The organism is Lysinibacillus sp. NPDC096418, from assembly GCF_044762775.1.
GTDB lineage: Bacteria > Bacillota > Bacilli > Bacillales_A > Planococcaceae > Lysinibacillus.
The window spans coordinates 461,373-516,300 of record NZ_JBIWEY010000001.1 but is presented as its reverse complement, the minus strand read 5'-3'; the positions used below and the strand labels follow the sequence as shown (position 1 = coordinate 516,300).

General features: G+C 37.4%; 74 protein-coding genes (2 of these 74 only partly in view). 63 read left to right on the top strand and 11 right to left on the bottom strand.

Going from position 1 to position 54,928, the window contains the following annotated elements; translation table 11 throughout:
• Positions 1-234 carry the 3' end of a CPBP family glutamic-type intramembrane protease gene (locus ACIQZG_RS02540; protein WP_402753582.1) on the top strand. It extends 630 nt beyond the left edge of the window, so only the last 234 of its 864 coding nucleotides appear in the window; its start codon lies beyond the left edge, outside the window; the stop codon is at positions 232-234.
• A 128-nt stretch (positions 235-362) separates the two neighbouring features.
• On the opposite strand, the gene ACIQZG_RS02535 is transcribed toward ACIQZG_RS02540, so the two are convergent.
• Together ACIQZG_RS02535 and ACIQZG_RS02530 are read right to left on the bottom strand one after the other, a co-directional pair.
• Positions 363-1,172, bottom strand: coding sequence for a cobalamin-binding protein (locus tag ACIQZG_RS02535; RefSeq protein ID WP_402753581.1), 810 nt, complete (start codon positions 1,170-1,172; stop codon positions 363-365).
• 110 nt (positions 1,173-1,282) lie between these two features.
• The gene (locus tag ACIQZG_RS02530) at positions 1,283-2,485 is read right to left on the bottom strand and encodes an iron-containing alcohol dehydrogenase (protein ID WP_402753580.1); all 1,203 of its coding nucleotides are present in this window, start codon (positions 2,483-2,485) and stop codon (positions 1,283-1,285) included.
• 520 nt (positions 2,486-3,005) lie between these two features.
• Between ACIQZG_RS02530 and ACIQZG_RS02525 the strand changes: the two genes are divergently transcribed.
• Positions 3,006-3,626, top strand: coding sequence for an NAD(P)-dependent oxidoreductase (locus ACIQZG_RS02525; RefSeq protein ID WP_402753598.1), 621 nt, complete (start codon positions 3,006-3,008; stop codon positions 3,624-3,626).
• 284 nt (positions 3,627-3,910) lie between these two features.
• Here ACIQZG_RS02525 and ACIQZG_RS02520 read toward each other — a convergent pair whose 3' ends face one another.
• The 3 genes from ACIQZG_RS02520 to ACIQZG_RS02510 all read right to left on the bottom strand — a co-directional run bounded on the left by ACIQZG_RS02520 (position 3,911) and on the right by ACIQZG_RS02510 (position 6,092).
• A complete protein-coding gene (locus ACIQZG_RS02520) occupies positions 3,911-5,071 on the bottom strand; it encodes a tyrosine-type recombinase/integrase (protein WP_402753579.1) in 1,161 nt (386 codons plus the stop codon).
• A 68-nt stretch (positions 5,072-5,139) separates the two neighbouring features.
• Positions 5,140-5,640 (bottom strand): ImmA/IrrE family metallo-endopeptidase, encoded by a 501-nt coding sequence (locus tag ACIQZG_RS02515; RefSeq protein WP_402753578.1) that lies wholly within the window; start codon positions 5,638-5,640, stop codon positions 5,140-5,142.
• A gap of 95 nt (positions 5,641-5,735) precedes the next feature.
• Positions 5,736-6,092, bottom strand: a complete 357-nt coding sequence (locus ACIQZG_RS02510) for a helix-turn-helix domain-containing protein (RefSeq protein WP_402753577.1) — start codon at positions 6,090-6,092, stop codon at positions 5,736-5,738.
• A gap of 156 nt (positions 6,093-6,248) precedes the next feature.
• Between ACIQZG_RS02510 and ACIQZG_RS02505 the strand changes: the two genes are divergently transcribed.
• The 56 genes from ACIQZG_RS02505 (at position 6,249) to ACIQZG_RS02230 (ending at position 43,213) form a co-directional block, all read left to right on the top strand.
• Positions 6,249-6,497, top strand: a complete 249-nt coding sequence (locus ACIQZG_RS02505; RefSeq protein ID WP_402753576.1) for a helix-turn-helix transcriptional regulator — start codon at positions 6,249-6,251, stop codon at positions 6,495-6,497.
• Positions 6,498-6,522: 25 nt separating this feature from the next.
• Positions 6,523-7,287, top strand: coding sequence for a phage antirepressor (locus ACIQZG_RS02500; RefSeq protein ID WP_402753575.1), 765 nt, complete (start codon positions 6,523-6,525; stop codon positions 7,285-7,287).
• Positions 7,284-7,565, top strand: a complete 282-nt coding sequence (locus tag ACIQZG_RS02495) for a hypothetical protein (protein WP_402753574.1) — start codon at positions 7,284-7,286, stop codon at positions 7,563-7,565. The genes ACIQZG_RS02500 and ACIQZG_RS02495 overlap by 4 nt, the downstream gene beginning before the upstream one ends.
• Positions 7,566-7,758: 193 nt before the next feature.
• On the top strand, positions 7,759-8,052 hold the full coding sequence (locus tag ACIQZG_RS02490) for a helix-turn-helix domain-containing protein (RefSeq protein WP_402753573.1): 294 nt from the start codon (positions 7,759-7,761) through the stop codon (positions 8,050-8,052).
• Entirely contained in the window at positions 8,040-8,291 is a 252-nt protein-coding gene (locus ACIQZG_RS02485; RefSeq protein WP_402753572.1) for a hypothetical protein, read from the top strand. The genes ACIQZG_RS02490 and ACIQZG_RS02485 overlap by 13 nt, the downstream gene beginning before the upstream one ends.
• Before the next feature lie 283 nt (positions 8,292-8,574).
• Positions 8,575-8,898, top strand: coding sequence for a hypothetical protein (locus ACIQZG_RS02480; RefSeq protein WP_402753571.1), 324 nt, complete (start codon positions 8,575-8,577; stop codon positions 8,896-8,898).
• Positions 8,899-8,907: 9 nt separating this feature from the next.
• Positions 8,908-9,231, top strand: coding sequence for a hypothetical protein (locus ACIQZG_RS02475; protein ID WP_402753570.1), 324 nt, complete (start codon positions 8,908-8,910; stop codon positions 9,229-9,231).
• On the top strand, positions 9,228-9,506 hold the full coding sequence (locus tag ACIQZG_RS02470) for a hypothetical protein (protein WP_402753569.1): 279 nt from the start codon (positions 9,228-9,230) through the stop codon (positions 9,504-9,506). Before ACIQZG_RS02475 ends, ACIQZG_RS02470 begins: the two co-directional genes overlap by 4 nt.
• 70 nt (positions 9,507-9,576) lie before the next feature.
• Positions 9,577-10,446, top strand: a complete 870-nt coding sequence (locus ACIQZG_RS02465; protein ID WP_402753568.1) for a hypothetical protein — start codon at positions 9,577-9,579, stop codon at positions 10,444-10,446.
• Positions 10,421-11,221, top strand: coding sequence for a PD-(D/E)XK nuclease-like domain-containing protein (locus tag ACIQZG_RS02460; protein ID WP_402753567.1), 801 nt, complete (start codon positions 10,421-10,423; stop codon positions 11,219-11,221). Before ACIQZG_RS02465 ends, ACIQZG_RS02460 begins: the two co-directional genes overlap by 26 nt.
• 185 nt (positions 11,222-11,406) lie before the next feature.
• On the top strand, positions 11,407-11,772 hold the full coding sequence (locus ACIQZG_RS02455) for a hypothetical protein (protein ID WP_402753566.1): 366 nt from the start codon (positions 11,407-11,409) through the stop codon (positions 11,770-11,772).
• Positions 11,773-11,823: 51 nt separating this feature from the next.
• Positions 11,824-12,111, top strand: coding sequence for a hypothetical protein (locus tag ACIQZG_RS02450; protein WP_402753565.1), 288 nt, complete (start codon positions 11,824-11,826; stop codon positions 12,109-12,111).
• Between the two features lie 19 nt (positions 12,112-12,130).
• Positions 12,131-13,108 carry a DnaD domain protein gene (locus ACIQZG_RS02445; RefSeq protein WP_402753564.1) on the top strand — a complete coding sequence of 326 codons (978 nt, stop codon included), beginning with the start codon at positions 12,131-12,133 and terminating at the stop codon, positions 13,106-13,108.
• Positions 13,059-13,877 carry an ATP-binding protein gene (locus tag ACIQZG_RS02440; protein ID WP_402753563.1) on the top strand — a complete coding sequence of 273 codons (819 nt, stop codon included), beginning with the start codon at positions 13,059-13,061 and terminating at the stop codon, positions 13,875-13,877. The genes ACIQZG_RS02445 and ACIQZG_RS02440 overlap by 50 nt, the downstream gene beginning before the upstream one ends.
• A 37-nt stretch (positions 13,878-13,914) precedes the next feature.
• Positions 13,915-14,478 (top strand): hypothetical protein, encoded by a 564-nt coding sequence (locus ACIQZG_RS02435; RefSeq protein WP_402753562.1) that lies wholly within the window; start codon positions 13,915-13,917, stop codon positions 14,476-14,478.
• On the top strand, positions 14,471-14,911 hold the full coding sequence (locus ACIQZG_RS02430; RefSeq protein ID WP_402753561.1) for a hypothetical protein: 441 nt from the start codon (positions 14,471-14,473) through the stop codon (positions 14,909-14,911). Before ACIQZG_RS02435 ends, ACIQZG_RS02430 begins: the two co-directional genes overlap by 8 nt.
• Before the next feature lie 3 nt (positions 14,912-14,914).
• Positions 14,915-15,130, top strand: coding sequence for a hypothetical protein (locus ACIQZG_RS02425; RefSeq protein ID WP_402753560.1), 216 nt, complete (start codon positions 14,915-14,917; stop codon positions 15,128-15,130).
• Positions 15,127-15,366, top strand: a complete 240-nt coding sequence (locus ACIQZG_RS02420) for a hypothetical protein (RefSeq protein WP_402753559.1) — start codon at positions 15,127-15,129, stop codon at positions 15,364-15,366. Before ACIQZG_RS02425 ends, ACIQZG_RS02420 begins: the two co-directional genes overlap by 4 nt.
• Complete coding sequence (locus ACIQZG_RS02415) at positions 15,363-15,785, top strand: YopX family protein (RefSeq protein WP_402753558.1); 423 nt, start codon at positions 15,363-15,365, stop codon at positions 15,783-15,785. The genes ACIQZG_RS02420 and ACIQZG_RS02415 overlap by 4 nt, the downstream gene beginning before the upstream one ends.
• Positions 15,782-16,285, top strand: coding sequence for a single-stranded DNA-binding protein (gene ssb / locus ACIQZG_RS02410; RefSeq protein ID WP_402753557.1), 504 nt, complete (start codon positions 15,782-15,784; stop codon positions 16,283-16,285). Before ACIQZG_RS02415 ends, ssb begins: the two co-directional genes overlap by 4 nt.
• A gap of 16 nt (positions 16,286-16,301) precedes the next feature.
• Positions 16,302-16,481: a hypothetical protein gene (locus tag ACIQZG_RS02405; RefSeq protein WP_402753556.1), complete on the top strand. Its 180-nt coding sequence runs from the start codon at positions 16,302-16,304 to the stop codon at positions 16,479-16,481.
• The gene (locus ACIQZG_RS02400) at positions 16,478-17,185 is read left to right on the top strand and encodes a dUTP diphosphatase (RefSeq protein ID WP_402753555.1); all 708 of its coding nucleotides are present in this window, start codon (positions 16,478-16,480) and stop codon (positions 17,183-17,185) included. The genes ACIQZG_RS02405 and ACIQZG_RS02400 overlap by 4 nt, the downstream gene beginning before the upstream one ends.
• Positions 17,185-17,472, top strand: a complete 288-nt coding sequence (locus ACIQZG_RS02395; protein ID WP_402753554.1) for a hypothetical protein — start codon at positions 17,185-17,187, stop codon at positions 17,470-17,472. Before ACIQZG_RS02400 ends, ACIQZG_RS02395 begins: the two co-directional genes overlap by 1 nt.
• A 76-nt stretch (positions 17,473-17,548) precedes the next feature.
• The gene (locus tag ACIQZG_RS02390) at positions 17,549-17,791 is read left to right on the top strand and encodes a RusA family crossover junction endodeoxyribonuclease (RefSeq protein ID WP_402753553.1); all 243 of its coding nucleotides are present in this window, start codon (positions 17,549-17,551) and stop codon (positions 17,789-17,791) included.
• Positions 17,749-18,075 carry a hypothetical protein gene (locus ACIQZG_RS02385; protein WP_402753552.1) on the top strand — a complete coding sequence of 109 codons (327 nt, stop codon included), beginning with the start codon at positions 17,749-17,751 and terminating at the stop codon, positions 18,073-18,075. Before ACIQZG_RS02390 ends, ACIQZG_RS02385 begins: the two co-directional genes overlap by 43 nt.
• Before the next feature lie 189 nt (positions 18,076-18,264).
• Positions 18,265-19,473, top strand: coding sequence for a DNA cytosine methyltransferase (locus tag ACIQZG_RS02380; RefSeq protein WP_402753551.1), 1,209 nt, complete (start codon positions 18,265-18,267; stop codon positions 19,471-19,473).
• A 65-nt stretch (positions 19,474-19,538) separates the two neighbouring features.
• Positions 19,539-19,793, top strand: a complete 255-nt coding sequence (locus ACIQZG_RS02375) for a hypothetical protein (RefSeq protein WP_402753550.1) — start codon at positions 19,539-19,541, stop codon at positions 19,791-19,793.
• 301 nt (positions 19,794-20,094) lie between these two features.
• Positions 20,095-20,583: a sigma-70 family RNA polymerase sigma factor gene (locus ACIQZG_RS02370; RefSeq protein WP_402753549.1), complete on the top strand. Its 489-nt coding sequence runs from the start codon at positions 20,095-20,097 to the stop codon at positions 20,581-20,583.
• Between the two features lie 599 nt (positions 20,584-21,182).
• A complete protein-coding gene (locus tag ACIQZG_RS02365; protein ID WP_402753548.1) occupies positions 21,183-21,626 on the top strand; it encodes a hypothetical protein in 444 nt (147 codons plus the stop codon).
• A gap of 157 nt (positions 21,627-21,783) precedes the next feature.
• Complete coding sequence (locus tag ACIQZG_RS02360) at positions 21,784-22,113, top strand: YjcQ family protein (RefSeq protein WP_402753547.1); 330 nt, start codon at positions 21,784-21,786, stop codon at positions 22,111-22,113.
• Between the two features lie 76 nt (positions 22,114-22,189).
• Positions 22,190-22,513 (top strand): hypothetical protein, encoded by a 324-nt coding sequence (locus ACIQZG_RS02355; protein WP_402753546.1) that lies wholly within the window; start codon positions 22,190-22,192, stop codon positions 22,511-22,513.
• A 9-nt stretch (positions 22,514-22,522) separates the two neighbouring features.
• On the top strand, positions 22,523-23,371 hold the full coding sequence (locus ACIQZG_RS02350) for a terminase small subunit (protein WP_402753545.1): 849 nt from the start codon (positions 22,523-22,525) through the stop codon (positions 23,369-23,371).
• Positions 23,364-24,674, top strand: coding sequence for a PBSX family phage terminase large subunit (locus tag ACIQZG_RS02345; protein WP_402753544.1), 1,311 nt, complete (start codon positions 23,364-23,366; stop codon positions 24,672-24,674). Before ACIQZG_RS02350 ends, ACIQZG_RS02345 begins: the two co-directional genes overlap by 8 nt.
• A 12-nt stretch (positions 24,675-24,686) precedes the next feature.
• On the top strand, positions 24,687-26,177 hold the full coding sequence (locus ACIQZG_RS02340) for a phage portal protein (RefSeq protein ID WP_402753543.1): 1,491 nt from the start codon (positions 24,687-24,689) through the stop codon (positions 26,175-26,177).
• Between the two features lie 4 nt (positions 26,178-26,181).
• Positions 26,182-27,306 (top strand): phage minor capsid protein, encoded by a 1,125-nt coding sequence (locus tag ACIQZG_RS02335; protein WP_402753542.1) that lies wholly within the window; start codon positions 26,182-26,184, stop codon positions 27,304-27,306.
• Between the two features lie 33 nt (positions 27,307-27,339).
• The gene (locus ACIQZG_RS02330) at positions 27,340-27,507 is read left to right on the top strand and encodes a hypothetical protein (protein ID WP_402753541.1); all 168 of its coding nucleotides are present in this window, start codon (positions 27,340-27,342) and stop codon (positions 27,505-27,507) included.
• A gap of 139 nt (positions 27,508-27,646) precedes the next feature.
• Positions 27,647-28,186, top strand: a complete 540-nt coding sequence (locus tag ACIQZG_RS02325) for a phage scaffolding protein (RefSeq protein ID WP_402753540.1) — start codon at positions 27,647-27,649, stop codon at positions 28,184-28,186.
• 20 nt (positions 28,187-28,206) lie between these two features.
• The gene (locus ACIQZG_RS02320) at positions 28,207-29,166 is read left to right on the top strand and encodes a capsid protein (RefSeq protein ID WP_402753539.1); all 960 of its coding nucleotides are present in this window, start codon (positions 28,207-28,209) and stop codon (positions 29,164-29,166) included.
• 22 nt (positions 29,167-29,188) lie between these two features.
• Positions 29,189-29,464: a hypothetical protein gene (locus ACIQZG_RS02315; protein WP_402753538.1), complete on the top strand. Its 276-nt coding sequence runs from the start codon at positions 29,189-29,191 to the stop codon at positions 29,462-29,464.
• On the top strand, positions 29,464-29,847 hold the full coding sequence (locus tag ACIQZG_RS02310) for a head-tail connector protein (RefSeq protein WP_402753537.1): 384 nt from the start codon (positions 29,464-29,466) through the stop codon (positions 29,845-29,847). The genes ACIQZG_RS02315 and ACIQZG_RS02310 overlap by 1 nt, the downstream gene beginning before the upstream one ends.
• Complete coding sequence (locus tag ACIQZG_RS02305) at positions 29,847-30,191, top strand: putative minor capsid protein (protein WP_402753536.1); 345 nt, start codon at positions 29,847-29,849, stop codon at positions 30,189-30,191. Before ACIQZG_RS02310 ends, ACIQZG_RS02305 begins: the two co-directional genes overlap by 1 nt.
• A complete protein-coding gene (locus ACIQZG_RS02300; protein WP_402753535.1) occupies positions 30,191-30,520 on the top strand; it encodes a minor capsid protein in 330 nt (109 codons plus the stop codon). Before ACIQZG_RS02305 ends, ACIQZG_RS02300 begins: the two co-directional genes overlap by 1 nt.
• Positions 30,521-30,919 (top strand): phage tail terminator protein, encoded by a 399-nt coding sequence (locus tag ACIQZG_RS02295; protein WP_402753534.1) that lies wholly within the window; start codon positions 30,521-30,523, stop codon positions 30,917-30,919.
• Positions 30,920-31,357, top strand: coding sequence for a phage tail tube protein (locus ACIQZG_RS02290; protein WP_402753533.1), 438 nt, complete (start codon positions 30,920-30,922; stop codon positions 31,355-31,357).
• 114 nt (positions 31,358-31,471) lie between these two features.
• On the top strand, positions 31,472-31,867 hold the full coding sequence (locus ACIQZG_RS02285) for a hypothetical protein (RefSeq protein WP_402753532.1): 396 nt from the start codon (positions 31,472-31,474) through the stop codon (positions 31,865-31,867).
• Positions 31,868-31,876: 9 nt separating this feature from the next.
• Positions 31,877-32,446, top strand: a complete 570-nt coding sequence (locus ACIQZG_RS02280) for a Gp15 family bacteriophage protein (RefSeq protein WP_402753531.1) — start codon at positions 31,877-31,879, stop codon at positions 32,444-32,446.
• Positions 32,447-32,465: 19 nt separating this feature from the next.
• Complete coding sequence (locus ACIQZG_RS02275; protein WP_402753530.1) at positions 32,466-32,591, top strand: zinc finger domain-containing protein; 126 nt, start codon at positions 32,466-32,468, stop codon at positions 32,589-32,591.
• A gap of 62 nt (positions 32,592-32,653) precedes the next feature.
• Positions 32,654-37,528 carry a tape measure protein gene (locus ACIQZG_RS02270; protein ID WP_402753529.1) on the top strand — a complete coding sequence of 1,625 codons (4,875 nt, stop codon included), beginning with the start codon at positions 32,654-32,656 and terminating at the stop codon, positions 37,526-37,528.
• A 9-nt stretch (positions 37,529-37,537) separates the two neighbouring features.
• Positions 37,538-38,398 (top strand): phage tail family protein, encoded by an 861-nt coding sequence (locus ACIQZG_RS02265; protein WP_402753528.1) that lies wholly within the window; start codon positions 37,538-37,540, stop codon positions 38,396-38,398.
• A gap of 14 nt (positions 38,399-38,412) precedes the next feature.
• On the top strand, positions 38,413-39,900 hold the full coding sequence (locus ACIQZG_RS02260) for a hypothetical protein (RefSeq protein WP_402753527.1): 1,488 nt from the start codon (positions 38,413-38,415) through the stop codon (positions 39,898-39,900).
• Between the two features lie 10 nt (positions 39,901-39,910).
• Positions 39,911-40,204 carry a hypothetical protein gene (locus ACIQZG_RS02255; RefSeq protein ID WP_402753526.1) on the top strand — a complete coding sequence of 98 codons (294 nt, stop codon included), beginning with the start codon at positions 39,911-39,913 and terminating at the stop codon, positions 40,202-40,204.
• Positions 40,204-40,368, top strand: coding sequence for a hypothetical protein (locus ACIQZG_RS02250; protein ID WP_402753525.1), 165 nt, complete (start codon positions 40,204-40,206; stop codon positions 40,366-40,368). Before ACIQZG_RS02255 ends, ACIQZG_RS02250 begins: the two co-directional genes overlap by 1 nt.
• Position 40,369: 1 nt before the next feature.
• Positions 40,370-41,518 (top strand): siphovirus ReqiPepy6 Gp37-like family protein, encoded by a 1,149-nt coding sequence (locus ACIQZG_RS02245; RefSeq protein WP_402753524.1) that lies wholly within the window; start codon positions 40,370-40,372, stop codon positions 41,516-41,518.
• A 145-nt stretch (positions 41,519-41,663) separates the two neighbouring features.
• Positions 41,664-42,068, top strand: a complete 405-nt coding sequence (locus ACIQZG_RS02240) for a phage holin family protein (protein ID WP_402753523.1) — start codon at positions 41,664-41,666, stop codon at positions 42,066-42,068.
• Positions 42,065-42,748: a peptidoglycan recognition protein family protein gene (locus ACIQZG_RS02235; protein ID WP_402753522.1), complete on the top strand. Its 684-nt coding sequence runs from the start codon at positions 42,065-42,067 to the stop codon at positions 42,746-42,748. The genes ACIQZG_RS02240 and ACIQZG_RS02235 overlap by 4 nt, the downstream gene beginning before the upstream one ends.
• Positions 42,749-42,871: 123 nt before the next feature.
• On the top strand, positions 42,872-43,213 hold the full coding sequence (locus tag ACIQZG_RS02230) for a DUF1827 family protein (protein WP_402753521.1): 342 nt from the start codon (positions 42,872-42,874) through the stop codon (positions 43,211-43,213).
• A 51-nt stretch (positions 43,214-43,264) separates the two neighbouring features.
• On the opposite strand, the gene ACIQZG_RS02225 is transcribed toward ACIQZG_RS02230, so the two are convergent.
• Positions 43,265-43,609: a hypothetical protein gene (locus tag ACIQZG_RS02225; protein WP_402753520.1), complete on the bottom strand. Its 345-nt coding sequence runs from the start codon at positions 43,607-43,609 to the stop codon at positions 43,265-43,267.
• 308 nt (positions 43,610-43,917) lie between these two features.
• Positions 43,918-44,520, bottom strand: coding sequence for a 30S ribosomal protein S4 (gene rpsD / locus ACIQZG_RS02220; protein ID WP_402753519.1), 603 nt, complete (start codon positions 44,518-44,520; stop codon positions 43,918-43,920).
• A 515-nt stretch (positions 44,521-45,035) separates the two neighbouring features.
• Between rpsD and ACIQZG_RS02215 the strand changes: the two genes are divergently transcribed.
• Positions 45,036-46,919 (top strand): sensor domain-containing diguanylate cyclase, encoded by a 1,884-nt coding sequence (locus ACIQZG_RS02215; protein ID WP_402753518.1) that lies wholly within the window; start codon positions 45,036-45,038, stop codon positions 46,917-46,919.
• A 369-nt stretch (positions 46,920-47,288) separates the two neighbouring features.
• On the opposite strand, the gene hisJ is transcribed toward ACIQZG_RS02215, so the two are convergent.
• Positions 47,289-48,083, bottom strand: a complete 795-nt coding sequence (gene hisJ, locus ACIQZG_RS02210) for a histidinol-phosphatase HisJ (RefSeq protein ID WP_402753517.1) — start codon at positions 48,081-48,083, stop codon at positions 47,289-47,291.
• 274 nt (positions 48,084-48,357) lie between these two features.
• Between hisJ and ezrA the strand changes: the two genes are divergently transcribed.
• The 4 genes from ezrA to ACIQZG_RS02190 all read left to right on the top strand — a co-directional run bounded on the left by ezrA (position 48,358) and on the right by ACIQZG_RS02190 (position 52,918).
• Positions 48,358-50,058, top strand: coding sequence for a septation ring formation regulator EzrA (ezrA, locus tag ACIQZG_RS02205; RefSeq protein WP_402753516.1), 1,701 nt, complete (start codon positions 48,358-48,360; stop codon positions 50,056-50,058).
• Positions 50,059-50,211: 153 nt separating this feature from the next.
• Positions 50,212-51,360: a cysteine desulfurase family protein gene (locus tag ACIQZG_RS02200; protein WP_402753515.1), complete on the top strand. Its 1,149-nt coding sequence runs from the start codon at positions 50,212-50,214 to the stop codon at positions 51,358-51,360.
• On the top strand, positions 51,357-52,565 hold the full coding sequence (gene thiI, locus ACIQZG_RS02195; protein WP_402753514.1) for a tRNA uracil 4-sulfurtransferase ThiI: 1,209 nt from the start codon (positions 51,357-51,359) through the stop codon (positions 52,563-52,565). Before ACIQZG_RS02200 ends, thiI begins: the two co-directional genes overlap by 4 nt.
• Before the next feature lie 146 nt (positions 52,566-52,711).
• A complete protein-coding gene (locus tag ACIQZG_RS02190) occupies positions 52,712-52,918 on the top strand; it encodes an alpha/beta-type small acid-soluble spore protein (RefSeq protein WP_024363781.1) in 207 nt (68 codons plus the stop codon).
• A 93-nt stretch (positions 52,919-53,011) separates the two neighbouring features.
• On the opposite strand, the gene thiE is transcribed toward ACIQZG_RS02190, so the two are convergent.
• The 3 genes in view from thiE to thiM are tightly spaced (each overlapping or abutting the next) and all read right to left on the bottom strand, a layout consistent with a single transcriptional unit that may run on beyond the window.
• On the bottom strand, positions 53,012-53,647 hold the full coding sequence (gene thiE / locus ACIQZG_RS02185; protein WP_402753513.1) for a thiamine phosphate synthase: 636 nt from the start codon (positions 53,645-53,647) through the stop codon (positions 53,012-53,014).
• Positions 53,637-54,461, bottom strand: a complete 825-nt coding sequence (gene thiD, locus ACIQZG_RS02180) for a bifunctional hydroxymethylpyrimidine kinase/phosphomethylpyrimidine kinase (RefSeq protein ID WP_402753512.1) — start codon at positions 54,459-54,461, stop codon at positions 53,637-53,639. The genes thiE and thiD overlap by 11 nt, the downstream gene beginning before the upstream one ends.
• On the bottom strand, positions 54,461-54,928 hold the 3' portion of the coding sequence (gene thiM / locus ACIQZG_RS02175; RefSeq protein ID WP_402753511.1) for a hydroxyethylthiazole kinase. 288 nt of this gene lie beyond the right edge of the window; only the last 468 of its 756 coding nucleotides appear in the window; its start codon lies beyond the right edge, outside the window; the stop codon is at positions 54,461-54,463. The genes thiD and thiM overlap by 1 nt, the downstream gene beginning before the upstream one ends.

The following is a 54,928-nucleotide window of genomic DNA, read 5'->3' as shown; positions in this document are numbered from 1 at the left end:
AGTATTTGGCCACTCGTACTGATGCACATGACAGAGGATGCTCTTGTGAATCCGCTTATTCTTGATGGATATATTAAGATTGCTCAAGGTAAAGAATTTCTAGTTTCCCCATCAGCGGGCATTTTAACGACATTACTGTATTTCGGTGTTGGGCTCTTTTTAAGAACGCGGCGGAAAAAGCAGGAAGGTGAATCCACTTTGACTTCAGTACCTTCCTTATTAATGAAAACTTAGGAAGAGATTCAGTGTGAAAAGCAACCAAATTGGAACAGAACGCTTTACAACACTAGATGGGGCTGTCTCAAAAGTCATTGAAGTGACTATTAGACAGTCCCTGTTTGTATTTGTCAGTGGCTAGTTTTTTATTGTTTTAGAAAATGGGGAAGCTCAATATGGCGATAGCTTTCAGGATGTAGTAACTGTGCAAGTTTTAATGCACCCTCTAATAAACGTGGGGAGGGGCGACAGTAGAGCCATTCTTCCATAACATGAAGCTGATTTTTTTTTACAGCAAGTAGTTCAAGTGCATTTGGTCGCTTCAATAAATGAGCTGGTTTAATGCGTTCATAAGCAACACCAACCCAGGCCATAAAAATATAATCTGGATTACGCTTGATAATATCTGACCAATCCGTTTGGACACTTGCTAATTCTACATCTTGGAATATATTTCGCCCGCCAGCAATCTCACTAATTTCAGTAAGCCAATTGGTTTTTCCAGGTGTGAAAATCGGGTTTGGCCACCATTCCCAATAAAGCGTAGGCTTAATAGTAATAGTTTGTGCAATGTTTCGAAGCTGTTCAATACAGTACAAATAACTCTTGGAAATTTCATTTGAACGTTTTTCGACGTCGCAGGCAATACCGAGTGTATGTAAATCTTCTGCAATTTCTTCTAAAGAGTTAGCGTTAAAGACGAGATGAGGGATTTTCCTTTCTTGTAGCGCTTCAATGTTTTTTTCCATCCCAGGTACGCTAAGTGATGCGAGTACAAGATCTGGCTTTAAGGACTCAAGGGCATCCATATCGATAGATAAGTCAGGTCCGAGTTTCGGTAGGTCTTGTACGGAAGTAGGCCAATCAGAAAAATCATCGACACCAACAAGTTGATCAGTTAGGCCGAGATAAGCAACTAGCTCTGTATTACTTGGACAAATTGAGATTAGGCGCATTAACAGTTCCTCTTTTCTTTTTATAAAAAGTATAGCTTGGGTCAGTCTGTGACACAATTTTAAAAAACCTTTGGAAGATAATATCTCCAAAGGTTTTTATGCGTAGAATACTACGAAACGGTTACTGTTTCACGTTGATTAGGTACAACAACAGGCCCCATCGCATTAGTAATAATTTGTTTAATATCTTCAAGTGTTGCTTTTCGTGGGTTTGTAGCTGCGCAAACATCTAACATCGCGTTTTTAGCTAAAATTTCGATGTCTTCGTCTTTTGCACCTAATTCACGGAAGCCACTTGGAATATTTAAATCTTTTGATAGACTTTCGATAACAGAAATTGCTTTTTCAGCAGCATCGCGTTTGCTTAAACCCTCTACGTTCGCGCCTAATAATTCAGCGATTTTCGCAAAGCGTTCTGTCCGTGCTGTTAAGTTGAAGCGGCATACATGTGGCAATAAAATTGCGTTACATACACCATGTGGCAAGTTATAGAAGCCACCTAATTGATGTGCGATTGCATGTACATAACCTAAAGATGCATTGTTAAATGCCATGCCTGCTAAAAATTGAGCATAAACCATTTGCTCACGCGCTTCGATGTCTGCACCGTTTGCATAAGCACGAGGTAAAAACTCAGGTATTAGTTGTAGGACTTTTTCGCCACACGCATCTGTAATTGGTGTTGCATTCGTTGATACAAATGCTTCAATTGCATGTGTTAAAGCATCTAAACCAGTTGCTGCTGTTAGTGCAGGTGGTAAACTAATCATTAACTCTGGGTCATTGATAGACACAAGAGGAGTAACATGTTTGTCCACAATCGCCATTTTTACTCTACGCGCTGTATCTGTAATAATTGTAAAGCGTGTCATTTCACTCGCTGTACCAGCTGTCGTATTAATTGCGATTAATGGAACTAATGGGTTTTGCGATTGATCAACACCTTCATAATCATGAATGCGTCCACCATTCGAAGCAATAATTCCGATGCCTTTTGCAGCATCGTGTGCACTTCCGCCTCCAAGTGAAACGATTGAATCACAGTTCTCGGCATGATAAACCGCGATACCGTCTTCAATGTTTTTGTCCGTTGGATTTGGTTCTGCTTTTGGGAAAATTGCAACTTCAATTCCAGCAGCTGTAATGATGTTAGCAATTTGTTCTGAGAGACCTAATTTGTGTAAGCCCTCATCTGTTACGATCAATGTCTTTTTCACTTCTAAATCATTTAAGCGGTTACCAACTTCTTGAATTGCACCAGGTCCAAATAAGTTTGTTGTCGGCATTACAAATTGCTTTAGAACGTCTGACATGTTTCCAACCCCTTTTTCAATGTTAGTTATTGCTTGAATGGTGATGAATCACCTTCCGAAATTTATAGTATTCTATTTTTTGTAAAAGTGCAACCAATATCTACTAATAAAATGTAAATTTTTAGTAGATACTATTGTGCAAAAAGGTTATTAGTTCTATTTTATGCAAAAAATCTAATAGAAATGCGACTGTAGATTTATAAATAGCAGGAAATTATTTTTTTGTGAAAATAAAAACAAAATAAATAGTTTTTTTCTACTATAAATATAGTGGTAATTTTATAATCCTTGTAAATATGTGCTGATTTCTGTGGGGTGTATGAAAAAACTTATATTAAGGGTTATCACATTTTTTTATTAAACCTTTTATGGAGGAAGTTTTGAACGTGCCTGTTATACAAGAGAAAATATCGAAACAAGTGCTATAATTTTTTCCTGTGAACGCTCAATTACTTCGGTATCTAAGTTGAAAGTTATAAAAATCACCTATGTTATAATCGTTTAAAAAGAGGTGATTTTTCTGAACATCTTAGTTTTAGGTGCGACAGGTAGGGTTGGAAGACGAATCGTTTCACATGCGCTTGCTGATGGACACATCGTTAAAGTATTAGTACGTACTTTAGATAAAATGCAAGTAAGTGATAAAAATCTGCATATTACCCAAGGGAATGTCTTGAACAAAAATGACGTTGAATTTGTGATGGCAGGGGTGGACCTGGTCATTAGTGCATTGAATACAGATGGAACTAATACTCTATCTCAAAGCATGCAACTGATTTTAGAAGCGATGAACAAAGAGCAGGTTAAACGAATCATAACGGTAGGTACTGCTGGCATTTTACAAAGTCGGGTGACGCCTAATTTGCTCCGCTATCAGTCTAGCGAGTCTAAACGAAAGTCAACACAGGCAGCACAAGAACATCATAAGGTTTTTGATATGTTAACCAGTTCTACAGTGGATTGGACAATTGTCTGTCCTACATATTTACCTGATGGAGAATGTAGGGGTAACTACAGAGTTGAAGAAAATTTATTGCCTGAAGGTGGAACTGTAATAACTGTGGGGGATACTGCGGAATTTACATATCAGCAAATTAAAAGTACAGAATTTTTACGAAGTCGTGTAGGAATAGCTTACTAGTTTTCCTTTTTTACAAAACAACTATATTTATTTCCATATCTTTAGATGCAAAAAAATCTAATTTAGTTTCATTTTTAATTTCAAAAAAAGAATACCAAAAACCCCTCGAACACTTGATACACAAGGATTCGAGGGGTTTAAGAAAGTGAAACAATCTAACGTTAAAAAATTAACGAGAGAAGTGCTCAACAGTTTCTTAAACCTATGTGGCTCTAGGTGTGAAGGGCACTTTTGAAAAGCGCTCCCCCAATTCTTCCCCCAAAACACCCAAAATAGGGGGGATTTCACCCATTTTTCAACGCTTCTGCAAACACGTCTGTAACTTTCTTTTTATCATCCTCAATAACATGAGCATAGGTTTCCCAAATTACTTTTGGGGTATTTCCAAGTCGTTCAGCAACAGTTGCTACATCTTCACCACTATATAGCAAAATGGATGCATGTGTATGTCTCAGTGTATGAGGTTTAACAGTTGTACCCATTTTCTCCGACAGCCGTTTAAAAGCATAAAACAAACTGTTATCCGCATAAGGTTCTCTTGTCTGTGAAGAAATAAATACATAATCATCTTTTTGTAATTGTTCCCCATCTTCTAAGAGGATTTCTAAACACCATAAACGGTACTTTTTCAAAATTTTAATTAACGGATCATCAATAGCGATAGTACGGTAACTATTCTTAGTTTTAGGTGTTCGATGACCATTTCTGTCACGAGTTCCTTCTATAGTAATAGTACCATCCGATAAATCGACATTTTTCCACTTTAATGCTAAAGCTTCTCCTCGACGGATGCCAGTAAAAGCAATAGTTCTAATAATTGCGTAAGACGTGAGTGGTTCATCTGATTCTGCAATTTCAAGCATTTTGTTTAATTGCTGGATATTCAAAACGTTTGGCTTTTCTAGTTCCTCGTCATTAATCACAACTTTCGTGAATCGGTTACGAGGAATTATTTCAGCATCTACAGCAGCATTAACTGCAACTTTAAAAACACGATGAAAAAGTCGTACTGTAGATGGTTTATATCGCTTTAATAAAGGTGTTATAAATTTACGTTTATATGTTTCCTTGTCTAATGAAGAAAGTTTCATCTTACCAATTAGCGGTTTTACCTGGTGCCGAATAATGTTTATACGTTGCTTTTGGGTTGTGATTTCCCATTCGCGTTCATTCGACTCGTACCATATATCCATCCATGCACCAACAGTCATGTTCTCATGTTCAACTTGTATCGAGTTACCACTCAGTAAAGTTGATTTCACTTCTAATAATTTTCTGAAAGCAGCAGTTTCAGATGTGAAACCTTGGCCAGTCTTTTCTTTTCGTTTACCCAGCACATCGTAGTATCGATGACGGTAAGCGTATTTTTTAGATCCATCAGTATCAATGTACCAATATAAATCTTTATCTTTTTTCGATCTGTTCATCTTTGTTTTTTTACTCATTTGACATTCCCCGTTTCATATCACGGACAGGTGTACATTAACAGGTGATAGTCTAAGCATCACTCCTTTCAGAACATCTTTACTTTTTTTGAATCTAATTCATGTAAATATTTATTATTTTTATATTGTTCTAGTCTTTTATGAGCGAAATCCCATTCGACATTGAATAACTCTTGTATTAATTGGATGGATTTATCTTCACTTTCTGGAAAGTTTACTTTTTTCAACATAAATGCTGGTACACATGCTTGTAACATGAAATTATTAGCTTTCCACTCTTGATACTCAATCCATGAATATGGCATCTTTTCTTGGCTACCACTATGAAATAAAACATGACAAAGTTCATGACAAAAATCTTGCCATAATTGTTTCGGGGAAAGTTCTTGATTTAAGAAAATATAAGCTTGGGCACCTAAAAATAAAACTTGACTAGGATTTTCCCAGTAATAAACAAAGATACCTAACTTATGGGCAATTACATTTAAATCTAGTTGTTGTGGTAAAAAAATACCTAATTTTGTATATAGACCTTCAATAAAATCTTCTGTGTATGTAGAATATGACATTAAACCATCCCCAAACTCTATGTAATAAAACGTATGTTCTTATTTAGCTTATAATAAAACCCCACTTCTAGGAAGAAGGGTAAGAAACAAAAATATTATCTTTTTTCATGTTTTATAATTTCCCAAATGTCACGTAAACGACGAACAGATTCTTCATCGGAATTAGGTAGTTCTTTATAAAAAACTTGTAATTCTGGATCATTAGCAAACGCTCGGAAAGCAGCCTCATCTATATCAAAAGGTTGTTTTTCATCTGTTTCGCACAGTATATATGCAACACTGACATCGTACTTTTCTGCTAACTTTTGAATACTACCTATCGAAATTTCATTGCGGCCTTGCTCATAGTAACCGTATGCACTCTCAGAAATATTTAAGAATTTAGCAACATCTGCTTGTGTTAATTTAGCTTCTTTTCTTAACTCTTTAAGCCTTTGCGGTACATTAGACATGATTACACCTCTCTTAAATATGTATATTCATTATACAACTATTTGTTGGGTTAGTAGGTAAATAAAAATAAAAAACAACAAATTATCTAGTTTTTCATTGACAGACAACTTTTTGTTGGGTAAGATAAAAACAACAAAAGGTTGGGAGGTGCAATTTTGGCTACAACAAAACGTCGGTTTATTCTTATAAACACTAGAAAGCAAAATAATTGGCTGCAAAAAGATGTAGTAGAGAAACTTTATAGTGAATTTAATATAACTATTAGTGAGAGCTATTACGGAATGATTGAACAAGGGGTTCGCACACCGTCTTTGGATGTTGCATTAGCTATTTCAGAACTATTTAATATGGAACCATCAAAAATTTTTTTAAATAACAAAACAACATTTTGTTGTGTTGGATAAGAAACCAAAAGGAGGTTCTTCTTGTATGTATCAATTACAAACTTTTAACTTTGATAATCAAAACGTTCGAATTGTTGAATTAAACAAAGAACCTTGGTTTGTAGCCGCAGATGTATGTAGGGTGTTAGAGCTAACTAACCCTACTGTAGCAATCGGCCGTTTAGATGATGATGAACGGTCTAAGTTCAACTTAGGGCGTCAAGGTGAAACTAATATCGTAAATGAATCAGGACTTTATGAACTAATATTCACAAGCCGCAAACCAACTGCGAGAGCTTTCAAAAAATGGGTTAAATTAGAAGTTTTACCATCAATAAGAAAAGACGGTGGATACATCGCTACAAACGAAAATGATGATGAAGCATCAATTATGGCAAAAGCCCTATTGATTGCTAATAAAACAATCGAAAACAACAAGAAAAGAATAGTAGAGCAGCAACTAATAATTGAAGTTCAAAAACCAAAAGTTATTTTTGCTGATGCTGTGCAATCTAGTCATACATCAATATTGATTGGTGAATTTGCCAAAATTCTAAAGCAAAACGGTGTAGATGTTGGGCAAAAACGTCTATTCGAATGGCTTCGAGAAAATGGTTATTTAATGAAACGTAAGGGTTCAGACTATAATTCACCAACGCAAAAATCAATGGAGCTTGCTTTGTTTGAAATTAAAGAGACACCTATTCATCACAACAGCGGTGAAATAAGCATCAGTAGAACATCAAAAATCACAGGCAAAGGACAAGCCTATTTCATCGACAAGTTCTTGAATAAGGCGGTGATTGCATGAGTGCAACTGAACTAGTTGAAGTAAAGCCTAATAACGATGCATTAGATGCGAAATATACTGAAATATTCAAAAAACATGTAACTCTTAGAAAAAAACTTGTCACTATGGAACAATTATCTGAAATGTACAGCATGAAACGTGATGCATTAGAAGAAGCATTCTTTAGTGATCCACGCGTCAAACTATACGAGCGCCGTCGCGGAAGAGGCAAGCGCTACTGGATAGCCGAAAAAGTAATTCCGATAATGGACGAAATTATTGAATATGAATGGCAATAAAAAAAATACACGGACAGGTGTACTAATAAGAACAGGAGAGGCCAGGGCAAATGGCCTCTGTCAAACTATCAATCTATTACAAATCGTAAGAGGTTGGGGCAACAACCTCTTATCTATATATTAAGTTAACTTGATGGAGATAGCTAATCCATCATGGACTAAGTCCATCATCGACTAATGGAGGAATCGAATTATGGGGGCATTATCACTTGATTTTACAAAAGTATTAAAGAAGTTTCGTGAAAGCGCGGAAATTTCGCAAGAAGAAATGGCAGAAGAGCTTAATATCACGCAATCACATGTTAGCAAATATGAATGCGGGCGCAAGGTTATAGATTTAGAAACATTTATGCGTTGGGTACAAATAACGAATTGTGAGGTACAGGCTGCGGCAATTTTATTTGGTACAGAGGTATGTGCTCAAGCAATGCATATTTTACAAACAGTACCAATGTTTATAGGAGGTTTATTCAATTGGATGCTTTAAAACTCATTAACAATCAAATAGTAAAAGAAAAAACGTGCATCGATGACTTAACCAAGGAAATCGTAATTCATACAAACGATGGTCGTTATGGACTTGCTGCTGATCGCGGTCGAGATATGCAAAACAGCATTATGCGAATCCAGCAACCAGAAAGACAAAAAGGGCTTTATTTAACAGCAATAAAGTTTGCTAGTCAAGGTATAAATGCAGAGGTGGTAAAACGTAGTGTTCAAGCTTAAAAATTGGAATCAACTTTCTTTAAAAGAACGCCTAATTTCAATCAGAAAGTGGTGAAAATACATGAATATTATAACGGGTGATTGGCTTCATCTCAACGATAAACAGCGTGCAATCGTGTTGAAATATCAAGCAAAGTCACAAAAAAATTGCAACAAAAAAGCTGCTTAATCATTGGAGTGATTAAACAGCCATACGGTTTTATGTCTACACACATTATAACACAAATTAAATCACAGATGAAAGTCTGAACTATATAGTGCGAATGCACAGAGGGAGCAAATAATGATTAAAAAATTCGAGGTTGAAGTTGTAAGAACTGATAAATATGTAATTGAAATCGATGATGCGGTAATGAACGAAAGTTGGATGGAAGATTTCTATCAACAGATGTATGAGTTCGATAGTTTAGCTAAACACGCCGAACACATCGCTCAATATCGCGCAAGATTCAACAACGGAAGTTTTTATGGTGGCTTTATTGAAGGGTATGGCGAAATTGCATTGCATGGAAAGGTTAGGCAGGATGCAAAATGGCACTTCCCAGCTGTAAACATCGCGAAGGCTGATGAAGATGATGACATTGAAGTTGAGGTAACAGAAATTTAAAACAGACGTTTGCGAGACGTAAATCTCGCTCTCGTCAAGCAGTTTGTAAATGGTTGGTTAGCCGTATCTTCAAAGGATTTTACAAGCTGCTTGATGGGAAACCATCAGAAAGTAGGTGAGTTTATGGGCATTGCACCTTTTAAGTACAAAATGCCAGAAGTACGAATTGAGACAGAAGATTTCGAAGAACGATTCAGTGATTTCGACATCATAAGCGAATTCAACGGAATCATTCTTACGCTGGTAGCTGTTGAAAATAACGTTCGTTATACATCTTATGTAACTGCATCATACGCAGAGATCTTACGCAAACAGCAGGAGGCGATAGCGTGAATCTGTTGGTAGAAAATCCAATGGTATGTAGTCAAATTGAGTACCCAACACCGCCTTATGAGCCTGTTGTCAGCTTCGAAATGCACGATGATTTTGGTAGTTTCATAGCTTTCAATGACATTTATTTTGAAATCGGTGATGCAATCGTACACATCGATAACATCTGTGATTATTTAGCTGCTGGATACAGCGATGAATCAACTTATGACATGACTGATTCAGAGTTAATCATTTATGTGGAGAAGCACTATGGCTATTCACATACAAAAAAATAAACCACTTGGCAGAGTGGCTTAAAAAACAATTTATTTGCGCTCATTATAGCGCACTACAGGAGGAATTTCAATGAACAACCTTACAGAACAGTTCAATCAACCTTCTTCCCAACAACCACAAGGGGTAATGGCACAAGCCAGTGCCTCTCGTGAGATGGAAGAAGTTAAAGGGCAAATTTTCATGGCGAAATCATTTCCGCGAAACACGTTTCAATCAGAACAACGTATTTTGGATTCTTGTAAACGTCCAGCACTTGCACAAGTTGCGATGTATCAATACCCAAAAGGTGGTACGCGTGTTATAGGTCCATCTATTCGTTTAGCAGAGGTTTTAGCGCAAAACTGGGGTAATTTATCATTCGGTATCAAAGAGCTTGAACAACGCGATGGAGAGTCCGTAGCAATGGCTTATGCGTGGGACCAAGAGACAAATGTTAGACAAGAAAAAGTGTTCGTCGTAAAGCATGCAATTGGTACAAAAAAAGGTTTGAAATTGTTAACGGATCCACGTGATATTTACGAAAAGGTAGCGAACGACGGAGCTCGTCGATTACGCGCTTGTATCCTTGGTATTATTCCAGGTGACATTGTAGAAAAAGCGATAGCAGAATGTACGTTAACGTTGCAAGGGAACAATTCAGGTCCACTTAAAGATCGCGTTGCCAAGGCTTTGAATGCGTTTAAAGAACAATACCGCGTGACGCAAGAAATGATTGAGGCTAAATTCGGATATAACGCTGATTCGTTCAGCGAATACGATTACGTAGAATTGATTAATATTTTCACTTCTATCAAAGACGGAATGTCAAAAGTAGAGGATTGGTTCGATAAAGACGCTGGTAAACAAAAAACAAGTGGTCTAGCTGCTGATTTTGAAAAAGAACAACAAGCACCAAAAACAGAGGTGAAAGCTGATGACGACAAAATTCCAGTTGAATAACCAGAACTATCACTCTATTGAATCCAATCAGTATTTTATGTCAGTGTCTCAGTTTAAAGGGGCTATGGAGTGTGAAGCACGAATGGTTGCGGAGTTGAAGGGCAAGTATATACGCCCTCACTCTTCTGCGCTAACAGTTGGATCATATACGCATGCAGCCTTTGAAAGTGACGAAGCCTTTGCAGAGTTTTGCGAAGAAAATCGTAGCGTTATTTTTAAAGCAAATGGTGGTAAATACGCTGAATTTAGCACGGCTGATTGCATGATTGAAACACTAAAAAACGATCGATTTGCAATGTTCGCAATGGAGGGTGAAAAAGAACTCATTTATACAGGTGAGTTGTTCGGTGCTGGTTGGAAAATCAAAGTCGATTCGATTAATCACCAGCGTAAAACATTCACTGATTTAAAGACCACACAATGCCTTTCTAAGCGCTTTTGGTCGGACAAGTATCAGAAGTATGTTTCGTTTGTTGAGGCCTATGATTATGTGCTACAGATGGCAATTTATCGTGAAATTATCTATCAAAACACTGGCGAGTTTTATTCACCTTATATCGTAGCAGTTACGAAGGAAACGCCACCAAATAAAGCTGTGTTGCATTTTGATGAATCACGCTTTGAATTCGAAAAAGAGTATGTGAAATCACTACTCCCAAGCATTATTGAAGTTAAAAATAATCAGAAAGAGCCAGTACGATGTGATGTTTGTGATTACTGCCGTATGACTAAGCAGCTTACAAAAACATTTGAGATTGGCTACTTACTAGATTAATGGATAACGTACCACACAAAGTCCTTCTGCCTGCTTGGATATTCCAACAGGCGAAGGATAACGATGAAATTAGACAGCTGGTGCTCTCTTACATGAGCAGGTACCCAAACTACCGAGTAATAAAGGTTAGCGGTAGCTTTGCGATTTGTGAGCGACAGGGCGGATTGATATAGGGGGATTTTAATATGGAAGCTACATTAACCAAAATAAATCAATTGAAGCAAGAGCGAGGCATCGACGTTACAAGTGAGTATGTTTTAGGTATCGATGAACCACCTGAACATCAATGTTTAAATATTGATGAAGTAATTAAACGTGTAAAAGGTGCCCTTAAAGACTGTGATTATTCAAGGGATTACATCAAAGATGAAGATTTGAGTAACGCAGAATCTTACGCTGATGATGTTTACCATGAACTGTATGACTTAGAAGATGCTATTGAAAAAATAAGAACTGAAATTGAAAACGTTCGTGCATGGGGCCAAGAGTGGAAAGACCTTGCTAAAAAGCTTATCAACGAAACGGACGTTAAGATTGAGGAATTTGTTTAACAGTAGCAAGGGCAACAGGCAAGATGATTTTTATACCTTAGGAGGGTGAAAATGAGTCAACAATATTACTTACTATCAATCAAGTATTCAAATGGCAAAAACACTGTTACATGGTGGGGGCCGAATAACAGTGGCTACACCGATGACATTGAAAAAGCCGGAATTTACAGCGAAGAACAAATACAGAAACAAAGTTTTTATTATTCGAATAAAGGCGTTATGCCTGTTCCGGTAGAAAAAGTTCAAGCAGCTACTAAGAGAGTAGTAGTTTTGAATGAAACTGAAAATACTAAACTGTTCGGTATCCATGAGCATTTGAAAACGGCAAAAGAGTATTAGTTAGGAGGGGCGAGGGCAAATGGCTAAATACAGACAAGTACACACAACGTTTTGGGATGACGGCTTTGTATTGGATCTAACACCAGAAGAGAAATACTTCTATCTGTATCTAATGACCAATGGCAATACAACACAATGTGGTATCTACGAATTGCCGTATAGAGTAATAGAAATGCACACAGGTTACAACCGCGAAACGGTGCAAAAACTGCTTCAACGTTTCGTGGATTACGGAAAAATCATATACAACGAATCGACGAAAGAAATCATGTTAAATAACTGGGCAAAATACAACTTTATCAATTCACCGAAAGTGAAAAAATGTATCGAAAAAGAGCTGCTTGCAGTGAAACATATACCGTTTGTAAGGAGCTACGTTACCTCATTGGAACAGTTAGGATACCGTATCGATACCGTATCAATACTGTTAGATGGAGAGAGTGAGCCAAAAGAATCAGAACCTAGTAATGGTGAGGGTTCGATACCGTATCCAAACCCTATAGATACCCATTCCATAGACTATGGGGAAGAAAGAGAAGAAGAAAGAGAAAAAGAAGAAGAAAAAGAAGAAGAAGGAGAAAGAGAAGAAGAAAAAAAGAGTCAGTCGTCTGTCTCTCCAATCGATAATCCTTTTCTTGAAATAAAAAACTTCTTTGATTCAACCATCCGTATTAGTAACTTTACAGATCACAAAAAAATGGACATGTTACTTGAATTCTATCCAGACCATTTACTAATTATCGAAGCAATAAAGGTGACTGCTGATAATGGAAAGTCGAATGTTGAATACGTTGAAGGAATTTTAAAAAATTGGGCTATCGAAAAAGGCATTAATACTTACGCAGACTGGCAATTGAAGGAGGCTAAGCCTAATGGAATCACTAAAGGACACAATGCAAAAGGACAGATTTCAGCAAATTCTACAGTTCATGCAGGAACAGGCATCGATGCCTTCTACGAGCAACTCGAACGAGACAAACAAGCCTGGGGAGGATAAGTGCCCAAAATGTAATGGAGCAGAGTTCGTTTTCTCTCATTACGAAGAAAAAGGTAACCGAAAATACGAGATTCATAAGCCTTGTGATTGTCGAGAGGTTAACGGTTGGAAACGTAGATTTAAAAACGCACTTATTCCAGAAGAGTTTGTTCACGCTAATTTAGAAAATTACGTTCGTGAAACAGATATGCAACAACGAATGTTTGCGATGGTGACAACCTACTTAACAACATTTCCAACTGATCGCGATGAGTTTAAAAAACAAGGTGCTCAAAATCTTGGCTTTATCGCAACTATCGGAGAACAAAGGATTCGTTCTTTACCTCCTAATGAACGCTTAGAACTGAAAAATAAACATAATAATTTTGGAATCGGTAAGACACACTTACAAATTGCGTTATCGAAACAGCTTATTAAAAAAGGTTTTAATGTGCTGGTTGTATCTGATGTTGCGTTTATGGATGAAATGATGGCAGCTAAACGAATGGATGACAATAGCGAAACATATTACGGGCTTTTAAACGATGTTTTATCGGCAGATGTACTAGTTTGGGATGATATCGGCAAAGCGAAATGGACAGAAGCTCGTGAGGGATTGTACTACCACATCATCAACGAACGTTACAAACGGAAATTACCAATCATTTTTAACAGTAATGAGGACAGGGCTACTATTGCTGAGCGTATTGGATATGCAGGAGCTAGTAGATTACTAGATAAAAATGGTGACGTATTAGAGACGGAAGGTATTGACTGGCGATTGAAATAACGAGGGGCGCACAGCCCCTTGATTGGAGGGTGAAGGGATGAACGAACAAATTCAGTTTTTGAAGGACTTACAAGAAGAGTTAAAAACACAACCAAACGATGGCAATGCAGCACCTAACTTTTGGGGCTTAATGGATTACAAGTGGATGCCTACAGCAGAAGGGTTTCATGATCGAACGTCGATTTATCTACCGAAAGACGGTGAATCATGGGAAACATCTGAACTTTACGATGATTTTATAAATAGAGAATTTGAGGTATCTGACGAGGATTTAGCGGACTTGCACTCAACTGATGCTACTGATGATGAAATGTTCTTAGGTTGGATACAGACCTTTTATGACGATGGTGCTTACATCGTTTACGAGAAGAAAGAAAGCTTCATAGTGCCAGATGCGATGTTCATTACAAAAGCAGAAGCTCAAAAACATATTGAAATGAATCATTATCATTACACAAAAGATGTTTCCATCTACACAGATGAAGCTCACACATACGCTATGACAGCTTGGAGAGCACCGAAGGTTGAAAAGTTACTCAATATCCTCATGTCGTTTGATTGGGATTCGGTGCAGGTGAAGGAGGGTGTAGCGAATGACTGAACGTAATTTCAATGGCTTAATAGTGCGTCATAGAAAATCGGCTGTGTTTTTCATGAGAGAAACTGACTTGAGTATTGAAGGTTATGTATCACCTCTTTGGAAAGATAAAACACCCGTAATTGAACCGAGTGAACTGAGCCGTAAATACGTTTTTTCTCAAGATGAGTTTCATGAATTTTTATCCTATATGGAGCAAATCGCAGAGGAAGCATGGAAGAACTTCACCCCAAAAGAAGCAGATAGCATGGGCGCTGATTACGCAGAGTATTACGATAGGGAATTTGACAACGAAGGTTCTTTATCGGTTGGTAAATACCATCTCAACATAGAAGGTCCGAAAACTAACAATCCTATTATTCGATTATATAAATTCAACAAGCGTAAATTTGAGTCGTTTGTTTATGACTTACGTAAAAAATTAGGTGGTGAATGAGGGATGAAACAAAACTACGTAGAAAGAATGGGCTTTGGTGTTACACCATACGCAATTGTTATTTGGAAAAAGGACGATGATGCTAAATCAAAATCAATCTGTTATGACAAACAAGCGTTACAAGATGCTCTAGCAAAACATGAAGTTCCTAATAGTTTCTACAGCCAGTTCGAGCCGAAGGTTTACTATACAGCGCAGGAAAGCGAGTTGATTGCATGAGACAACGAAATGGCATTCCGATTGATATTCCAGGTGCTCGTAAACAAGTACCGAAAGTTAAGACACAAAAGCCAGTTGAGTATAGCCAGTACAACGTGTATGTGACGATGTTCAAGTACGAGAATGGGCAAAACATCTGGACAATGGTTCCGTTGATGCATCCTGATTTTAAAGAGTTAAAGGCAGCAGGATACAGGATTACTGAGAAGTGGGATAAGAGGGAGGTTTCGGCATGAGTAGAGAGATTAAGTTTCGTGCTTGGGATTATAACAACGAGTGTATTATTCCTTGGGAAAAAATAAGACTTGAAAAAGATGAAGGTGAAAACACATTTTCAGTAGTGGTTTTTGATGGTGATGTTGGTGACCATTTTGATGATTTCCCTTATATGCAATACACAGGCTTAAAGGACAAGAACGGCAAGGAGATTTATGAGGGGGATATTGTTGAATATAACGATTTTAACTCATTAAGAACAGGTGGACACGCAGAGGATAAAATCATTGTCGGTAAAGTCGCTTTCAGTTGCGGTATGTGGATGGTTGAAGAAAAAAATGGTCATCACGATTTATACGAAGGTTTAGTTAATGATGAAGAATTAGAAATCATCGGCAACATTTACGAAAATCCTGAATTGCTGGAGGCAACAGCATGATCAACCGAGTCGTATTAGTTGGCCGCCTTACAAAAGATCCTGAGCTTAAATATACACCAAATGGCATTGCATCATGTCGGTTCACGGTAGCAGTTAACCGTACATTCAAAGGGCAGAACAATGAACAGGAAGCAGACTTCATAAGTTGTGTTGCTTGGCGTAAACAGGCTGAGAATCTAGCGAACTTCATGAAGAAAGGTAGCTTAGTAGGTTTGGAAGGGCGAATCCAAACAGGCAGCTATGAGGGGCAAGATGGGAAAAGAATTTATACTACTGACGTTGTAGCAGACAGCGTTCAATTCTTAGAACCAAAAGCTACAGGAGGCTCACAGAGCGCTTCAAACTATCAATCTAGTACAAATACAGGTGGAACGCATCAAAGCGGTTCACAGGGCAGTTATGGCGGTTCTACGCAACCTAATTATACAAGAGCAGATGAAGATCCATTTGCTAATAGTAAGGGGCCGGTTGAGGTTAGTGAAGATGACCTCCCGTTCTAAAAGGAGTGGTTGAATTATGAAAACGAAAAGACCATTGAAGAAAATCATTGGCGCTAGAACAAAGGTAGCACTTGAAAAACAAATAAAGGTTGAGGCACGTGGGCGCTGGTATCCAATCAGTGAAATAAAGTTTTTCGAGTTTGAACCACGCCCATACCAGGTGCTACTACGATTCGGAAAAGGGGTAGAACAATGACTTTACAAAACATAATCGATGCACAAAAAGAGCTAGATGCTCGAATTATCAAAGAGAAAAAGTTGGAAGGTATAAATGCTGATGATTTAGCAGCCAATACATTCTTAGCTTTAAAAGTTGAATTAGCTGAATTCGCTAACGAAGGACGTTGGTTTAAACATTGGAGCAATGACCAGGAGCCGAGAACGGCAGTTATTTGTCTTTGTGTAACGTGCCGAGGTTCAGGTGATGAGAATTATGAAAGAGTACAAGAAGATGCTGAATCGGGCTGTAAACATGAATTCATAAAGTGTGAAGAATGTAATGGTACGGGTGAAGTCGGTGAAAGAAATCCGTTACTTGAAGAATACGTCGATTCGGTTCACTTCTTTGTTTCTATCGCTATCCAAAAAGGTTGGGAGGATGCACTTTGGGTTTATGAGGAACAACTTGATCCTGATGAATTTGGTGGTGAATTAACAAGTTGGTTCTTGGAAATGGACTACTTCTTAAGTTTAGCGTATATCCGTAAATTCACAGAGGAAGAAGAAGCTAAGTGCGAAGATTCATTTGGATTCAAGAATAATCAATATTGCTTTAGAACAGCTTGGATTTTGTTCTTGAATATCGGTATGAATGGTTTTGGCTTTACTTGGGAGCAAATCGAGGAAGCCTACTTCGCTAAAAACAAGGTCAACCACGCACGACAGGAGAGTGGTTACTAATGAAAGCATACTCCGTTACTGAATGTGTGAGCTGGGAAAAATGCACGTTAGTATTCGCTGAAACAGCAAATGAAGCAAAAACACGAGCTTTATGTGATGAAAATATGGATGGCGTTGCTTATACAGATTTACGAGTGAATCGAGCAAAATATGCTGATGGTCATGAAAATGATAGTGAACGAGACTTAATGATTCTTAATATCCGCAATGGATGGTGGTATGAAATTGATGGCGAACACATTGATTCAAATAACATTGACGAGGCAATAGCAAACGGTTGGATTTAACTAAATAGATGCTGCTGGTAGAACGAATCTACTAAGTTTTATCAGCAGACTTAATAGAGTGCTAGTAGGAGGCAACATGAACGTACTAAAAATGACAATACCAGGTGTGACTCAGGCACAAGAAAGACCTCGTTTTAGCAGACAAGGCAAACATGTAAAAACGCATGACGCACCTAAGAGTAAATCGTACAAAGACTTTGTAAAGCTAGTAGCGTGGCAAAATAAGCCACCTGAATTGATTACAGGGCCGATTAAGCTACGAGCTGATATTTTCTCATGCCACCGAAGAATCTTCATACAGGGCCAAAGAGAGCGTTAATAGCGAGATATAAGACTATTGATGAACATGATGATGTTAGATTCGTCACTCAATATACAAATGGAGCATACACCGTTTTCGTTAATGAAGTTGGAAATGAGATTTACGCAAATGTTGCGAGAGAAGATATTCATTACCCTAGCATTTTCAATAGTGGAATCAATATTTCTGCGACAGGCACTTTAACTCCAATTGAATTAAAAAAGCATATAGAACGTTTAAATATCGCTAAAGAAACGTATAAGCAAATTTTCAATATGTTTGATGGAATAAGGATTAATTAACTGCTAAACATTTTGTTAATAACAGATAAATAATGCGAAGTAGGTGCTGTAGTGGATAGTCATACGTTTATATTTTTATTAGGGTGGTTTATTGGCGTATTAACAGGTCTTACTTACGGAATAGCGGAGGCAATGAAAAAAAGTCTTTAATAATAGATAAAAAATGTGCAGTAACAAGAGGGTGAAAAAATGAAATTTTTAGACTTGTTTGCTGGTATCGGTGGCTTTCGTTTGGGGATGGAAGCCGCAGGCCATGAATGTGTCGGCTACGTTGAAATAGATAAATTTGCTCGTAAATCATACGAGGCAATTCACAATACGGAAGGAGAGTGGACAGCTCATGACATCACAAGTGTTACAGATGACACTATTCGAGGAATCGGAAGTATCGACATTATCTGTGGAGGATTTCCGTGCCAAGCTTTCTCAGTTGCTGGCAAGCGGAAAGGTTTCAATGATACTAGGGGAACTCTCTTCTTTGAAATTATGCGCTTCGCATCTATTCTCAGACCACGCTATTTATTCCTTGAGAACGTCACAGGACTCCTCAATCACGAGGGGGGCGATACGTTCGAGACAATCATCAGAACGCTGGATGAAGTCGGGTATGATGCAGAGTGGGATTGTATTAACTCTAAAGAGTACGTACCCCAAAACAGGGAAAGGGTGTTCATTGTCGGACATTCTCGAGAATCAAGTACCCGAAAAGTATTTCCTATCGGAGAAGCATCTGGACCGGTTGATGAAAGCAGAATCACGACAGGAACACTTACTGCCAGATACCCGGAATCACAACGTGAAGGCACATATATTGAAACGTATGGGAAAGCAGGAGCAATAAACTTAGTTGGAAATATAAATCCTTCCGGCAATGGTATGAATGGACAAGTTTTCAGTAGTGATGGTTTGTCACCTACCTTGACTACAAATAAAGGCGAAGGTTTAAAAATTGTGCAACCGGTCCTAACACCTGATCGAGTAGAAAAAAGTCAGAATGGTAGACGAGTTAAAGATGTTGGTGAACCGATGTTTACCTTGACTGCACAGGACCGGCACGGAATAGCAATAAAAGAAGCAACATTACAAGGATTTGACACAGCTTATCCAGGTGATTCTATCAATTACTCAGTGCCAACATCTGAGACTCGTAGAGGGCGTGTTGGCAAAGGAATTGCAAACACACTAGACACAGGTTGTCAGCAAGGTGTACTTACAGAAGAATACCGTATTAGAAAACTTACACCTCGAGAATGTTGGAGATTACAAGGATTTCCTGATTGGGCATTTGATAGAGCTGCAGAAGTTAATTCAGACAGTCAACTTTATAAACAGGCTGGTAACAGCGTAACGGTGAATGTAATTGAAGCCATTGCGAATGAGCTTTACTGCACATTTTGAGGATAGTGTCAAATAAATAATGTGCAGTTAAAGAAACAAATTGATTTGTAAAGGAGGCAAAATAAATGAGTGCCAAAACAATATTAAAGTTGGCGAAACAAGTTCAAGAATTAGGGGCAGGAAGTGGTCATTTTACTGCTCATAACATTCAGCATACAAAAGGATTAACGTCAGTTATATCCGTTTATGACAGTATTAAGCCTGCTAATATGATTCTCGATGAATTGTATGAATGGGCTGAAAAGAATTATGAGGAAGTTAAACTTTTAATTGAGAAATTAGAGAAAGATATGAGTTGGAACGAGGGAAATCCAGTCTAACTTTCTAAACATAACGTGAAAAATACTACACAATATGAGGAAATAAAGGAGGAAGCCTTGAGTAAGCTCCAGCCGGTTGAAGAGATTACTCAAGGAAATCCTAAAAGAAAATGAAGTACAATTACAGCTTAATATATTTTGATAGATAAGTAAATAGAATATTCTGATAATTAACATATATTTGAATTTAGAGCAAATAAAAAGCCGCAGCGTGTTCAGACGCTACAGCAATAGATTGATTGATGCCCTTTGAGTTGTATCAACAATAGCATTATACCACAACGTAGGAGGGCAAACCTATATGAGAGAACAAGGGCAAACAGTAAAAGAAGTATGGTCAGAGGCAGATATTGATTATCTAGTGAAAAACTATCGCTTCTGGAAGAAAGAAATCAATCGGTTAGAAAACGTTTTATATGGTGGAAGTAGAACAATGAGTTCATGGGGCGTAGCACAGTATGGAATAGATGCAGCGATGCCAAAAGGAAGTTCTATTCGTAGCGCTGAAGAACTCAAAAGAATGGATGTACGAGAACGTGGTCAAATAGCAAGATTAGAGAAGCTACGTACTTATGTATACGCATTAGAGGTAGCCTACAATCTTATTGAGGATGAACAACTTACAACGATTTATGATTGCTTACTAGATGGAATGACGTATCGACAAATTGCAGAGCATCTATCGGCATCAAAGGATTATGTACGCTTAAAGAAACAAATTATTTTTAGCCAAATTAGCCAAAATAGCCAAGTAAGTACTATTTTGACCTACGAAAAATTAGCAGTGTAAAATGGAGGGGAGGTCGGACAGGTAAATGTTTCTTCCCTTGGTATTTATGAAAACACTAAATATTAGAAAAAGACAGACCGACGACCGACCAGCGCCTCATAAACTTGTTCGAGGCATGACATACATGGCCGGCCCATATTTTTTAAGAGATTAGGTATCTTAATAATATAAAAGGCTAAAAGGAGTGGTTACTATGTGAACTTCGTCCACTTTCCAAAATGATCAGTCAAACTTCCAAACAAGTGCACGGAAATGCACTATAAAGCTAGAACACAATACCGCAATAATACGTGGTGTAGCTCTACCACGACTTAAAAAGTGAGCTATCGACAGTTTTACCACAATAGAATAATAGACGAATGAAAGGCCCCTTGAGCGGATTCGAGGGGCCTTTATTATGCTTTGAAAACTGCACCAAACAGCCATGAAACAATCGGAGGCTAGTCGAGGGCTACTATGTATCGGTTGGAAGATTACGATACTAAATAGAGCTTACAGGGATTAGTATAGTAGGGGCGGAGTTTGGTGTGGTTTTGAGGGCAAAATGTTATTACATATTTTCCCCCTTTTGTTTTATGATTGGGTGGGAGGTGAGAAAAATGAGTGATAAACATCTTTTGAATATTTATTTTGAAAGATTAGAAAAAATAGAAGACCCTTCAGCTCTAGTGGTTACAACGCATGCTTTTTGCGAGCATATAATAAATGAAATACTAGCTGAAAGGAAAAAAACAAAAACAAAAAATAAATATATTAATAATAGTTCTTCGTATATTGTTAAGTTAGACCTATGTTATAACATGAATCTATTAGATGATGAATTATTTGATAATTTAATGAGGCTAAATACATTAAGAAATAAATGCGCTCATGGAGTAAATGTTGATTTCGAAAAAATTGACCACAATTATAATTTAGTGGACAAAATTTTTAATGTTGAAAAAGAAACTGATATAAAAAACAAAGTAATCAATATCTCTGCAAATACTCTGTTGCTTTTAAATAACCACGCAATTGAAATGGGAGTAAATTTGAAAATTTAACATCCTTCGGGGTGTTTTTATTTTGCCCTGAAAAGCCAGCATCGGTGGTCTACCCCTTACCACGAACGAACGGTGCTTGCTTTTGAGAGTGAAAAAATATGTAGGTTTGTACAACCTTCTCGCCTGATATTGTATGATTAAGTAGGAGGTGAGAAATGTGAAAAACGATACTTACGATATTATCTTAGCAATTTTAAAATACTTAGAAGAGTCTTTGGATGAGCCAAGGATTGATTTTTCTAAAGTAAACCATGAGGCATTAGGAATTTCTGAACCACGTTATGGTCGTATTATTGAGATCATGATAAATGAAGATATGATTACTGGATTAACAGAAGTAAAAATGATGGGACAAACATATCCATGTTATAAAGCTATTAGTCCTAACATTACTATGTATGGTTTAGAGTATATTCAAGAAAATAAACCATCCGCAAAGGTTTATACGATTTTAAAAGAAATAAAAGAATGGATACCTGGTTTGTAACAACCAGTACAAGTCACGTATATAAATTACGTGGCTTTTTATTTTACAAAGCAATTAGCATAACGGGGTGATGCCATTGGACATCGTAGTAACGATTCCTAAGAGTGAATATGAGAATGACGATAGAGAAACGAAGGTTTATGAACAAGGTGGATACGAGCAGTTCTGGCAGTTGCGAAACAGACCAAAGCAGCTACAAGTCAATGACCGTGTTTATTTTGTAAAGTACGGACGTGTTGAATCATCTATGAGAGTTATAAGAATAGAAACGGAGGCAGCCGCCACTTGCGAAGTAACAAATCGTGAGTGGAACGGTTGCCTTATATATTTAGATGATTTACGTAAGGAGCAAGGCCCGCCAGTGAGGGGCTTTCAAAATTTTCGATATAGGTGGTGGTGATTATGAGGGATGGTTAACTGGGATGAAATAAAACAGGAGTGGGAAACCACAAAGATTACGCTTGCTGATCTAGCTGAGAAGCATGATATTAAGTTAGGTACATTAAAGAGCCGTAAGAGCCGTGAAAAATGGTCGAGGGATGCAACTAAAAAGGATGCAACCAAAACACGAAAGGTTGCAACCATAAAAGAGGATGCATCCAAAGATGAAATCATCCATTTTACCGATGATGAAGAAAATGGCTTGAATGATAAGCAAAGCCTATTTGTCGCTTATTACGTTAAGTGTTGGAATGCTACGAAGGCATATCAGAAGGCGTACCCAGGTTGTGCTTATTCAACAGCAATGGTTGAAGGCAGTAAACACCTAAGAAACCCTAAGATTCGAGAAGAAATTACTAAGGTTAGAGATGGATTGACCGAGGATGCACTACTAGACAAACGAACACTCATCCAGAAATGGATAGACATAGCCTTCGCTGATATTACTGACTACTTGAAATTCGGTAGGCAAGAAGAAGTCGAGTATCAAGAAGATGGGCAACCAGCAATTGATATGAATGGCAACGTTAAAACCTATGCATTTAACTACGTTCATTTGAATGAGTCATCTGAAATTGACGGGTCGCTTATCACTGAGGTTAAACAGGGCAAGGATGGTATTAGTGTTAAGCTTGCTGACAAAATGAAAGCACTTGAGTTCTTATCGAAACATATGGATTTACTCAATGAGCGTGAATTAAAGCAATTACAAGCCGAGAAAATGCGTATTGAAGTAGAAGCAGTCCGTAAGTCCAACGAAAAGCAATCATCTGTTATCAACATCGTAGATGCATGGGCTGGTGAAACTAATGAGTAAGCCTACCATCAACATTCAAGAAAACGTCAATCCACATTTTAAAGAAGTGTGGACCACGAAAAAGCCATACAACATTTTGCGCGGTGGTCGTAACTCATTCAAATCATCAGTTATCGCGTTACTGCTCGTTTACAAAATGATTCAGATGATTAATAAAGGTGAGAAAGCAAACATCATTGTCATTCGTAAAGTTGCCAATACTATACGAGACAGCGTGTATTTAAAAATTCAATGGGCCATTCGAAAATTCGATATGACCGATGATTTTGATATGACTGTTTCGCCATTTAGGATTACACATAAAGGCACAGGTTCATCATTTAGCTTTTACGGTCAAGACGACTTCCAAAAGCTAAAATCAAATGACATCGGTAACATAATAGCAGTTTGGTATGAAGAAGCTGCGGAATTTAAAAGCGCTGAGGAATTTGACCAAACGAATACAACATTCATGCGCCAAAAGCATCCATTAGTTGCGATGGTGCTATTTTTTTGGTCTTATAACCCACCACGTAATCCGTATCACTGGATAAATGAATGGTCAGACGAAATGGCGGCATCCCCCCAGCACTTAGTGCACCATTCTAGTTTTAAAGATGATGTGCTGGGCTTTGTTACTGAACAAATGTTAAGTGAAATTGAGCGTATTAAAGAGAATGACCTTGATTATTATTTGTATCTGTATGAAGGATTGCCAGTAGGTCTAGGTACGAACATCTACAACATAAATCTGTTTAAACTTATCGATGATATTCCAGAAGATGAACATATCATTTTAATCGATGCAGCGACCGATACCGGACACCAAGTTTCGGCTACAACCCATGGTGCTTTTGCATTGACTAATAAGCGGAATGTTATTTTGCTTGATACGTACTATTACAGCCCAGCTAATAAGGTTGCAAAGAAAGCGCCAAGTGAGCTATCGACAGATTATAAAGAATGGCAAGATGGCATTACAGGTCAATACAATAAATATTTTGATGTGCAAACTATCGATTCAGCAGAGGGAGCTTTACGTAATCAGATGTTTAAAGATTACGGTATTCGATTGCATCCGGTCGCAAAAGGTAAAAAGGTCGATATGATTGATTACACATATGATTTACTGGCACAAGGGCGCATGTATGTACTACGCACTAAACGCAACGAGGTCTTTATTGACCAACATAAAAAATATCAGTGGGATCCAGATACATTAGAAAGTGACGACCCGAAAGTAATTAAAGAGGATGACCATACTTGCGATATGTTCCAGTATTACGTTAAGGACAATCTTCGTAAGCTCGGACTGAAATATTAAGGCGGTGATGACATGTTCAACAAAACGATCAACTGGATGAAAGGGGTGATGGCGAAAATGGGTTTAATTAAAAAGCTCGAACAGGTCACCGACCATAAGAAAATTAGTTTGAGCGAAACGTATTATAACAACATCTTAAAGTGGCGCTCTTTGCATCAAGGTTACTATAGCGAAATGCATGATGTTGATTACCATACGATTGATGGTGCTAAGAAACGCCGAATGGCTACGTTAAACATGCCAAAGAGTGCAGCACAAGAGCTTGCAACACTGATATTTAACGAACGTTGTGAGATTAGCATCTCCGATGAAGGTTATAACGAATTTGTACAAGATGTATTCAAAGACAACGGTTTTAACGGTAACTTCCAACAGTATTTAGAGTTCATGTTTGCTCAAGGTGGTATGGTGGTTAAGCCGTATGTTGCTGATGGTAAGCTCAAGCTTTCATATGTTACAGCAGACTGTTTCCTTCCTATTTCGTGGGATAATACGCGAATTACGGAGGGTGTTTTTATTTCTGAGATCAATAAGCAAGGCAAGAAGTACACACATCTTGAATGGCATACGTTTGAAGCTGGTAAGTACATCATTAAAAATGAATTGTATGAAAGTACTCACGGCCAAGATTTAGGCACTAAGGTATCGCTTGAAACATTATTCAAAGGTCTTGCTGAAATTGTTCCTTTGGATCATGTAACTCGCCCTTTATTTGCTTATTTCAAACCGAATCTAGCCAATAACATCGACAGTACGGTGCCACTTGGTATTTCTGTTTATGCGAATGCTTATGACACGTTAAAGTCGCTTGATATAGCGTTTGATAGCTTTCAACGTGAGTTCCGTCTTGGTCGTAAACGCATAATTGTTCCAGCACACATGATTAAAACGGTTATTGATCCATTTGACGATCAGATTAAACGATACTTCGATTCATCTGATGAAACGTATGAGGCTTTAGGTGGTGAAATGGATAGTGAGACAATCCATGAAGTTAATACTACTCTTAGAGCGCAAGAACATATTGATGCAATAAATGCTTGGCTCAATCTATTTGCAACTCAGATTGGCTTTAGTGCTGGGTCATTTACTTTTAACGGGCAATCCGTAAAAACAGCTACTGAGGTAGTCAGTGAGAACAGTAAGACATTCCGTACTAAGCAAAGTCATGAGAATGTGGTTGAACAAGGTATAACTGATTTAATCGAATGTATAGGTGTTGTAGCTCAAATTTATGGATTATATACGCCACCAACTGATTATGATGTCACTGTTCAATTTGATGATTCAATCGCTGAGGACCAAAACGCTGAAATTGATAAGCAAATTAAACTAATCGGCAGTGGCTTACAGTCGAAATTAAAGGCCATTATGAAAATTCATGGGCTTACAGAGGAAGAAGCAGTTAAGCTCTTGAAAGAAATTAAAGCTGAGGAATTACAAAACGCTCCTGATTTTGAAGAAATGAAAAAAGCTACATCGTTGCTTGGTAAAGAGGAGTGATTAGATGCCAAGACCAGTCATCACTCCATATCAATTTAACCTGTACACATCACAGATTACAGACATCTATGTTGCGTTAGAGGATGAATTATTCAAGCAGATAGCAAGTCGCCTTAAAACGAACCCTGAGCATGATAAAGACTATGTGTTGCAGTGGCAAGTTGAAAAGATGCAGCAGTTACGTATGTTCAACCTTGAAACAATTCGAGAGTTGTCGATAGCGACAGGTATTTCTGCTGAAACAATCAGACAAGTGATTAGCGATGTTGGAAATAAGACGGTACAAAGTGTTGATGATGAGGTAAAGGGAAGTTATAAACAATTGCCTCAGCCAACTCAGATGGATGTGATATTGGAAGGTTACGTAAAACAAGCGTTTTTAGAGCTTGATAACTACGTTAATCAAACGCTAATCACAACTACGCTAGGTCAAGGTACTGTAGCTATTATGTATCGTAAAATCGTTGAAGAAACCACAGCTCAGGTTTTAGCTGGTAATAAAACGATTAACCAAGCAGTAACTGAGACGGTCATTAAATGGGCTGAGAAAGGCATTAAAACTGGATTCGTTGATAAGGCTGGCCGTACTTGGCATCTAGAACAGTACGCTGACACGGTAATCCGTAATACGGTCAATAACACTTACAATGAGTTGCGATTGTCACGAATGGATGAATACGGTATTGATCTTGTACTCGTTAACAGCTATGCAGACCCAAGACCAGCATGCGCCAAGATACAGGGTAAAGTCTGTTCTATGAGTAATCCATCGAGTGATCCTAAATATCCATCAATCTATGAATTTGGTTATGGTGAGCCTTGGGGGATAAGGGGTGCTAATTGCCGTCATATTCTTTATCTATTTATCGATGGCTTAAATACTAATAATCAGATTCAATACGATGAAGAAGAAATGCGAGAGCAGTATAAGCTATCACAACAGCAAAGGTACTACGAGCGCCAAGTTCGAAAGGCGAAGCGTTCACTTAATCTCGCTGAGGAAATCGGTGATGAAGAAGCTATCCAGAAGTACAAGAAGTTGGTTTGCAATCGACAGGCTACAGTGCGTGAGTTTGTGAATGAGCATGATCTTGCTCGACGATATGATAAAGAGCGAATAATAAAATGAAATGGTATAATTTGTTTATATGGAGGTGATTATATGAAATATTTAGTGAAAATTGACGAAGTAAAAGAATTTACTATTGAAAACGTTAATTTTATTGAGGTGAAAGACGCATCGTATTTTGTTTATGATGAAAACGGCGGTATTATCTTAACGACACCCCAAGCTAAGACTAGTTACATAGCCGTAGCACCAAAGCAATAAATTAACTATCGAGAGCTACTCATTTTATTTAATGGGTGGCTTTTTATTTCGTCTTTTTCACGCTTTGCAGACGTTAAAAAACAAAGTGAATACCTAACGTGTCGTTACACGTAAAAAACGAATTAGGAGGAAAAGAAGTATGAATAAAGAGCAATTAATGGCAATGGGTTTGACAGAGGAACAGGCACAACAGATTTTAGATGGTTTCGGCACAATGGTTCCTAAATCTCGTCTTGACGATAAAATTAAGGAATTGAAAACAACAAATGATACTATCGCAGAGCGTGATACGCAGTTAGAGGAATTGAAACCGAAGGCGGCTGGCAACGAAGCTTTACAGGCTGAAATTACACGTTTACAGCAAGAAAATAAAGATAACGCTGATAAACATGCTGCAGATTTATCAGAGCAACAACGTTCGTTTGCGTTAGAAAACGCTTTGAAAGAAGCAAAGGTACACAATCCGAAGTCGGTCAAGGCACTACTTGATTTAGAAAAAGTAAAATTAAACGGTGAAGCATTAGAAGGCTTAACGGAGCAATTAGAAGCTCTTAAGCAATCTGATGCTTATTTATTTGAGCAGGAACAACAACAGCAACCACCGTCATTTAGTGGTGGACAGCATACTCCGCCAGCTCAACCGACTGATACCGAAACATGGATGGCAGCATTCAAATAAAAAATGGAGGGATTATTCCTATGACAACAAAACAAAAAGTTCAAATGGCAATGCTGATGTCTTTAGACATTCAAATGTTCGCCGCACCACTTAATTACGCTGAGAACTATCAGCGAGCACTACAACAACGTTATCCTGGAAGATTGTATTTCGAAAAGCTTTGGAATACACCTTCAAACGCACTTGTGAAATTCATTAACGCGAACACAATCAAACTACCGAAATTAACAATCACTAGCGGTCGTAAAGATTATGGTCGTGACACAGTGACAACACCAGGGCGTAACTTCGAGAACGATTGGGAGACAAAACAATTAACAAATGACCGTTACTGGGATACGTTAATTGATCCAATGGACATCGATGAAACAAACCTTGCTGCTTCTATCGCTAATATTACAAAAGTGTATAACGATGAAGAGAAGATCCCTGAGAAAGATAAATACATGATTTCGACTCTGTATGCTGAAAAAACACGCATTGATGGTGGAGCTGGTAATAAATCCGTTGCAATTACTGCTGCTAATGCCTTGACGGTATTCGATGAATTAATGGAAGAGATGGATGAAAATGAAGTGCCACAAGAGGGCCGTATTATGTATGTGACGCCTACAATTAAGACTGCTCTTAAACAGGCCCAACAAATTGGTCGTAGCATGAACGTTCAAAACAATAATGGCGTTATTTCTCGTGGTGTTGAGCGACTTGATGAAGTTGAACTTATTTCAGTACCTTCTGCTCGTATGAAAACACTTTATAACTTTACGAACGGTGCAGTTGTAGATCCAACAGCGAAACAAATCACCATGCTATTAATCCATCCAACGTGCATGGCAGCACCAGAAAAGTACGCATTTGTTTCTTTAGATGCACCTTCTGCAAAAACAGCAGGTAAGTATTTCTACTTTGAACGTGCTTACGACGATGTATTTGGCTTTGATACAAAATCAACAGGAATGGTGTTTGTGACAACGCCATAATAAAACATTGGAGGGATAACAAATGGCAACAGTAAAAAAAGGTAACCGTGTGTTGACCGTAGAGGAATCGACAGTCAACACATATTTAAAACAAGGTTACGACCAAGTAGAACTTACAGAAGATGAAAAGTCTTATGAAGTTGTAAAACGTGCAACAGGCGGAAAACAGGTATCTTATTCGGAATATGTAGAAGCATTAGAAGAAAAAGAGAAGTTAGAAGTCGAAATTGCGGAGTTGAAAGCAGAAGTTAAGACATTAAAGGCTGAGAATACAAAGTTGAAAAAGGCTGATGCGTAATGCCTTACCTCACTTTTGAAGAATACCAAAACATCGGTTTCTCAGAAGTATCAGAATCCGATTTCCCGAAGCTAGAACGTAAAGCGAGTGATGTGTTAGATAGCATCACTCGTGATTTTTATCAGCATCATGATTTAGAAACAGATGTACCTATTCGTCGTGACAAATTTAAATCTGCTGTAGCTGCTCAAATCGATTACTTTAACGACGTGGGCGGCACAAGTGCTCACGAATTAAATAACCCTTTGTCTGTTTCAATTGGACGTACATCTATTTCAAGCGGTGCCAAAAACCAAGCGAAACTTAATAACATCGTCGCTGATGATGTCTATATGTATTTGCGTAACACAGGGCTTTTATATCGAGGGATAGAGGTGGTTTGATGTACGTTAAGCCATTGCCTAAAAGTTGGTTGATTCATACGATTACTTACGAAGGTATTCTTGATGAAAAGGACGACTATGGCAATCCGCAGTATGCTGATCCAGTCGAAATAAAGCACGTGCGTTATGATCCAACTACTGTATTTAGCCGCGATAGTACTCAAAGTAAGATTGTGGCCGAGGGGGTAATTTTTGTTGATGCAGTTAACAGCTCGCCTATTCCTGAGTTTGTAGAGGAATCGACCATCATTTTCGAAGGTCGTAAGCTCACATTGAAGAAGATTATCCCTTGCTATCAACCAACGAAAAATGTAGTCCATCACTACGAATTGGAAGTGATCTAATGGTTGCAAGAATTAGAGTTAGTACAGAAATAAACGGTGTACGTGTAAGAGCTGAGGAACTAGTTAGACGTGGGCAAGTTGCGTTAGTAAATCAAGTGCATGCTGATGCAAATATTTACGCACCTAAACTTTCTAGTGACTTACGTAACCAATCGATTATTGGTACAGATGGCAAATCAATTATTTGGACATCACCTTATGCTCGTAAACAGTACTACAATATTGGTGCTAAATTTACTACACCAGGTACCGGACCAAAGTGGGATGTCAAAGCACAGGCTATCCACGGTGCTAGTTGGGTGAGGATTACAAAGGCGGCGATGAGATAAATGGAACTAGATTTCTTGGTACAACTAAATCGCTATATTAACCAACAAAATCCTTTTGCTAAAAGTGCAATTGGTGTACTTGGAGCTAGTGAGAGTATGTCGATTATGGCAATGCCTGGTGGCGTTGAAAAGGTATTTTTTGATGGCACTAGAGATAAAGCGTATCAAGTGCAAATCAATGCTAAAAGCAAGAAACAAGATAACTGTATTAATGTGCTGAGTTCGTTATTCCAAAAGCTTGAGAGTTTAATAGACCTACCGTCAGCTAACAATTCTTACGATTTCCAACAAATCAACATAACATCGTTGCCCTCGCTCATCATGGTAGATGAACAGGGCTTTTTTATTTACGAATTATCAATTAGTGCAACAATAACAATTTATGAAGGAGTGGTTTAAATGTCACGTCAAAAGAATGCCTTAACTAAATATTTCGTTGGTCCTTGGACTGATGATGCAACAAGCGAAGCTACGTTACGATTAGGAAAATGGATTTCATCTGTTACTGACGACTCTGATGAATCAACGGAGGATACAGCGTTTTACGATGGTGATGGTACACCAGAAAGTGATGTTGTTTCAGTTAAAAAATCATACTCATTTGAAGGTATGTATGATGAATCAGTCGAAGCAATGAAATTTATCGCATCTTTGGAGCTTGAAACAGGAGAGAGCCGTAAAATTGCATTCAAGCAAGAGCGTACAGATGGATCAATTTTAGAAGGTCGCGCTACTGTAACTGAAATTAAAGTTACTGGTGGAGAAGCATCTGAGTACGCAACATTTAGCTGTAAAATTGGTTGGGATGCTAAACCGAAAGTGACGCCAGCACCCTAGTGTTCCCCCGGTGGATGGGGGAGAACCAGAACCAGAAGAACCGAAAGAACCGAAAGAACCAACAGAAACTGAGGGCGAATAATCGTCCTCTTTTAAATTAAAGGAGTGGGATAAATGGTAATCAAAATTCAAACGAAACAAACAGGTATTCCTGTAGAAATTGGAGAACTTAAATTTACTTTTGATACATCTGATGAATCAATTAAAAATTATTATGAAGCTGGACAAAAAACTTTAAAAGAAATGCAGAATGTTGAAGATGATGATTTAGATGCAGCTAAAGAAATCCTCGAAAAAGGTTATGATCTCATTTTAGGTAAAGGTGCATTTAAACAAATCTACAAGCAAACTCCGTCATTAATTGAAGTAACTCAGTATTTCATGCAACTGGCAGAAGGTATTCAAGAGAAATTATCTGGTATAGGTAAAGGGTTATCGCAACAAGATAAAGCTCAAGAATATCTACGCCATAAAAATAAACCTAAAAACAAAAACAAAAATAAAAAGTAGGTTGTTGCTATGTTTAAATTGACCGACACATTGGTAAATGAGGTTGAAATAAACGGTAGCATGTACAGTTTAGATATGTCATTTGATAATATCTTGAGCCTTATCGACATGTTAAACGACAAAGAGCTCGGTGATGCAATGCAGATAATTATAGGGCTAGAGATGTTAATCGTTGAACCTTTAGAATGCGCTATCGAGGATAAAGCTAAAATCTTTTTTGAGCTATACGAAACCTTAATAGATGTAGCTAAAGAGGAAGATATTGAGTATGACATCGAGGGGAATCCAATGCCTGTACATTCAAAAGAAAAGGAAGTAGACATATACGACATTGCACAAGATGCAGAGTATATTTACGCTTCCTTTTTGCAGGATTACGGCATCGATTTATTTGATCAGCAAGGTATTTTGCATTGGGATAAATTTAGGGCGCTTTTAGCCGGTTTACGTGAGGATACAAAGTTTAAAAAGGTACTTGAGATACGTCAAATGGAGTTACCTACAGGTAAAGGTAGTGAAAAGCAGCGTAGACAGGTAGAAGAATTGAAGAAAGCATATGCATTGAAGCCTCTTGATTAGGCTTCTTTTTTTATGCGAGGTGATTAAATTGAGTGAACTAAAAGTAGTGCGTTGTAAAAAATGCAATAGGCTACTAGGCAAAGTAAAAGGTGAAGCAGAGATCAAATGTAGTCGATGTCACACCACTAATAACTTTAAACAATAAGAGAGCCACTGAGCCCCGAATATGTTTGGAAATTTAAAAAACATTGAAGGGGGAGTGGTGTAATGGCTAGTGATGGCCGTGTAGTAATAGACGTCATATTGGATGATGGCCGAGTAGCAAATGGCGTAGCAGATTTAAGTCAATTATTAGGTGGGCTTGGACGGACAAGTGAGTCAAGTGCGCTATCTATAGGCAAAATTGTCACAGCATTAGGATTAGTTGCACTTGCTAAAAAAGGTATAGACATGGTTACTAGCGCTATTGGTGGTGCTGTGGCTCGTGTTGATACATTAGGCGGTTTCCCTGTTGTTATGGAGCGTATGGGCTTTAGTAGCGACCAAGCTAAAGCGAGTATCGATAAATTATCTAATGGCATACAAGGGTTGCCAACAACGTTAGATGGCATTGTTAAGAGTACGCAAAGTATAGCACTTATGACAGGTGACTTAAATGTTGCTACAGACACAGCGCTTGCGCTTAACAATGCTTTTTTAGCATCCGGTTCTAGTTCGGCTGATGCTGAGCGTGGCTTAGTACAATATGTACAAATGCTGTCTAAGGGCAAAGTTGACATGGTATCATGGCAAACCCTACAAGAAACAATGGGTTTTGCACTTAATAAAACAGCAGAGGCGTTTGGTTTTACAGGTAAGTCGGCACAACGGGATTTATATAGCGCTCTACAAAAAGGCACTATTACGTTTGATGACTTTAATGCGAAGTTAGTTGAGTTAAACGGTGGTGTGGGTGGATTCGCAGAAGTCGCCAAAGCTAGTAGTGCTGGTATCGCAACTGCATTCTCGAACATGAATACAGCCATTGTTCGAGGTATGGCAAATATTATACAAGCCATACAAGATGTACTAGCTAAAACACCATTACAATCAATCGAAAATATTTTAGGACTAATCGGTAAGGCTTTTAGCAATGTATTAGGCGCGATAGCTGCAGGTATTCCAGTTGCCGCGAACGCACTTATGAATCTTTACAACGCGTTAGAACCTTGGCTACCGTTATTAATAAGTATAACAGGCGCAGTCTTAGCTTACGTAATTGCTTTAGATGCTATTAAATTAGCGCAAACAGCGTGGCTTGCTATTCAAACTGCATCTATTGCCTTAGCTGGAGCGCAACAAGCTGCCTTTTTAGCTATGACACTAAGTGGTGGCGGATTGACAGGTATGTTGGTGGGTTTAAAAGCTGCATTTGCATCATTAAATGCTACTTTGTTACTTAATCCTTGGGCGTTAGCTGCCGCCGCCGCTGTAGCTGCTGTATTATTGATTGTTCAATATTGGGAACCTATAACTCAATTCTTTGAAGAATTGTGGTCACAAGTTACAGAAACTTTCAATAATGCTTTAACCTCGATTCAAGGATTTGCAACATCGTTGTCTGAAACAGTATCAGAGATAGTGACAATACTTAATTCTACTTGGACTACAGCGTGGTCTAATGTAACAAGCGGATTTAACGATGCAATTAATTCATTGATGACAGGTTTATCAAACCTCAAAGAAAAATTAAGTGTTGTCAAAGAAATCATTAATGTTGAACAAGCCCTAGGTTTACTTAAAGTAGCAGCAGAGTCAGTATTATCGTCGTTATTAATGCTTTTAGGTCCTTGGGGTATCTTAGCGAGCGTACTTTTAAAAGTATTCACTCACACAACATTACTACAAGATACTTTTGCGATGCTTAAAGGTGAAATGTCATTCGATCAAGTTGCTAGTAATTTTGCAACATCAATTAGTGACATGATAAACAACATAGCGCAACTAACAGTTCGTTTTATCGAGTTAGGTGCTGACATGATTGTTAAGTTAATCGAAGGTGTAAGCAATAATATTGCTAACTTATCTGCTGCATTTGCACAGATTTTACCTACTATTATTAATACGCTCGTCATGATCATACCTCAATTGATACTATTAGCGGCTGATATTATAACCAAACTAGCTGAGGGAATAACAACAAATCTACCAATTTTAGTTGAAGCTATTACTGGTTTGATTGAATTTATAACAGTGACTATAGGAACGCTACTACCTCAATTGATTGAAATTGGCGTTTCACTAATTACAACAATAGTAGACGGTATTATTACAGCGTTACCTATTTTTGTTGGTGTAGTTGTACAACTGTTAGAAACGTTAATAAGCGCCCTAACAACGGCGTTACCTTTACTGGTTGAAACAGGTTTAATGATTGTAGAAACACTTCTAAATGGCATCATAACAGCATTGCCTCTAATTATAGAGAGCGCATTAAACATAGTGATGTCTCTTATTGATGGTGTAACAGCAGCATTACCTCAACTGACAGAGGTTGGTCTATCAGCCATCACCATGCTTATAGGTGGTCTCGTATCAGCGTTGCCGACAATAATTGAGGCAGCATTAACTGTCGTTACAGCTTTAGTAGGGGCTTTGATTTTGCTTCTACCTAAACTAATAGAGGCCGGAATTGAAATCATAACGGCGTTAGTGGATGGTTTAATACAAGCAGTACCAGCTATCATAGATGCGGCGTTAACTTTGGTTATGGCATTGGTAAAAGCAATTATCGATATACTACCGGAATTGATTGAGGCTGGAATAAAAATTATTGAAGCGCTTATAGAAGGTCTTATGCAAGTTTTACCGCAATTGATTGAGGCCGCAATAACGCTTGCCACTGAATTAGTTAAAGCAATCATCAAATTGGCACCTGAATTATTAGCTGCAGGAGCTGAATTGATTGCTGCATTAGTCGAAGGTGTTCTATCGATTTTAGGTCAACTTTTAGTTGCAGGTGGTAAATTAATTTTAGGGTTGTTAGGTGCAATCCTTAGTTTCGTAGGTCAATTACTTGCAGCTGGCGGAACGCTGATTGGTAAATTGATATCTGGAATTCTATCTTTAATCGGCGATGTTATAGGTGCGGGCGCAAAACTTATCACAGGTTTAATTACTGAAATATTAAGCTTTGCAAGCAATATTTTAACAGCTGGTAAAGACTTAGTTGGGTCGTTAATAGATGGTGTGTTAAACAAAGTAAACGATATGATTACTGTCGGTACAGACTTGGTTAACGGTCTTATCAAAGGTATTACCAATATGGGTAAGGATGCCATCGAGGCAATTACTGGTGTCGTAGATGGTGTCATTACAAAAGCCAAATCTTTACTCGGTATTCATTCTCCGTCTCGTGTTTTTAAGGCAATCGGTATAAATACTGTTGAAGGTATGGAAATTGGTATGGCAGAGCGAGAGAAAAATCTCAACGCTGTCATGGAGAATTTAACAAAAGGTTTAATTGACATCACCAATAAATACACTGACGATGAAAAAAAGCTTATTGAAAAATCTAATGCTGATATTGCGAAAATAGAAAAACGATCGGGAGAGGATATCTCCAAAATCAAGCGTGATGCAGCTAGTAAAAACCGAAAATTAACGCAAGATGAAAACGTGAAAATCCAACGATTGCAAGAAGATGCAGCGAAAAAAATTGCTGATATTGAAAAGAAAACATCCAAACAAACATCAGACAGCTTGTCTAAAGTCCAGAAGGAACAGCTTGAAAAAATTAAGTTGTTTGTGGAGGATAAGAAATCTTTAGAAGAAATGAGCTTAGCGGACGAAGCTGAGATTTGGAAGATGGCAACGACTCAATTTGCTGCTGGTACAAAAGAACGTGTGGAGGCTCAGAAGAATTACAAAAAGGCGATTGAAGCTATTAATAAAGAAGATTTAGAAAGCATCAAGCAATATATCGCAGATAAGAAGTCACTCGACGAATTATCATTAACCGAAGAAGTAGCTATCTGGGAACGAACTACAGCGTTGTTTGAAGAAGGTACAAAAGAACGTATTGAAGCGCAAAAATCGTATCAGACAGCCGTTCAAGCTATTAACAAAGAGTTAACAACAATCAATAAAGATTATTCAGACCAAATCATGAAGATTAATGAGGACTTAATTAAAAGTGAAGAAGCGTTAAACAAAGCGTATGAAGATGCTGTGTCTAAACGTGAAAACTCTTTAATTGGGTTTAAAGGGCTTTTTGACGAATTCAATATCGAGATTGACCGTACTGGCGAAGAATTGATGAAAAACTTGGAGTCGCAAGTTGTAGGTTTTGAGGGCTGGCAATCGCAAATCGAAATGCTATCAACGAAAGCTATCGACAAAGGTTTATTAGCCGAATTACGCGAAATGGGCCCAAATGCTTTAGCTGAGGTTGTAGCTTTAAATAGCATGACTGATACTGAGCTGAATAGATACAGTGAATTGTATCGCAAGAAGTCTAATCTAGCCCGTACGCAAGCTGAAAAAGAAATGGAAGGTATGCGTAAAGACAACGAGAAAACGATAAAACAAATGCAAAAAGACGCTGAGAAAGAATTGCGTGAATTGCATTATAAATGGGAAGATGCAATCAAGAAAATTACGAAGTCAACAGGTACTGAAATGAATACCCTCGAACAAGTTGGTCGTGATGCTGGCCAAGGTTTATTACAAGGTTTGATGAGTCAAAAAGGTGCTCTAGATGGTGCTGCTAGAGAAATCGCAAGTAGCATTAAATCCACTATTCAAAGTGCATTAGATATCCATTCTCCATCTCGTTGGATGCGTGATTTTGTTGCTGGAAATATGGCAAAAGGCTTTGTTGTTGGTGTTGATAAAAACCAAGGACTAATCTCAAAAGCATCTGATAAATTAAGTGATTTAGTAACACCTGATATCGTTAATAAATTGCGTGGAGTTAAAGCGAATATTGGAAATTTAAGTACGAGGTCGAATATCGGTCAATCATCTAATAGCATTTCAAATGATAATAGACGTAGCTTTGCACCGCAGATTACAAATCATTTCACACCAGCGCAATCTACACCTAGCGAATCGGCACGTAAACAGGAACAACTATTAAGACGTCTAGCTATGGAGTATTAGGAGGTCAACATGCACAAATTTAAATTAGAATTTATTAATTCCAGGGGCGAAACCATTGAACTATATGGTCGCCCTTTCCGTTTGGTATCCGTTACCGGATTAGGCGAAGTCGAAGCTGACATACAAATGCAAAAAGCGCCTTATCAAGATGGCTCGACATTAACTGATACGCCGTTAGAACCGCGTTATATCGATATAGAAATCAAGATTACTGGTGATGATAACTTGGATACAGAAGCAAAGCGACGTAAAGTCACATCCATTTTTAATCCACGATTAAAAGAAGGGACATTGCGTTATATCAGTGATTCTGGTGTACGAGAAATCAAAGCTGTTGCAACGTCATTACCCCATTTTCCTGATGGAAGTGAAAATCGACAAGTGACATTCCAAAAATCATTAATCCAATTAGTTGCTCCTGATCCACACTGGAAGGATATCATTACAGAAAACTACAAGCTCGAGGATTTCGTCAGCAACTTCCGATTTTCGTTTAGATTTCCTGTTCGATTCGCTACCAGGGGTGACTCAAAAATGTTAGTCAATAAAGGTGATGTACCAACGCCGATACGAGTAGAGTTTCGCGGTCCTGTAATTAATCCGAGGATAACCAATTTAACAACAGGCGAATTTATCCGTGTTGATCGTGAGATACCAGCTGGGTATAAGTTGATTTTAGATACATCATTCGGCAACAAAAGAGTGGAGATTGTTGGTCCGGATGGCATGATACAAAATGGTTTCCCTTGGATTGATCCATATTCAGCTTTCTTTAATTTAGATGTTGGCGAAAATCGATTTGCATTTATTACAGACTCAGGAAATCCAGAAGTCTATGTAGAATACAAACACAGATATTTAAGTGTATAAAAGGAAGTGAAATAATGGCTGAACATTTTAGTTTTTTTGACCCTGTGCAGTTGCCGGATGGAACATACGACAGGGAGTATAATGCGCAACAATTTACTAGCTATTTTAAAACATTAGTTACAACAGGTATTTTAAAAGGCGAAATGAATGAGTTAAGAGTTACATCAACAGGCGTCAACATGCAAACAAAAATAGATACAGGTGTTGCGTTTATTTTAGGTAGGTACTACGAAAACGATGGTATCAAAGAATTAACACACGACACCGAATCACTAGGTGTGAGCCGTATAGATCGTGTAGTAATACGCATGGATTTGAGTACGGATAAGCGTCATGTATTGTCATTTGTCAAAAAGGGTGTGCCTAGTGTGAATCCTGTTCCTCCACAGTTGACGCAGACACCAAATATTTATGAGATTAGTCTTGCTCAAGTAAAAGTAGTTGGTGGTCAAACATTTATAGCAGCTGATGCAGTGACTAGTGAGCGCGGTAAAGATGTTATTTGTCCTTGGGCTGGTTCTAAAATACTACCATCTTTTGACGATAATTTACTAAATAAACATATAGAAAACAAAAATGTTCATCTAACTCCTAATCAGTTTAGGAACGATATTCGCATTGATAATATTGGGAACCATTATGCTAGACGAGACTTTGGCGGTTTTCAATGGAAAAATAACGACACTACCGAGTATGTTAACTTCTACTACGGTAAAATGTCGTTCTCTGGAATAATAAGAATGACATTGGGGTCATTATACGCCAATAGTAATGCTTCTGGCGGATGTGTCGTAGAACATCATATGGGCTTCGGAGAAGGTGTTATTCATCATGCAGAGACTAAAATTATCACTGGTGCGAAAGGATTCCTTGAAAACTTCTATCTTCCCACACCATATTTATATAATGGACATTTATATATGCAATTATATAAAAGAAAAGCTAGTAACCCTGTAACTTGCGTGGTTGAGATGTTTGGTCTAACTGGTACAGCACAACCAGTATTTGATGTATTAAACGCAGTAACAACTAACCAAGTAGTTGATAACATAGTCACATCTGTACCTGTTCAACAGGACCTTTTTACATCTGTAAGTAATGGTAAAGCACAGGTAGCATCCGCCATTACCCAAAAAGGTGTACCTACACCACCGGATGCTTCATTCGCTCAAATAGCGACAAATATATCGTATATAAACACCGGAATAAAATCATCACAGGGCGTTTTAACAGTCCCTGCAATATCACCTTTGGGTTCAGTCATAGTAAGAACGCCATCAGTTGCCTTCAAACCTATGAATAGTGCTCATGGTATGCCCGGTTCATATTTTAGAAATGGTTTATCTCAAAATATGCAAGGAGCAATGACCGGACTTGTATATATGTCTTATGCAGAGATAGCTCAAGACAGTAATGGATGGTATTTGAATTATGCTGTTCGAAACGGGTACCCATCAACTACGACAGTGCCGGTTAATTTAAATTTCTTAATCACAGAATAGGAGGGATATTATGAAACTTGATAATAGATTATATTATGACGTACCGACTGGAAGAATTATTTATCAAACTGGTGAGGCTTCTGGTGACGTATTACCGCATCCTGAAGTAACTGAGATATCATACATTACTGTTCCTTACGGGAGTATTGATTATACAAAAGGTTATATTTCCGAAGTGAAAGATAGAAAGCCCTTATTCGTCGAGTTTGAAAATAGTCTGTCAGAAGTCGAATTGGAAAACGAAAAGCTTAAAGAAGATATTTTATTATTACAAACTGAAAACGAAATTGGTGGTATCCTATAATGATAACAGTTAACCCAGCAGTTGTACGTATTGCGGCAGAAAGAATTATGAACAAAGGACTTAATCCAAAAACTAATGAGGTTTATGTTATCGATAACATCACAAACCCTGATTACAGGCAAAGCGTAGATGATTACATTTTAGCCAATACAGAGGGCGTGTAGGATGAAAAAGCCCATCCGAATATTATCACTAAACATGGACATTTTAGGAGAAATCGACAACTATGAGTCCATGTTTTTTAATCGTTCCTGGCATGGCATTGGCGCCTTTGAATTGCGCATTAATCGTTATAAAAAGAACGCACATACATTAATAAAAGACAACCTTATTTTAGTCGGCACAGACTTGAATAAGGTTTTTATTATTAAACACAGAGAAATTGAACTTGATGAAAACGGTAAGATTACGGAAAACTGGCTCATTAAAGGCTATGCTCTAAAGTCTATCATTGCACAGCGTATTACGATGCCACCAGCGCATACAGCTTATGATAATCGGTCAGGAAATGCAGAAACAGTAATGAAGCATTACGTAAATAACAATCTAGTTAATCCAGTGGACCCAAGGCGCAAAATACCACAACTAGTGATTGCACCTGATTTACAGCGTGGAATCCACATGATATATGCTTCACGCTTTAAAAACGTGGCAGAAGAAATGAGTACGTTATCTTTAACCAGTGGGCTAGGTTGGGATGTTTTGCTTGATATTAGAAATAAGAACTGGGTATTTGATATTGTGGAAGGTCGTAATTTAGTTGCTGGCCAATCAATCAATCCGCCTGTTATTTTTAGTCCACAATTTGAATCGCTTAAATCGTTACACTACACGCAAAGTGATCTGAATTATAAAAACGTTGCAATTGTGGCTGGTCAAGGTGAAGGTGTAGAAAGGCGAGTTATTGAGGTTGGGAACTATGCAGCTATTAATCGTCATGAGGAATTCATTGACGCTCGAGACATTGCGGAAACTGACGATGATGAAAATCCATTACCAGAGCAACAAGTCATTCAAGCATTAACGGATCGCGGGCAACAAAAACTGAGTGAATTGATTCAGGAAGAATATTTAGAAGGTCAGGTTTTAACCAATAGTCCATTTGAGTATCAAATTGATTATGACTATGGGGATATTACTACAATCCAAAATCTTGATTGGGGTGTGACGATGGATGCTCGTATTACTGAAATTAAGGAAATTTACGAAACAAGTGGCTTTAGTATTGAAGCTACATTCGGTAATAGCAGACCTACATTAATTCAGAAAATTAAACAAGATCTCTCGCAAATTAGCGGCGAGGTTAGACGATAAACGCAGTCTTGAGACTAGCGTTATTTTTATGTATTTTTTTAACGCTATGAGAGCAATCGAGATGGGCAACGGTACGTGGTACTGATTCTCGATGCGTCTCAAAACGTTATTTATTTAAATAAAAAGGGCAAAGGATGGTGTATTTATGGAAAGATTTTTTGTATCGGTATTTGGTGGAGCTTTATCATTTTTAATTGGTGGTTGGGGCTTATTACTGACCGTCTTGTTAGTTTTAAATGCATTTGATTTTATAACAGGTATGGCAGCCAATTGGGGAACTATCAATAGCAAACGTGGTTATCAAGGAATCCTAAAAAAGGGCATGATGTGGGTTTGGATTGTGGTAGCTAATTTAATTTACTTAGTATTACTGGACCAAGGTTTTACAGTGGGTCAGATTATTCCTGATGCCGTAGCGATTCTATTCATTCTTAATGAAATTGTTAGCTTAGGAGAAAATAGCGCTAAGTTAGGTTTGGACATGCCAGGACCAGTGAAACGAGCGTTAGAAGTCTTTGATAATCTCGAAAAGGAAGGTGAGAGCAAATGACCTATGCATTCAAACAAAACTTGTTACCGACGAGTAAGTACACATTAAAAGCTCCATATTCTATGACAGCACATTTTATCACAGTACACAACACGGCGAATGATGCATCTGCAGCTAACGAAGTTAAATACATGAATAGCAATAACAACCAAGTATCTTACCACGTAGCCGTGGATGACAAAGAGATTATTCTAGCAATTCCGTTTAATCGCAATGCATGGCATTGTGGTGATGGTCAAGGTAAGGGGAATCGACAATCAATTGGTATTGAAATCTGTTACAGCAAAAGTGGCGGTGCTCGTTATATTACTGCAGAAGAAAATGCAGTACAGTACATCGCAAAATTACTCAAAGAGTTTGGTTGGGGCATTGACCGAGTGAAGCAACATTACGATTGGTCAAAGAAAGATTGTCCGCATCGTATCAGAGCGGAAGGTCGTTGGAATAGTTTCTTGAAACGGATTGAGGAAGCTATGAAACCATCTACACAATCACAACAAAAGGAGGAAACGAAGGTGCCAAACACATTAACATCAACAGCAAAAGAGGATTTAAAAGTATTACTAAAAGTGGCAAAATCAAAAGGAATTTTAAAGGTGGACCACAGCGAAAAAGTAGGCTCAATGACAGATGGCGAAGCTTTGGGATTACTTATTTCTGTTGTAAAGCGAACATTATAAACTTCAAGGACCAGGTACTTACATTAATTTGTTAGTATCTGGTCTTTTTTTATTGAACAAAAAGAACGTTTGTTCTATAATAAGTGAGAACGAATGTTCTTATTAATGAAAGGGGCGAGAGTAGTGTCAGTCAAATTTAAAAATCCATTTTCAAAACAACAAATATTTAGGGATATAACAAAAGAGAGTCATGATGTAGTTAAAGCTACAATGAGCACATTACCAGCTGATACAATAGTAAAGGTTTATGGATGTGGAGAATCTATAATTATACATAGCAAAAACAGAAATACTGAGTGTGCTAGTATTTCAAATAGTAAAGGATATGGTTACGTCCAGGAGTGGGAGCTTGTATATATGTTAGAAAATATCCTAAAGAAAAGTAACAATGACGTAGTAATGCGCGTAAGTCCTAATGGGATTATATATTTATATGTTAAAGATGGTGTAGCACTGGTTAATTAAAGAAAAGCCGCTCGTATTAAACGATGAGCGGCTTTCTTCTATTTAGTATAGTTAGAACAATTTTTTAATTAATGCAGAATAAATTTTCTGATCTATTTCAATCAAACTCTTTTTACCATCCATAAATTCAATTGCCACAACATGTGTGCTTTTTGATTTTGCCGAAAGACCAGCAAGCCAACCAACAGGTCCTAAGATAACTCCACCTACAAAAGCACGACCTACTGCACTAGTTGCACTTTTACGAGATTCCTCATCTAATACCTCATATTCTTTTATTGTAGATTTATCAAGTATTACACTTTTGAATAAGCCTGTAGCTAAAGCAACGGTTCCCAAAGATTGAATGATAGATTTCCCATTGTAGTCACCAGCAATTACTTTATTTTTTGCCATGAATTAAAAACCTCCTTACATGTTACTGAAATTCCAATTATTCAAATTATTGTAGGTATGTAATTACATAGGTGATAATGCCTATGTCCGAAAAGTTATTGAAATATAAGGACACCTGTCCGTGTATTATTTTAATCGCCCCGAATATATAAAAAACGCTCCCCCACTCGCTCCCCCATAATTAAATGAAATAACCCCAAATAATCAAAAGGTGTTTTTATATACAAAAACCCCGCAAACACTTGAAACACAAGGGTGTATGCAAGGTTGCGAGGTTTAAGAAACAGAAGCAATCTAACGTTAAAAAATTAACGAGAGTAGAACTCTACGATGAATGCTTCGTTGATTTCAGCAGATAGTTCAGAACGTTCTGGAAGGCGAGTGAATGTACCTTCTTTTTTGTCTGCATCAAATGTTAAGTAGTCAGGTACGAAGTTGTTTACTTCGATAGCTTCGCCAACTACAGATAGGTTTTGAGATTTTTCACGAAGAGAAATCGTTTGACCTGGTTTAACGCTATATGATGGAATATCAACGCGTTTGCCGTCTACTAAAATGTGACCGTGGTTTACTAATTGACGAGCTCCACGACGAGTGCGAGCTAAACCTAAACGGTAAACTAAGTTGTCAAGGCGAGTTTCAAGAAGAATCATGAAGTTTTCACCGTGAACACCTTTCATTTTACCAGCGCGATCAAATACAGTACGGAATTGACGTTCAGTCATACCATACATATGACGAAGTTTTTGTTTCTCTTGTAATTGTAGACCGTACTCTGATAATTTTTTACGTTGGTTCGGGCCGTGTTGACCTGGTGCGTAAGGGCGTTTTTCGATTTCTTTACCAGTACCGCTTAGTGAGATACCAAGACGACGTGAGATTTTCCAAGATGGACCTGTATAACGAGACATATTGTTGTCTCCTCCTTTAAATTTGGTTTTTTCGTTGTAAAACAAAAACCAGTAGTACCCGTTCTTATACGCATTTTATTTTCATGTATGTTCGCCTATGCAGCCATTAGGTTACATAATACACCATCCATTATATCTGATATGTTTCACTCACTTATAATAGAGGAATAAAATACAATGATAAGATCATACCACTGCTGCGTTCATTTTACACAACCATCATTGTAACTTTTTATTCTGTGTACGTCAAATATAACAATCGATATTTTTCTATAAGAAAGATATTTTATTGACCTAAATTTTGTAGCTAGAAATTAATAAATGATTTGTTATAGAAAATAGCTAAAAAGGCCTTTAGATATAATTTTTTGTTTTTGCAATAGTTAAACATGAGGTAATGATTGTAAAATGTAAAAAAAAAGAAGAATTACATAGTCAAAATGACTCAAAATATGTATAATAAAATATAAGTTAATAGTAATTGATTTGTGACGTTATAAAGAAAAGGTGATTTCATGACAGACCATTTACAAACGCTAAAATATATAAAATCTGATGTATTGAGCCTTTGGGCGAGTTCGAATGGGGAACTGGCTAGTTTTAGTGAATACTTTTTTTTACTTAAGAAATGTCTAAAGAAGCACTTAAATATTTCAAATGCTATCTTTCTTAGTTATGAAGATAATCTTTTAGTTCCTTTAGATGAAGCAATGGCTATTACAATTGAATCAAGAAAAAAATCAATCCCATGGCCTATGATAGAAGCTGGTTTCTATCAGCAAAATGTAGTGAAACTACCGTACATACTCAAGGAAATTGAGTCTTATAATGAAATGACAGATATGGCACTATTTCAATTAGAGAATAAAGACCCATTTGGAATTTTATTGGTCGAAGCGACAGATTTGTGGACGGATTTTATAAATTCTGATGCAGGTGAAGATTTTATAGAATTAATTACAAAAATCATTCAAATGATCAGTGAGAATTTGAAAGTAAAGCTGAATGAAGACCAATATAAGAAACTTTATAATATGACTGATTTATTTCATTCAACAATGGATATAGATTTAATTTTAGAAAACGTCTTAAAGAATATTAAAGACAACTTCCCGGAGTTTAATGTTGAACTTATTTTATCAAATGATCAAGATCGACATACTACAATTGATATTAAGCTTTTTGATTATTTATCCGAAAGACCTGCCACAATTGAGGCTTTTGTGTCAGGAGAGCTTACAATTGAACTAGCGAATGATTTAGATTGTAGATTACTAAATGTCCCTATAAAAGGTAGACAGGCTATATATGGAATTTTACAAGTGAATGCACCGATGACGTATATTTTTTCATCGAGCGAAAAAGATTTTGTACGTATGCTTGCGCAAGCCTCGGGAAATGCACTTGAAAATGCAAAACTCTATCATCAATCACATCGATTAATTAGAGATTTACAACTTATCAATGAAACTTCGCATCGTCTTAACATGAGAATTAATATTAAGGAGATGCTTTTATTTTTACAAAAACAATTAATGAAATCTTTCCAACCAATGGAGGTTTGCTTTGTTTTTAAAAATAATGATAAATTTGAAGTAACGGAAGCAAGTACACCATTTTTCAAGACAACAGAAGGGTCCGTTTATATACGACATGTTGAGCAACATTTTGAAAATACATTTGACCCATTATTTATAGCAGACTTTAGTCGATTAGCTTCAAATAAAATAAAGTATCGTTCGGTTATGGCAATACCGCTATTGATGGAAGAGTCTATTAATGGCTTTAGTATTGTTTTACACAAAGATCCTTATTTCTTCTCATTCGATAGTTTTAAATTAATGCAATCATTAATCCATCATTCCTCTTTAGCAATCGCCAACTCGATTTTACGTGACCAATTGCAAGAAATGGTGGACCGCGACCATTTAACGAAACTCTTTGCGCGTAACTACTTAGACCGATATGTAGTAAAATCACTTGAAAAAGATGACTCTGGTATGTTTTTACTTATTGACATTGATAACTTCAAACGTGTGAATGATACATATGGCCATCAAGTAGGAGATAAGGTTCTTGTGCAAATTGCTTCACAGTTGAAAAAGACTGTAGGCTCAAAAGGCATATGTGCACGATGGGGTGGAGAAGAAATGTCTGTTTACGTCCCGAATATTGATGAAGAGGCAGCAATACAATTTGCTGAGGATCTTGTAAAGTTAATTCCAACGAAAACAGATCCGCAGGTGACAATATCTGCTGGACTAATAACGTGGAATCAAAAGTATCGACCTGCATTTCAATCTGTATTCCTTCATGCAGATAATGCCTTATATGAAGCGAAGAATAGTGGGAAAAATCGCTTTTGTATGCATGACCATAGATTACAAACTAATGCATAAATTAGCTAGAAATTTAAAGCTGCCCTTTGATTGATAGACATTCTAACAATCAAAGGGCAGTTTTTTTGTAATAGTAGACAAAAGCTTGTGTGTGAATTGTTCTAAATCAATTTTGTCTTTACACTCAAGCAGGTAGACCTTAGAATGGACCCAATACAAGTTCGTGATCGTGAATCAAATAAAAGCTGACCCAGTTAATAGTCGTTAAAAAATAATTGAGTAGAGCGGCTACATTGCTTAAATTCGCAAAACGATCTTTTTTGCCTGCTAACAAAGCATCTATTTGTTTTGTTAACGTCTTATATTAGTGGTAACAGAATTTTCATAATTAATTAATGAAAACAGAGTAAACAACTCAGATAAGACTATTTATTTTGGAAGTATAACGTTATAATGTTGATGTAAATCTACTACTGTATGCGCATCGGAGCCAAATACATAAGGAAGGTGAATAGATTTAGCAAACTCAATTAAAGGAAATGGCGGGGAAGGTTCTTTGCAAAAAGTTTTACTTAACCCTGCACTATTTAAATCTAATTCAAAGCCATGTTCCTTCATTTCAGTTAACACCTGTTGAAGGCGTTCCGTATCGTCAATTTTTACATTATGTGCGAGTTGAAACTTATGAACAAGAGAAGGATGACCAATGCGTTTAGGCTTGTACCGTCCTAGGTTTGCATGAATGGATTGCAAGACCGTGTTATAATACAAAGTATACACATCTTCAATAGAGCCGACTTTATCTGCGAATGCAAGAAAGGTCTCTGCCGAATAATCAATACATACATAGGTGTCTTGCCATCGTAAAAAGTGAACAGAAAGAATTGCATCATCTAAGTATTGACCATATTTATTTAGAAATAGTGTTGTTTCTTTTTCAAAGCCTGCGATGTAATCTACCTCAAGTCCAATTCGAATGCGTATGTCATGTTCGTATTTTGTTTGTAGTTGCTTTAACTCATTAAAATAGGGCATTAAATAATCAGGATTCATCCCACTATCTTTATCGGGGGTTGGATCGGTGAAGCCTTGAGGCAATGGAGCATGCTCAGTAAAAGTAATATCCGTAAAATTTTCAGCTATAGCTTTTTCGATATAATGTATTAATGTATCCGTTGAGCCATGAGGACAGTAAGGTGTATGTATATGCCCATCTCGTTTCATAAAGTGTACACTCCTTTTTTGTTTCGTTTATATAAGAAAGAATAAAATTTCCTATAGGTGCGAAGCTTTCGCATTATCCACTTTCGATGTAAAGACTAAAAAGAGTGTCTTTATCCCAAAAGTGTAAGTGATTTATTATGGATATATCAGTTTAAATGTACTTTTCTTCCATAACTCTTTCACCAATACACTTAAAATCTAGTACAAATGAGAAAACATAGTATATAATGAGTATAAATAGCCAATTCGTTTATTGTGGAATAGGAGGCTTACGATGGAGTATATCATCATTCCGATTATCCTACTATTAATTTTAGTGATAGTGGGATTTACTATGAGAAGAAAACATACTGCGATCATTGAGCAACTTGAAAATGAAAAATTACAAATACAAAATAATCCAATCAATGAGGAGATTTCAAAAGTGAAATCTTTAAATATGAACGGTGAAACAGAGGAAATGTTTGAGCGTTGGCGTAACAGCTGGGATGAAGTCATCGATGTCCACATGACAAAAATTGATTCCTTATTATTTGATGCTGAAGATCAAGTTAATCGTCTTCGCTTTAAAAAGGCAACGTTAATCGAGCGTGAGATTGAAGATTATATTGTAAAATGTGAGCAAGATAAAAATAAAATTTTAGATGAACTAAATGAATTAATTGGTAGTGAAGAGAAAAATCGTATTGAAATCGAACAATTAAAGGAATATTACCGTTCTGCTCGTAAAACATTACTTGCGCATCAACATTCATTTGGAGTTGCGTTGCCAGCACTTGAGCAGAGATTAGAAGTGTTTGTTCAGAAGTTTGAAGAATTCGATTCATTAACAAAAGAAGGAAATTACTTACAGGCTCGGGAAATCGTCATTAACTTAAATAATGAGTCACAGGAGACGTTTAATTTTATTAATGATGTACCGACACTTTTGACGGAGCTACAAGTAAAATTACCGGGTGCCATTCAAGAATTACGTAGTGGTCAACGTGAAATGGAAGAACAGTCTTACTATTTACGTCATCTTGAACTGACTGAGGCACTTGACAAACTAGAAGAAGAGTTTGGGACATTAAAAGGTGAACTTGCACAACTTAATATAGCAGTTGTTAAACCTCGTGTAGTTGAAATTAACGAAGAAATCGATAATTTTTATGACTTACTTGAAAAAGAAGTGATTGCAAAAAATTACGTCGATCAAAATTGTGAACGACTATTTAGTTCGATTGCTAATGTTATTAGTTCGACAAGAATTGTCAGTGATGAAGCATCATTCGTACAACAAAGTTATCATCTAAATGAAAAAGACGCCGAAATCCCGAAAGTAGCATTAAAACGCTTAGAGGTATTACAACGACGTTATGAATTACTTTCAATGCGTGTAGCAGACGAAAAATCTGCTTATTCTAGCTTGCAGGAAGAGTTAACGGAAATTAGTGAGGAACTAGAGCGTATTCATGAGGAACAAGAGCGACTATCGAATACGATGAAAAACTTGCGTATTGATGAAAATAAAGCACGTGCAAAAGTAGAAGAGCTGAAAAAAATGTTACAAGAAACGGATCGCATACTGAACAAGGCGAATATGCCAGGTATCCCCAAGGAGATGGATGCGCGTTTAGATGAAGCTGCAGAACATATTTATGTAGTTATCCAAAGTTTACAAGAAGTACCGTTAAATATGGGAGTTGTGCATAGTAATTTAGCTGCTACAGAATTATGTATTGAAGAAGTACATATAAAAGCGCGTGAGATGATTGAAAATGTCATGTTGATAGAACGAATTATTCAATACGGTAATCGTCATAGAGCAACAAATCCCAAACTTAATGCGCGCTTAAAAGAAGCAGAAGAAGCATTCCTTCAATGCCGATATACAAAAGCATTAGAAGATGCAGGAACGGCTGTGGAGGATATGGAGCCGGGCGCATTAAAACGTATTCAAGCACTTGTTGCAGAAGAGATGTTTTCGCGTTAATCTGGACGAATACAAGACAGTATACGTAAGTGTATAAAAACGTTATAATGGTATAGAAAAAGAGCAACCACCACACTGTTTTCGTGTTGGTGGTTTTCTTATGAAAAACGAGAAGATAAAAAAATTTACGATAAAAAGTGAGTAGGTTGAACGATGATTTATCTCGATAATAGTGCAACAACAAAGCCGCATAAAGAAGTAATGCAAACATTTTTGGCGGTCAATGAACAATATTATGCTAACCCTGCATCAATTCATGCGATGGGTGTAGAATCGCATGAACTATTGATGCGTGCACGTGAACAAATTGCGCATATTTTGCGTACAGATGCCAAAAATATACTGTTTACATCAGGTGGCACGGAATCTAATAATACAGCCATTCTTGGTTTGGCACGAGGCAATACACATAAAGGAAAACATATTTTAACAACGGTCATTGAACATCCATCTGTGTTAGAATCAGTGAAGCAACTTGAAAAAGAAGGCTTTGAAGTAGAGTATTTAACTGTTGGGAAAAATGGTGTTATTTCAATAGAAGAGTTGCGTGCAAAAGTACGTAAAGATACAGTGTTAGTGAGCATAATGCATGTTAATAATGAAATGGGTGCAATTCAGCCTATTTTTGAAGCGGCAAAAATTGTGCATGAGTTAAGCCGCGCAGCTTTTCATGTCGATGCGGTGCAAAGCTTCGGCAAATTACCGATTACCTTTAACGGTGAAGATGGCCCAGACTGCATTACAATTTCCGGTCATAAAATCCATGGCTTTAAAGGTTCAGGTGTACTCGCATTCCGCAAAAAAATGCAGTGGGAACCATATGCACTTGGCGGTGGTCAGGAATTCGGTTTACGCAGTGGAACAGTTGCTGTACCACAAGCCGTGGCACTAGCAAAAGCGGCACGTATGGCAGTAGAAACGATGGCTGTACATGAGCCGAAATTCCGTACGTGGCATGAAGAAATATGTACAGTGTTAAGAAACTATGGTGACGAAGTGCATATTTTATCAACAACAGAAGGTGCAGCACATATTTTATCGTTTAGTGTGCGTGATTTAAAAGGTGAAATACTCATTAATGCCTTGCAAAAACGTGGTGTGATTGTTTCGACATCAAGTGCTTGTTCATCGAAACAAACGAAAACAAGTCATGTCGTGGAAGCTTTACATATTGATGAGCATTTTAAAAATGGCGTCATTCGTGTAAGCTTCGGTGCACATGTTACAGATGAAGAAATCGCACAGTTTAAACTTGTATTAAACGAAGTATTAATGGAACTAAAAGGAGAGCTTTTACAATGATTTGGAAAGAAATTTTAATTCGATACGGTGAACTATCGACAAAAGGGCGCAACAAAATGGACTTTATTCGTCGCCTACGTGAAAATATCCGTCATGCATTTGCTGATTTAGGTCAATTACACATCCGCACAGAGCGTGATCGAATGTTTATCGCTATTTCGGATCAAGCACAAATGAATGTATTACTTGAAGGATTACCGAAAATATTTGGAATTCAATCATTCAGTCCAGTAGCTGCTTGTGAAAAAGATATGGACGCAATGAAAGCTCTTGCAATTACGATTATGGATACATTTAAAGAGGAACAATTAACATTTAAAGTAGAAGTAAAACGTACAGATAAAAGTTTCCCATTAGATTCTCATGCGATTCAGCGTGAAATTGGTAGCCATGTGTTACCACAGTATCAAAACTTATCGGTAAAAGTAAAAAAACCTGATGTAGAACTTCGTGTAGAAGTACGTCATGATGCAACGTATATGATGGCTCAAGTGATTTCAGGTGCAGGCGGTATGCCAGTTGGTTCGAATGGTAAATCATTATTAATGTTATCAGGTGGTATTGATAGCCCAGTTGCTGGCTATTTAATGATGAAACGTGGTGTACGCTTAGAAGCTATTCACTTCTTCAGCCCGCCGTATACAAGTCAAAATTCACTTGAAAAAGTAAAGGTATTAGCAAATGAATTAACAAAGTTCGGTGCGAATGTTCGTCTACACGTTATTCCGTTTACTGAAATACAAGTACTCATTAAAGATAAAGTACCGTCAAACGTTTCAATGACAACAACTCGTCGTATGATGTTAAAAATTGCTGATCAGGTACGTGAAGATATAGGTGCTCTTGCAATCGTTACAGGAGAAAGTCTTGGCCAAGTAGCAAGTCAAACGCTTGAAAGCTTAACTGCCATCAATGCAGTGACGAATACACCGATTTTACGCCCGTTAATTGCAAGTGACAAATTAGAAATTATCGATATAGCTAAAAATATCGGCACTTATGAAACATCGATTCAGCCATTTGAAGACTGCTGTACAATCTTTACACCGGCAAGTCCAAAAACTAAGCCAAAGCTTGAGAAAGTAGAGCACTACGAAAGCTTCTCGGATTTCGATGAATTAATTGAACGAGCTGTAAAGAATCGTGAAGTGCATATCTTCCCGAAAAAAGAACAGCCAGCCGATAAATTCGCAGATCTTCTATAATAAGATAAAGAACCGTCTCAAAAGCAATTTTGAGACGGTTCTTTTATTATGAAATCAGATTTCCTTTGTAGGTACAATTTACCTATATTTTTTTCGTATTAAAAATCTAATAAAGCACATTCTATATTCACAAGGAGGTGAGAGAAATGACAAACAACAACAGTTCAAACAAGCTTGCAGTACCTGGTGTACAACAAGCACTTGATCAAATGAAATACGAAATTGCACAAGAATTTGGTGTTCAATTAGGTGCTGACGCGTCAGCCCGTGCTAACGGTTCCGTCGGCGGTGAAATCACTAAACGTCTTGTACAAATGGCTGAATCTCAATTAAAAGGGATGCCAAAACAATAACAAATAAAAAACTCATACCCTGAGTAATTATTTGGCTAAAGACCAGTGACCTTTATAGGCACTGGTTTTTAGTTTGCTTAAATACCTCAACATTTATGAATGGAAAGTTTCTTTAAAATTTAGAACCGTAAGTTGAATGTCATTGCTCTCGCAAATTGCTGAAATGACAGCTACTCCATCTGCTCCAGCATTGAATACTGTGTGTGCATTTGAGTTATCTATGCCACCAATGGCGACAATGGGTAATTCAGGATGTTGTGAACGTACTTGTTGTAAAAAAGCTGTACCACTTGGCGCATTTGCATCATCTTTAGAACGAGTTGCAAAAATCGGTCCGATCCCAACATAATCTGCTCCATATTGTAAGGCTACTTGTAGTTCAGCATCCGAATGTACAGAAATGCCGAGAAGCATGTCGCCAATTTTTTCTCGTACAATAGAAACATGCAAATCATCTTGTCCAATATGAATGCCATCTGCCTTTAATCGGATAGCAAGATCTACATCATCATTGACGATAAATGGCACGTGATATTGTTGGCATAGTTTTTGACAATCGTTCGCAAATTTCTCATAAGCTTGACCAGTCAACGCTTTAGGTCCTTTTTCACGAAATTGAAACATTGTAATTCCAGCTTGTAATGCTTCTTCAAGTATGGCTAATGGTTCGCGTTGCTTCGTATTTTCAGTACCCATAATGAAGTAAAGCTGTAAATTCTTACGCTTCAAGTACAGTCACCTCACATGTATCTTTATATTTTTGATATGCAAAATGATTTGTTGGTCCGTGACCGTTGCCAATAACTAGATCATGTGTAATGGCCATTTGAATAAACTTTTTTGCTTCAACAATGGCTTGATCAAAGGGAATTCCTTGTGCAATAAAAGCAGTTAATGCGGCAGAGAATGTGCAGCCTGTTCCATGCGTATTTTTAGTATTTATGCGTTCTGATTGCATTGTAAATGATGAACCGTTATTTGAAAATACATAATCAGTAGCGTATTTTTCATCTGATAAATGCCCACCTTTAATAACAACGAACTGCACGCCTAATTGTAAAAGTGATTGTGCAGCTTGTTGAATATCATGAACAGTTTCAATCTTCATATCCGCAAGTACTTCTGCTTCTGGAATATTTGGTGTAAGGACACTCGCTAATGGCAGTAAATGAGTGCGTAATGCTTGGACTGCTTCTTGTTGTAATAAGTTTTCTCCACCTTTTGCAATCATTACAGGATCGACAATCAGTGGGATTCTTAAATCAGTAATGATAGTTGCGATTTTTTGAATAATATCTGATGAAAAGAGCATGCCCGTTTTGATTGCACTAATCGGGAAATCTTCTAATAAAGCAAGGAGTTGCTTTTCAACAAAACTTACTTCCGTCGGCAGAACACCAGAAACACCTAATGTATTTTGTGCCGTTAAGGCTGTAATGACTGAAGTGCCAAATACCTCTAATTCTTGGAATGTTTTTAAATCAGCTTGAATGCCAGCACCACCGCCACTATCGGAGCCAGCGATTGTTGTAACAATTTTCATTATTGTTCACCTTCCTTGGAAAGACGATGTAATTCATTTAGTACGGTTATCTGAAAATCACCAATATATTGTGTGCTCGAATATGCATTTTCAGCAATTTTTTTATAGGTCTTTAACGTATCGCCTAGTTGCGCAAAAGGTTCATCTCCTGCGACAAACGCAGCACCACAAATAGCACTTAGTAAACAACCTGTACCTGTAATTTCAGTCATTTGGCGATGACCACCAGGAATCCACCTTGATTGTACGCCATCCGAAATGAAATCTTCTTCACCTGTGACAATGACCATACATTTGTATTGTTGCGCAATTTTCGTTGCTTCATCAGATAGTGCCATTGAACCACTACCACTATCTACACCTTTTTGCTGCCAACTTATATTCGCAATGGCAGCTAGTTCTCCAATGTTGCAACGAATAAGGACAAATTTTATTTCAGCTAAAAGCTGTTTTACGGTTTCTTTACG

Excerpts from the sequence above, each read along its gene's own strand:
- ACIQZG_RS02535 (WP_402753581.1), bottom strand. The coding sequence starts at position 1,172 with ATGCGCCTAATCTCAATTTGTCCAAGTAATACAGAGCTAGTTGCTTAT.
- ACIQZG_RS02530 (WP_402753580.1), bottom strand. The coding sequence starts at position 2,485 with ATGTCAGACGTTCTAAAGCAATTTGTAATGCCGACAACAAACTTATTT.
- ACIQZG_RS02520 (WP_402753579.1), bottom strand. The coding sequence starts at position 5,071 with ATGAGTAAAAAAACAAAGATGAACAGATCGAAAAAAGATAAAGATTTA.
- ACIQZG_RS02515 (WP_402753578.1), bottom strand. The coding sequence starts at position 5,640 with ATGTCATATTCTACATACACAGAAGATTTTATTGAAGGTCTATATACA.
- ACIQZG_RS02510 (WP_402753577.1), bottom strand. The coding sequence starts at position 6,092 with ATGTCTAATGTACCGCAAAGGCTTAAAGAGTTAAGAAAAGAAGCTAAA.
- ACIQZG_RS02500 (WP_402753575.1), top strand. The coding sequence starts at position 6,523 with ATGTATCAATTACAAACTTTTAACTTTGATAATCAAAACGTTCGAATT.
- ACIQZG_RS02495 (WP_402753574.1), top strand. The coding sequence starts at position 7,284 with ATGAGTGCAACTGAACTAGTTGAAGTAAAGCCTAATAACGATGCATTA.
- ACIQZG_RS02490 (WP_402753573.1), top strand. The coding sequence starts at position 7,759 with ATGGGGGCATTATCACTTGATTTTACAAAAGTATTAAAGAAGTTTCGT.
- ACIQZG_RS02480 (WP_402753571.1), top strand. The coding sequence starts at position 8,575 with ATGATTAAAAAATTCGAGGTTGAAGTTGTAAGAACTGATAAATATGTA.
- ACIQZG_RS02465 (WP_402753568.1), top strand. The coding sequence starts at position 9,577 with ATGAACAACCTTACAGAACAGTTCAATCAACCTTCTTCCCAACAACCA.
- ACIQZG_RS02460 (WP_402753567.1), top strand. The coding sequence starts at position 10,421 with ATGACGACAAAATTCCAGTTGAATAACCAGAACTATCACTCTATTGAA.
- ACIQZG_RS02455 (WP_402753566.1), top strand. The coding sequence starts at position 11,407 with ATGGAAGCTACATTAACCAAAATAAATCAATTGAAGCAAGAGCGAGGC.
- ACIQZG_RS02450 (WP_402753565.1), top strand. The coding sequence starts at position 11,824 with ATGAGTCAACAATATTACTTACTATCAATCAAGTATTCAAATGGCAAA.
- ACIQZG_RS02445 (WP_402753564.1), top strand. The coding sequence starts at position 12,131 with ATGGCTAAATACAGACAAGTACACACAACGTTTTGGGATGACGGCTTT.
- ACIQZG_RS02440 (WP_402753563.1), top strand. The coding sequence starts at position 13,059 with ATGCCTTCTACGAGCAACTCGAACGAGACAAACAAGCCTGGGGAGGAT.
- ACIQZG_RS02435 (WP_402753562.1), top strand. The coding sequence starts at position 13,915 with ATGAACGAACAAATTCAGTTTTTGAAGGACTTACAAGAAGAGTTAAAA.
- ACIQZG_RS02430 (WP_402753561.1), top strand. The coding sequence starts at position 14,471 with ATGACTGAACGTAATTTCAATGGCTTAATAGTGCGTCATAGAAAATCG.
- ACIQZG_RS02425 (WP_402753560.1), top strand. The coding sequence starts at position 14,915 with ATGAAACAAAACTACGTAGAAAGAATGGGCTTTGGTGTTACACCATAC.
- ACIQZG_RS02420 (WP_402753559.1), top strand. The coding sequence starts at position 15,127 with ATGAGACAACGAAATGGCATTCCGATTGATATTCCAGGTGCTCGTAAA.
- ACIQZG_RS02415 (WP_402753558.1), top strand. The coding sequence starts at position 15,363 with ATGAGTAGAGAGATTAAGTTTCGTGCTTGGGATTATAACAACGAGTGT.
- ssb (WP_402753557.1), top strand. The coding sequence starts at position 15,782 with ATGATCAACCGAGTCGTATTAGTTGGCCGCCTTACAAAAGATCCTGAG.
- ACIQZG_RS02405 (WP_402753556.1), top strand. The coding sequence starts at position 16,302 with ATGAAAACGAAAAGACCATTGAAGAAAATCATTGGCGCTAGAACAAAG.
- ACIQZG_RS02400 (WP_402753555.1), top strand. The coding sequence starts at position 16,478 with ATGACTTTACAAAACATAATCGATGCACAAAAAGAGCTAGATGCTCGA.
- ACIQZG_RS02395 (WP_402753554.1), top strand. The coding sequence starts at position 17,185 with ATGAAAGCATACTCCGTTACTGAATGTGTGAGCTGGGAAAAATGCACG.
- ACIQZG_RS02390 (WP_402753553.1), top strand. The coding sequence starts at position 17,549 with ATGAACGTACTAAAAATGACAATACCAGGTGTGACTCAGGCACAAGAA.
- ACIQZG_RS02385 (WP_402753552.1), top strand. The coding sequence starts at position 17,749 with ATGCCACCGAAGAATCTTCATACAGGGCCAAAGAGAGCGTTAATAGCG.
- ACIQZG_RS02380 (WP_402753551.1), top strand. The coding sequence starts at position 18,265 with ATGAAATTTTTAGACTTGTTTGCTGGTATCGGTGGCTTTCGTTTGGGG.
- ACIQZG_RS02375 (WP_402753550.1), top strand. The coding sequence starts at position 19,539 with ATGAGTGCCAAAACAATATTAAAGTTGGCGAAACAAGTTCAAGAATTA.
- ACIQZG_RS02370 (WP_402753549.1), top strand. The coding sequence starts at position 20,095 with ATGAGAGAACAAGGGCAAACAGTAAAAGAAGTATGGTCAGAGGCAGAT.
- ACIQZG_RS02365 (WP_402753548.1), top strand. The coding sequence starts at position 21,183 with ATGAGTGATAAACATCTTTTGAATATTTATTTTGAAAGATTAGAAAAA.
- ACIQZG_RS02350 (WP_402753545.1), top strand. The coding sequence starts at position 22,523 with ATGGTTAACTGGGATGAAATAAAACAGGAGTGGGAAACCACAAAGATT.
- ACIQZG_RS02345 (WP_402753544.1), top strand. The coding sequence starts at position 23,364 with ATGAGTAAGCCTACCATCAACATTCAAGAAAACGTCAATCCACATTTT.
- ACIQZG_RS02340 (WP_402753543.1), top strand. The coding sequence starts at position 24,687 with ATGTTCAACAAAACGATCAACTGGATGAAAGGGGTGATGGCGAAAATG.
- ACIQZG_RS02335 (WP_402753542.1), top strand. The coding sequence starts at position 26,182 with ATGCCAAGACCAGTCATCACTCCATATCAATTTAACCTGTACACATCA.
- ACIQZG_RS02330 (WP_402753541.1), top strand. The coding sequence starts at position 27,340 with ATGAAATATTTAGTGAAAATTGACGAAGTAAAAGAATTTACTATTGAA.
- ACIQZG_RS02325 (WP_402753540.1), top strand. The coding sequence starts at position 27,647 with ATGAATAAAGAGCAATTAATGGCAATGGGTTTGACAGAGGAACAGGCA.
- ACIQZG_RS02320 (WP_402753539.1), top strand. The coding sequence starts at position 28,207 with ATGACAACAAAACAAAAAGTTCAAATGGCAATGCTGATGTCTTTAGAC.
- ACIQZG_RS02315 (WP_402753538.1), top strand. The coding sequence starts at position 29,189 with ATGGCAACAGTAAAAAAAGGTAACCGTGTGTTGACCGTAGAGGAATCG.
- ACIQZG_RS02310 (WP_402753537.1), top strand. The coding sequence starts at position 29,464 with ATGCCTTACCTCACTTTTGAAGAATACCAAAACATCGGTTTCTCAGAA.
- ACIQZG_RS02305 (WP_402753536.1), top strand. The coding sequence starts at position 29,847 with ATGTACGTTAAGCCATTGCCTAAAAGTTGGTTGATTCATACGATTACT.
- ACIQZG_RS02300 (WP_402753535.1), top strand. The coding sequence starts at position 30,191 with ATGGTTGCAAGAATTAGAGTTAGTACAGAAATAAACGGTGTACGTGTA.
- ACIQZG_RS02295 (WP_402753534.1), top strand. The coding sequence starts at position 30,521 with ATGGAACTAGATTTCTTGGTACAACTAAATCGCTATATTAACCAACAA.
- ACIQZG_RS02290 (WP_402753533.1), top strand. The coding sequence starts at position 30,920 with ATGTCACGTCAAAAGAATGCCTTAACTAAATATTTCGTTGGTCCTTGG.
- ACIQZG_RS02285 (WP_402753532.1), top strand. The coding sequence starts at position 31,472 with ATGGTAATCAAAATTCAAACGAAACAAACAGGTATTCCTGTAGAAATT.
- ACIQZG_RS02280 (WP_402753531.1), top strand. The coding sequence starts at position 31,877 with ATGTTTAAATTGACCGACACATTGGTAAATGAGGTTGAAATAAACGGT.
- ACIQZG_RS02270 (WP_402753529.1), top strand. The coding sequence starts at position 32,654 with ATGGCTAGTGATGGCCGTGTAGTAATAGACGTCATATTGGATGATGGC.
- ACIQZG_RS02265 (WP_402753528.1), top strand. The coding sequence starts at position 37,538 with ATGCACAAATTTAAATTAGAATTTATTAATTCCAGGGGCGAAACCATT.
- ACIQZG_RS02260 (WP_402753527.1), top strand. The coding sequence starts at position 38,413 with ATGGCTGAACATTTTAGTTTTTTTGACCCTGTGCAGTTGCCGGATGGA.
- ACIQZG_RS02255 (WP_402753526.1), top strand. The coding sequence starts at position 39,911 with ATGAAACTTGATAATAGATTATATTATGACGTACCGACTGGAAGAATT.
- ACIQZG_RS02250 (WP_402753525.1), top strand. The coding sequence starts at position 40,204 with ATGATAACAGTTAACCCAGCAGTTGTACGTATTGCGGCAGAAAGAATT.
- ACIQZG_RS02245 (WP_402753524.1), top strand. The coding sequence starts at position 40,370 with ATGAAAAAGCCCATCCGAATATTATCACTAAACATGGACATTTTAGGA.
- ACIQZG_RS02240 (WP_402753523.1), top strand. The coding sequence starts at position 41,664 with ATGGAAAGATTTTTTGTATCGGTATTTGGTGGAGCTTTATCATTTTTA.
- ACIQZG_RS02235 (WP_402753522.1), top strand. The coding sequence starts at position 42,065 with ATGACCTATGCATTCAAACAAAACTTGTTACCGACGAGTAAGTACACA.
- ACIQZG_RS02225 (WP_402753520.1), bottom strand. The coding sequence starts at position 43,609 with ATGGCAAAAAATAAAGTAATTGCTGGTGACTACAATGGGAAATCTATC.
- rpsD (WP_402753519.1), bottom strand. The coding sequence starts at position 44,520 with ATGTCTCGTTATACAGGTCCATCTTGGAAAATCTCACGTCGTCTTGGT.
- ACIQZG_RS02215 (WP_402753518.1), top strand. The coding sequence starts at position 45,036 with ATGACAGACCATTTACAAACGCTAAAATATATAAAATCTGATGTATTG.
- hisJ (WP_402753517.1), bottom strand. The coding sequence starts at position 48,083 with ATGAAACGAGATGGGCATATACATACACCTTACTGTCCTCATGGCTCA.
- ezrA (WP_402753516.1), top strand. The coding sequence starts at position 48,358 with ATGGAGTATATCATCATTCCGATTATCCTACTATTAATTTTAGTGATA.
- ACIQZG_RS02200 (WP_402753515.1), top strand. The coding sequence starts at position 50,212 with ATGATTTATCTCGATAATAGTGCAACAACAAAGCCGCATAAAGAAGTA.
- thiI (WP_402753514.1), top strand. The coding sequence starts at position 51,357 with ATGATTTGGAAAGAAATTTTAATTCGATACGGTGAACTATCGACAAAA.
- ACIQZG_RS02190 (WP_024363781.1), top strand. The coding sequence starts at position 52,712 with ATGACAAACAACAACAGTTCAAACAAGCTTGCAGTACCTGGTGTACAA.
- thiD (WP_402753512.1), bottom strand. The coding sequence starts at position 54,461 with ATGAAAATTGTTACAACAATCGCTGGCTCCGATAGTGGCGGTGGTGCT.